50 protein-coding genes, 1 tRNA gene, 1 other RNA gene and 1 pseudogene (1 of these 53 cut by a window edge) are annotated in these 56,353 nt (G+C 71.0%); 18 read left to right on the top strand and 35 right to left on the bottom strand.

Annotated elements, in window-relative coordinates:
• Positions 1-1,039, bottom strand: the 5' portion of a protein-coding gene (locus tag AB8M85_RS17170; protein ID WP_372700089.1) for a glyceraldehyde-3-phosphate dehydrogenase. The gene continues 368 nt to the left of window position 1, outside the view; the window shows 1,039 of its 1,407 coding nt (coding positions 1-1,039); its start codon is at positions 1,037-1,039; its stop codon lies off the left edge, out of view.
• 348 nt (positions 1,040-1,387) lie between these two features.
• Here AB8M85_RS17170 and AB8M85_RS17165 point away from each other — a divergent pair, with 348 nt between their 5' ends.
• Together AB8M85_RS17165 and AB8M85_RS17160 are read left to right on the top strand one after the other, a co-directional pair.
• Positions 1,388-2,383, top strand: coding sequence for an ATP-binding cassette domain-containing protein (locus tag AB8M85_RS17165; protein WP_372700057.1), 996 nt, complete (start codon positions 1,388-1,390; stop codon positions 2,381-2,383).
• A complete protein-coding gene (locus AB8M85_RS17160; RefSeq protein WP_372700056.1) occupies positions 2,380-3,195 on the top strand; it encodes an ABC transporter permease in 816 nt (271 codons plus the stop codon). Before AB8M85_RS17165 ends, AB8M85_RS17160 begins: the two co-directional genes overlap by 4 nt.
• 7 nt (positions 3,196-3,202) lie before the next feature.
• On the opposite strand, the gene AB8M85_RS17155 is transcribed toward AB8M85_RS17160, so the two are convergent.
• The gene (locus AB8M85_RS17155) at positions 3,203-6,151 is read right to left on the bottom strand and encodes a BTAD domain-containing putative transcriptional regulator (RefSeq protein ID WP_372700088.1); all 2,949 of its coding nucleotides are present in this window, start codon (positions 6,149-6,151) and stop codon (positions 3,203-3,205) included.
• A 53-nt stretch (positions 6,152-6,204) separates the two neighbouring features.
• Positions 6,205-7,371, bottom strand: coding sequence for a hypothetical protein (locus AB8M85_RS17150; protein WP_372700055.1), 1,167 nt, complete (start codon positions 7,369-7,371; stop codon positions 6,205-6,207).
• A 275-nt stretch (positions 7,372-7,646) separates the two neighbouring features.
• Between AB8M85_RS17150 and AB8M85_RS17145 the strand changes: the two genes are divergently transcribed.
• Positions 7,647-7,874, top strand: coding sequence for a hypothetical protein (locus tag AB8M85_RS17145; RefSeq protein ID WP_372700054.1), 228 nt, complete (start codon positions 7,647-7,649; stop codon positions 7,872-7,874).
• Positions 7,875-7,893: 19 nt separating this feature from the next.
• Here AB8M85_RS17145 and AB8M85_RS17140 read toward each other — a convergent pair whose 3' ends face one another.
• The 3 genes from AB8M85_RS17140 to AB8M85_RS17130 all read right to left on the bottom strand — a co-directional run bounded on the left by AB8M85_RS17140 (position 7,894) and on the right by AB8M85_RS17130 (position 10,137).
• Entirely contained in the window at positions 7,894-8,397 is a 504-nt protein-coding gene (locus AB8M85_RS17140) for a hypothetical protein (RefSeq protein ID WP_372700053.1), read from the bottom strand.
• 283 nt (positions 8,398-8,680) lie between these two features.
• Positions 8,681-9,050, bottom strand: an RNA gene (gene rnpB / locus AB8M85_RS17135) — RNase P RNA component class A.
• Between the two features lie 13 nt (positions 9,051-9,063).
• A complete protein-coding gene (locus AB8M85_RS17130; protein WP_372700052.1) occupies positions 9,064-10,137 on the bottom strand; it encodes an acyltransferase family protein in 1,074 nt (357 codons plus the stop codon).
• A gap of 151 nt (positions 10,138-10,288) precedes the next feature.
• Between AB8M85_RS17130 and AB8M85_RS17125 the strand changes: the two genes are divergently transcribed.
• Complete coding sequence (locus AB8M85_RS17125; protein ID WP_372700051.1) at positions 10,289-11,077, top strand: YaaA family protein; 789 nt, start codon at positions 10,289-10,291, stop codon at positions 11,075-11,077.
• A gap of 48 nt (positions 11,078-11,125) precedes the next feature.
• Here AB8M85_RS17125 and AB8M85_RS17120 read toward each other — a convergent pair whose 3' ends face one another.
• From AB8M85_RS17120 to AB8M85_RS17110, 3 genes are all read right to left on the bottom strand, one after another.
• A complete protein-coding gene (locus AB8M85_RS17120; protein ID WP_372700050.1) occupies positions 11,126-11,560 on the bottom strand; it encodes a VOC family protein in 435 nt (144 codons plus the stop codon).
• Positions 11,551-12,288 (bottom strand): zinc ribbon domain-containing protein, encoded by a 738-nt coding sequence (locus tag AB8M85_RS17115; protein ID WP_372700049.1) that lies wholly within the window; start codon positions 12,286-12,288, stop codon positions 11,551-11,553. The genes AB8M85_RS17120 and AB8M85_RS17115 overlap by 10 nt, the downstream gene beginning before the upstream one ends.
• Positions 12,289-12,390: 102 nt before the next feature.
• Positions 12,391-13,284, bottom strand: a complete 894-nt coding sequence (locus AB8M85_RS17110; RefSeq protein WP_372700087.1) for a Nif3-like dinuclear metal center hexameric protein — start codon at positions 13,282-13,284, stop codon at positions 12,391-12,393.
• Between the two features lie 523 nt (positions 13,285-13,807).
• Here AB8M85_RS17110 and msrA point away from each other — a divergent pair.
• The 3 genes from msrA to epsC all read left to right on the top strand — a co-directional run bounded on the left by msrA (position 13,808) and on the right by epsC (position 15,979).
• Positions 13,808-14,332: a peptide-methionine (S)-S-oxide reductase MsrA gene (gene msrA, locus AB8M85_RS17105; RefSeq protein ID WP_372700086.1), complete on the top strand. Its 525-nt coding sequence runs from the start codon at positions 13,808-13,810 to the stop codon at positions 14,330-14,332.
• 70 nt (positions 14,333-14,402) lie between these two features.
• On the top strand, positions 14,403-15,338 hold the full coding sequence (gene cysK, locus AB8M85_RS17100; RefSeq protein ID WP_372700048.1) for a cysteine synthase A: 936 nt from the start codon (positions 14,403-14,405) through the stop codon (positions 15,336-15,338).
• A gap of 56 nt (positions 15,339-15,394) precedes the next feature.
• On the top strand, positions 15,395-15,979 hold the full coding sequence (gene epsC / locus AB8M85_RS17095) for a serine O-acetyltransferase EpsC (RefSeq protein ID WP_372700047.1): 585 nt from the start codon (positions 15,395-15,397) through the stop codon (positions 15,977-15,979).
• A gap of 122 nt (positions 15,980-16,101) precedes the next feature.
• Here epsC and AB8M85_RS17090 read toward each other — a convergent pair whose 3' ends face one another.
• A complete protein-coding gene (locus AB8M85_RS17090) occupies positions 16,102-16,659 on the bottom strand; it encodes a CGNR zinc finger domain-containing protein (protein WP_372700046.1) in 558 nt (185 codons plus the stop codon).
• A 90-nt stretch (positions 16,660-16,749) separates the two neighbouring features.
• Here AB8M85_RS17090 and AB8M85_RS17085 point away from each other — a divergent pair, with 90 nt between their 5' ends.
• Positions 16,750-17,472 carry a hemerythrin domain-containing protein gene (locus AB8M85_RS17085; RefSeq protein ID WP_372700045.1) on the top strand — a complete coding sequence of 241 codons (723 nt, stop codon included), beginning with the start codon at positions 16,750-16,752 and terminating at the stop codon, positions 17,470-17,472.
• Positions 17,473-17,544: 72 nt separating this feature from the next.
• On the opposite strand, the gene AB8M85_RS17080 is transcribed toward AB8M85_RS17085, so the two are convergent.
• The 3 genes from AB8M85_RS17080 to gndA form a co-directional block, all read right to left on the bottom strand.
• Positions 17,545-18,549: an aldo/keto reductase family protein gene (locus tag AB8M85_RS17080; protein WP_372700044.1), complete on the bottom strand. Its 1,005-nt coding sequence runs from the start codon at positions 18,547-18,549 to the stop codon at positions 17,545-17,547.
• 160 nt (positions 18,550-18,709) lie between these two features.
• A complete protein-coding gene (locus AB8M85_RS17075; RefSeq protein ID WP_372700043.1) occupies positions 18,710-19,279 on the bottom strand; it encodes a helix-turn-helix domain-containing protein in 570 nt (189 codons plus the stop codon).
• Positions 19,280-19,427: 148 nt separating this feature from the next.
• A complete protein-coding gene (gene gndA, locus AB8M85_RS17070) occupies positions 19,428-20,864 on the bottom strand; it encodes an NADP-dependent phosphogluconate dehydrogenase (RefSeq protein WP_372700042.1) in 1,437 nt (478 codons plus the stop codon).
• Between the two features lie 304 nt (positions 20,865-21,168).
• Between gndA and arfB the strand changes: the two genes are divergently transcribed.
• From arfB to AB8M85_RS17055, 3 genes are all read left to right on the top strand, one after another.
• Positions 21,169-21,591 (top strand): alternative ribosome rescue aminoacyl-tRNA hydrolase ArfB, encoded by a 423-nt coding sequence (gene arfB, locus AB8M85_RS17065; RefSeq protein WP_372700041.1) that lies wholly within the window; start codon positions 21,169-21,171, stop codon positions 21,589-21,591.
• 108 nt (positions 21,592-21,699) lie between these two features.
• On the top strand, positions 21,700-22,527 hold the full coding sequence (locus tag AB8M85_RS17060; protein ID WP_372700040.1) for an FHA domain-containing protein: 828 nt from the start codon (positions 21,700-21,702) through the stop codon (positions 22,525-22,527).
• A complete protein-coding gene (locus tag AB8M85_RS17055; RefSeq protein WP_372700039.1) occupies positions 22,524-22,913 on the top strand; it encodes a hypothetical protein in 390 nt (129 codons plus the stop codon). Before AB8M85_RS17060 ends, AB8M85_RS17055 begins: the two co-directional genes overlap by 4 nt.
• 45 nt (positions 22,914-22,958) lie before the next feature.
• On the opposite strand, the gene AB8M85_RS17050 is transcribed toward AB8M85_RS17055, so the two are convergent.
• From AB8M85_RS17050 to AB8M85_RS16960, 19 genes are all read right to left on the bottom strand, one after another.
• On the bottom strand, positions 22,959-23,270 hold the full coding sequence (locus AB8M85_RS17050; protein WP_372700038.1) for a hypothetical protein: 312 nt from the start codon (positions 23,268-23,270) through the stop codon (positions 22,959-22,961).
• Complete coding sequence (locus tag AB8M85_RS17045; RefSeq protein ID WP_372700037.1) at positions 23,267-28,321, bottom strand: hypothetical protein; 5,055 nt, start codon at positions 28,319-28,321, stop codon at positions 23,267-23,269. The genes AB8M85_RS17050 and AB8M85_RS17045 overlap by 4 nt, the downstream gene beginning before the upstream one ends.
• Positions 28,318-29,676, bottom strand: a complete 1,359-nt coding sequence (locus tag AB8M85_RS17040) for an ATP-binding protein (RefSeq protein WP_372700036.1) — start codon at positions 29,674-29,676, stop codon at positions 28,318-28,320. Before AB8M85_RS17040 ends, AB8M85_RS17045 begins: the two co-directional genes overlap by 4 nt.
• Positions 29,673-31,004 carry a contractile injection system tape measure protein gene (locus tag AB8M85_RS17035; protein WP_372700035.1) on the bottom strand — a complete coding sequence of 444 codons (1,332 nt, stop codon included), beginning with the start codon at positions 31,002-31,004 and terminating at the stop codon, positions 29,673-29,675. The genes AB8M85_RS17040 and AB8M85_RS17035 overlap by 4 nt, the downstream gene beginning before the upstream one ends.
• A complete protein-coding gene (locus tag AB8M85_RS17030; RefSeq protein ID WP_372700034.1) occupies positions 31,001-33,121 on the bottom strand; it encodes a hypothetical protein in 2,121 nt (706 codons plus the stop codon). The genes AB8M85_RS17035 and AB8M85_RS17030 overlap by 4 nt, the downstream gene beginning before the upstream one ends.
• A gap of 22 nt (positions 33,122-33,143) precedes the next feature.
• Complete coding sequence (locus AB8M85_RS17025; RefSeq protein ID WP_372700033.1) at positions 33,144-34,016, bottom strand: hypothetical protein; 873 nt, start codon at positions 34,014-34,016, stop codon at positions 33,144-33,146.
• The gene (locus AB8M85_RS17020) at positions 34,009-35,694 is read right to left on the bottom strand and encodes a hypothetical protein (RefSeq protein WP_372700032.1); all 1,686 of its coding nucleotides are present in this window, start codon (positions 35,692-35,694) and stop codon (positions 34,009-34,011) included. Before AB8M85_RS17020 ends, AB8M85_RS17025 begins: the two co-directional genes overlap by 8 nt.
• A complete protein-coding gene (locus AB8M85_RS17015; protein WP_372700031.1) occupies positions 35,691-38,279 on the bottom strand; it encodes a baseplate J/gp47 family protein in 2,589 nt (862 codons plus the stop codon). Before AB8M85_RS17015 ends, AB8M85_RS17020 begins: the two co-directional genes overlap by 4 nt.
• A gap of 124 nt (positions 38,280-38,403) precedes the next feature.
• On the bottom strand, positions 38,404-38,826 hold the full coding sequence (locus AB8M85_RS17010) for a GPW/gp25 family protein (protein ID WP_372700030.1): 423 nt from the start codon (positions 38,824-38,826) through the stop codon (positions 38,404-38,406).
• Complete coding sequence (locus tag AB8M85_RS17005) at positions 38,823-39,101, bottom strand: PAAR domain-containing protein (protein ID WP_372700029.1); 279 nt, start codon at positions 39,099-39,101, stop codon at positions 38,823-38,825. Before AB8M85_RS17005 ends, AB8M85_RS17010 begins: the two co-directional genes overlap by 4 nt.
• Before the next feature lie 14 nt (positions 39,102-39,115).
• Positions 39,116-40,870, bottom strand: coding sequence for a phage baseplate assembly protein V (locus tag AB8M85_RS17000; RefSeq protein WP_372700028.1), 1,755 nt, complete (start codon positions 40,868-40,870; stop codon positions 39,116-39,118).
• The gene (locus tag AB8M85_RS16995; RefSeq protein WP_372700027.1) at positions 40,867-41,541 is read right to left on the bottom strand and encodes a hypothetical protein; all 675 of its coding nucleotides are present in this window, start codon (positions 41,539-41,541) and stop codon (positions 40,867-40,869) included. Before AB8M85_RS16995 ends, AB8M85_RS17000 begins: the two co-directional genes overlap by 4 nt.
• Positions 41,538-41,702 carry a DUF5908 family protein gene (locus AB8M85_RS16990; protein ID WP_372700026.1) on the bottom strand — a complete coding sequence of 55 codons (165 nt, stop codon included), beginning with the start codon at positions 41,700-41,702 and terminating at the stop codon, positions 41,538-41,540. Before AB8M85_RS16990 ends, AB8M85_RS16995 begins: the two co-directional genes overlap by 4 nt.
• Entirely contained in the window at positions 41,703-42,188 is a 486-nt protein-coding gene (locus AB8M85_RS16985; RefSeq protein WP_372700025.1) for a phage tail protein, read from the bottom strand.
• 4 nt (positions 42,189-42,192) lie between these two features.
• Positions 42,193-42,633 carry a phage tail protein gene (locus AB8M85_RS16980; protein WP_372700024.1) on the bottom strand — a complete coding sequence of 147 codons (441 nt, stop codon included), beginning with the start codon at positions 42,631-42,633 and terminating at the stop codon, positions 42,193-42,195.
• 31 nt (positions 42,634-42,664) lie between these two features.
• A complete protein-coding gene (locus AB8M85_RS16975) occupies positions 42,665-45,277 on the bottom strand; it encodes a phage tail sheath subtilisin-like domain-containing protein (RefSeq protein WP_372700023.1) in 2,613 nt (870 codons plus the stop codon).
• A 77-nt stretch (positions 45,278-45,354) separates the two neighbouring features.
• A complete protein-coding gene (locus AB8M85_RS16970) occupies positions 45,355-45,960 on the bottom strand; it encodes a hypothetical protein (protein ID WP_372700022.1) in 606 nt (201 codons plus the stop codon).
• The gene (locus AB8M85_RS16965; protein ID WP_372700021.1) at positions 45,957-46,502 is read right to left on the bottom strand and encodes a DUF4255 domain-containing protein; all 546 of its coding nucleotides are present in this window, start codon (positions 46,500-46,502) and stop codon (positions 45,957-45,959) included. The genes AB8M85_RS16970 and AB8M85_RS16965 overlap by 4 nt, the downstream gene beginning before the upstream one ends.
• 120 nt (positions 46,503-46,622) lie before the next feature.
• Positions 46,623-47,477: a BTAD domain-containing putative transcriptional regulator gene (locus AB8M85_RS16960; protein WP_372700020.1), complete on the bottom strand. Its 855-nt coding sequence runs from the start codon at positions 47,475-47,477 to the stop codon at positions 46,623-46,625.
• 180 nt (positions 47,478-47,657) lie between these two features.
• Here AB8M85_RS16960 and AB8M85_RS16955 point away from each other — a divergent pair, with 180 nt between their 5' ends.
• The 6 genes from AB8M85_RS16955 to AB8M85_RS16930 all read left to right on the top strand — a co-directional run bounded on the left by AB8M85_RS16955 (position 47,658) and on the right by AB8M85_RS16930 (position 54,475).
• On the top strand, positions 47,658-50,216 hold the full coding sequence (locus tag AB8M85_RS16955) for a PEP/pyruvate-binding domain-containing protein (protein WP_372700019.1): 2,559 nt from the start codon (positions 47,658-47,660) through the stop codon (positions 50,214-50,216).
• 1 nt (position 50,217) lies between these two features.
• Positions 50,218-50,832, top strand: coding sequence for a TetR/AcrR family transcriptional regulator (locus AB8M85_RS16950; protein ID WP_372700018.1), 615 nt, complete (start codon positions 50,218-50,220; stop codon positions 50,830-50,832).
• Positions 50,833-50,921: 89 nt separating this feature from the next.
• Positions 50,922-51,536 (top strand): GNAT family N-acetyltransferase, encoded by a 615-nt coding sequence (locus AB8M85_RS16945; protein ID WP_372700017.1) that lies wholly within the window; start codon positions 50,922-50,924, stop codon positions 51,534-51,536.
• Positions 51,536-52,405 carry an alpha/beta fold hydrolase gene (locus AB8M85_RS16940; RefSeq protein WP_372700016.1) on the top strand — a complete coding sequence of 290 codons (870 nt, stop codon included), beginning with the start codon at positions 51,536-51,538 and terminating at the stop codon, positions 52,403-52,405. The genes AB8M85_RS16945 and AB8M85_RS16940 overlap by 1 nt, the downstream gene beginning before the upstream one ends.
• Positions 52,406-52,891: 486 nt before the next feature.
• Positions 52,892-53,317 (top strand): hypothetical protein, encoded by a 426-nt coding sequence (locus AB8M85_RS16935; protein WP_372700015.1) that lies wholly within the window; start codon positions 52,892-52,894, stop codon positions 53,315-53,317.
• 636 nt (positions 53,318-53,953) lie between these two features.
• Positions 53,954-54,475, top strand: a complete 522-nt coding sequence (locus AB8M85_RS16930) for a hypothetical protein (protein ID WP_372700014.1) — start codon at positions 53,954-53,956, stop codon at positions 54,473-54,475.
• A gap of 144 nt (positions 54,476-54,619) precedes the next feature.
• On the opposite strand, the gene AB8M85_RS16925 is transcribed toward AB8M85_RS16930, so the two are convergent.
• The 3 genes from AB8M85_RS16925 to AB8M85_RS16915 all read right to left on the bottom strand — a co-directional run bounded on the left by AB8M85_RS16925 (position 54,620) and on the right by AB8M85_RS16915 (position 55,660).
• Positions 54,620-54,692 (bottom strand) — tRNA-Val (locus AB8M85_RS16925).
• A gap of 81 nt (positions 54,693-54,773) precedes the next feature.
• The gene (locus AB8M85_RS16920; protein ID WP_372700013.1) at positions 54,774-55,244 is read right to left on the bottom strand and encodes a redoxin domain-containing protein; all 471 of its coding nucleotides are present in this window, start codon (positions 55,242-55,244) and stop codon (positions 54,774-54,776) included.
• Entirely contained in the window at positions 55,244-55,660 is a 417-nt protein-coding gene (locus AB8M85_RS16915; protein WP_372700012.1) for a DUF3052 domain-containing protein, read from the bottom strand. Before AB8M85_RS16915 ends, AB8M85_RS16920 begins: the two co-directional genes overlap by 1 nt.
• Positions 55,661-56,019: 359 nt before the next feature.
• Here AB8M85_RS16915 and AB8M85_RS16910 point away from each other — a divergent pair.
• Positions 56,020-56,353, top strand: a pseudogene (locus AB8M85_RS16910) (pyruvate dehydrogenase (acetyl-transferring), homodimeric type); the annotation flags it as partial.

Raw genomic sequence — 56,353 nt, 5'->3', positions numbered from 1 at the left:
CGTTGCCGGTCAGCTTGCCCTCGAACTCGGGCAGCGCCTTGGACACGGCCTTGGCGGCCCCGGTCTCGGTGATGACCATGTTCAGCGCCGCGGCGCGGCCCCGGCGATCCCCCTTGTGGAAGTTGTCCGTGAGGTTCTGGTCGTTGGTGAACGAGTGGACGGTCTCCACGTGGCCGTGGGCGACGCCGTACTCGTCGTTGATGGCTTTGAGCACCGGGGTGATCGCGTTCGTGGTGCACGAGGCGGCGGAGACGATCTCGTCGTCGGCGGTGATGTCGGTGTGGTTGATGCCGTGGACGATGTTCTTGACGTCGCCCTTGCCCGGTGCGGTGAGCAGGACGCGCGAGACGCCCTTGGCCTGGAGGTGCTGTCCCAGGCCCTCGCGGTCGCGCCAGCGGCCAGTGTTGTCCACGACGATGGCGTTGTCGATGCCGTAGGCCGTGTAGTCCACGGTGGTCGGGTCGTTGGAGTAGATGACCTGGATCAGCGTGCCGTTGGCCAGGATGGTGTTGTTCTCCTGGTCGACGGTGATCGAGCCCTCGAACGGGCCGTGGACCGAGTCGCGGCGCAGCAGCGAGGCGCGCTTGATGATGTCGTTCTCGCCGTTCTTGCGCACGACGATGGCGCGCAGACGCAGTCCGTAGCCGCCGCGTTCGATGAGGATGCGGGCGAGCAGGCGGCCGATGCGCCCGAAGCCGTAGAGCACGATATCGCGCGGCTCGGCCTCGGAGGCCCCGGCACGGCCGGTCTGGCCGGCGAATTCGGCGGCCAGGAAGTCCTGCAGCGAGGCGCCGTTGCCCTGCTGCTTGAACTTGCGGGACAGGCGGGCGAGGTCGACCGACACGGCGCCGAGGTCCAGGGCCTCCAGGCCCTGGAGCAGCGGGAAGGTCTCGGTCAGCGGCAGCTCCGCGCCGTCGATGTGGCGGGCCACGCGGTGGGCCTTGAGGATGTCGATCGGGGACTTGTTGATGAGCTTGCGCCCGTAGATGGAGGTCACCACGTTGTTCTTACGGTAGAGACGTCCAATCAGGGGAATCATGGCCTCGGCGAGTTCCTCGCGGCCGCTCCATTCTTCCTGGGCGGCGACTGACTGCTGGGTCACTAATTGTCCTTCCAATTCAGCCGGCCGGGATCCACTGGCCGGTTGGCACCGCGAAAGCACCATTGCAGATACGGTTTGGCGGGGTATCAGGATCTTTCCCCATGGGCTACGCCCACGTCCATTCTAGATTGCGCGCGTTCGATCCGCGCATTCGCGTCGGTGAACTCACTCACACCCCGCGCCTGCGCATGTCAGCGCGTGCAAGCGCCGCGACAGCGCCTTGACAGCGGCCCGGCCCACGATGGTTCCAACACCGATCCACACCCCGGATGAAAGGAACCATCCATGGACACCACGAACGACTGGGCCATCGAGGCCCACGACCTGGTCAAGACCTTTGGCACCCACCGCGCCGTCGACGGCGTCGACCTGCAGGTCAAGACCGGCACCGTCTACGGCGTGCTCGGCCCCAACGGGGCCGGCAAGACCACCACCATCAGCATGCTGGCCACCCTCCTGCGCCCCGACGGCGGCCAGGCACGGATCTTCGGGCACGACGTCGTCGCCGAGGCCCAGGTGGTCCGCCAGCTCATCGGCGTCACGGCCCAGTTCGCATCCGTCGACGAGAAGCTCAGCGCCACCGAGAACCTGGTCATCTTCTCGCGCCTGCTCGGCCTGGGCCGGCAGGAGTCCCGGCGCAAGGCCGGGGAACTGCTCGAGGAGTTCGGGCTGGCCGAAGCGGCGCGTCGCCCGCTGGCGAAGTTTTCCGGCGGCATGCGCCGGCGGCTGGATTTGGCCGCCAGCCTGATCGCCCAGCCCCCGCTGATCTTCCTCGACGAACCCACCACCGGGCTGGACCCGCGGACCCGCACCCAGATGTGGGAGACCATCCGCCGGCTCATCGCCAGCGGGTCCACCGTCCTGCTGACCACCCAGATGCTCGACGAGGCCGACCAGCTGGCGTCACGCATCGCTGTCATCGACCGCGGCAAGGTCGTCGCCGAGGGCACCCCGGATGAGCTCAAGGCCACCGTGGGCAGCTCCTCCCTGCAGCTGCGGGTGCAGGACCCGGCCGACCTGCCCACGTCGCGGCGGATCATCCAGCGGGTCCTGGGCATTGCCGGCACGATCTCCCCCGAGGCCGCACGCATCACGGCCCCGATGACCGGCGTGGACCGGGTCACCGACCTGCTGCTCGAACTCCGGGCCGCCGGTATTGCCCTGGCGGAGATGAGCGTGCAGAAGCCCACCCTCGACGAGGTCTTCCTGGGGATCACCGGGCACTCCGCTGAACCCACCACCCCCGCGAACGACACCGCACCGACAAGGATCAACGCATGAGCACCGCAACCATCATCCCCGGCGCCGAGCGCCAACTGCGCAACCACACCCCAGCGGCCCAGACCCTCCGCAACTCCCTGACGATGGCCTACCGCGGCCTGCTGAAGATCAAGCGAACGCCCGAACAGCTCATGGACGTCACGCTGCAGCCCATCCTCTTTACGCTGATGTTCACCGTCCTCTTCGGCGGGGCCGTCGCCGGGGACACCACCAGCTACCTGCCGCTGCTGATCCCCGGGATCCTGGTCCAGACCGTGATCACGACGTCGGTGGTCACCGGCACGCAATTGCGCGAGGACATGGACAAGGGCGTCTTCGACCGGTTCAAGTCCCTGCCCATCGCCCGCATCGCCCCGCTCGCCGGCGCCTTGCTGGCCGACACCATCCGGTACGCGATCGCCACGACGCTGACGTTTGGCATGGGGTACGTGCTCGGGTTCCGCCCCGAGGCCGGGATCGGTGCCGTGGTCCTGGCGGGCCTGCTGGTGATCGTGTGCTCCTGGGCCATCAGCTGGATCTTCGCCTTCCTTGGCGTCATCGCGCGCAGCGCCTCGAGCGTTCAAGGCATCTCCATGATCGTGCTGTTCCCGCTGACGTTCCTCTCCAACGCCTTCGTTCCGGTGGACACGCTGCCGGGCTGGCTGCAGGGATTCGTGAACGTGAACCCCGTCTCGCATCTGGTCAGCGCGGTCCGCGACCTCGTGAACGACGGCGTCCTCGGCCTCGACATGGCCACCTCGCTGGTGGGCGCCGCCGTCATTGTGGCGGTCTTCGCCCCGCTGACCGTACGTGCCTACATGCGCAAGGCGTAGCGCAAGCTCAGGAACGGGTCGCGTCCAACGCGGCCCGGACCGCCGTGCCGCGTAGCAATTCCACGGCCCGCGCCAATCCGTCCGCCGGCGACAACCCGGCCACCCGCCCCCGCGCGGCCTGAATGGCCTCGCGGGGGTGCTCCGCGTCCAGGCCCGCCAGCACGGCGGCGAGGTTCAGCGCGGGAAGCGTCTGGCGCACGCCCAGGATGCCGGATAGCAGGACCAGTTCCAGCCCCGTGTCGCGGAGTCCCGTTTCCGGCGGCAGGTCCGTGGGCCGGAGCAGCCAGCGGCCGATGGCCAGCAGGGAGCAGCCGATGATGGGCCGGTCGGCTGCGTCGGGCCGGAGCCGCAGGTCGGCGAACACGATGGTGCGCAGGCGCCTGGACCGGGTGCGGGTGTACTCCGGATCCGGGCTCCCGGCCGCCACGTGGGCGACCACGGCGGCGGCGGTGACGATGCGCAGCCAGGGGTCGCGCAGGGCCACGGTGCCCGGCCCCGAGCCCTTCCGGTACAGCCGCAGGCCCGCCGCGGTGTTCCCCGCTGCCAGTTCCACCTCGGCGAGCCCGGCGTATCCGAGTGATCGACGGTCGCCGGGTCCCTCGCCCTGGTGGGAGTCGGCGGTGATGATCTCCTCGAAGACCCGGGTCCCGCCGTCGTGCTCGCCGGCGACGAGCCGCGTGAGCGACTCCAGCCAGTCGAGCTGTTGCAGGTCGGGGTGCGATTGCAGGGCGGTCAGGCCGGCACGGGAGGTCTTGATCCAGGCAAGCGCGGATTCGGTGTCGCCCAGCTGGGCATACAGTTCGGCCAGATGCTGCGAGGCGGTGGCCTGTGACCAGACCTGGCGCTCCCCCACGGCCAGGTCGTAGGCCCGGTGCGACGCGGCCAGGGCGGCGGGCATGTCGCCGTCGTTCTCGGCCAGTTGGGCGGCGAAGAGCCGGGCGATGCCCTCCACGGCGGGATCGGTGGAGCGTTCGTACCGGTGGATGGCCGCGCGGACCGCGGGGATCCCGTGGGTGCCCGTGAGCAGCAGGTCGGCGAGGGCGGCGACCCGCGGGGACGAGGACGTGCCCGAGTCCAGGGTGCGGCGGAGGCTGCCCAGGGCCAGCAGCCCCGAGCGGCGGTTCCCGAACGGGAGGCTGCTGGCGCCGAGCACGAAGGCCAGGACCGCGGTGTCCCGGGTCTGGTCGGTGGCCGCATGGCGCCAGGACACCCGGATCGCCGCGTCCGCGAAGGACGCCAGATCGGAGTGGGCGCCGCTCATGGACCAGAAATAGCCCAGCGCCGCGTAGAGCGCCAGGGTCGCCGTCACGTCCTTGCGCTCCACGGCGGTGCGCAAGAGCCAGACCAGGTTCTCCTGCTCGGAGGCGAACGCCTGCAGCGCCTTCAGCTGGTCGGCGCCGTCCAACTCGGGCAGCATGGCCTTGGCATAGGCGGTTCCCCAGCCGAGCACCGCGGTCTGCACGTCGGCCTTTTCGCCCGACTCCTCCAGGGCCAGCGCCCCGAACTCGCGGACCGTCTCCAGCATCCCGTAGCGCAGCATCCCGGCAGTGGGGTCCTCGGTGACGGTGACCAGGGACTGGGTGACGAGCCCGTCCAGGTCGTTGCCGACGTCGTCCCCGGTGTCGAAACCGCCGACCGCCTGGGCGGCTTCGGCGCCGAAGCCGTCGGGGAAGACCGCAAGCCGGCGCATCAGGCGCTGTTCGGTGGGCGAGAGCAGGTTCCAGCTCCAGTCGATCACCGCGGCGAGCGTGCGGTGGCGTGCCGGTGCGGTGCGCTCGCCGACGGTCAGGAGGGCGAAGCGGTCGCGCAGGCGGCGCCCGATCTCCTCGACGGACATGGAGCGCACGCGCGCCGCTGCCAGTTCGATGGCCAGCGGCAAACCGTCCAACCGGGTGCACAGCTCGGCCACGGGGCCCGGCTGCAGGGTCACGGAGGGCCGGGCGGCGCGGGCACGGGCCATGAAGAGCTCGACGGCGGCGCCGTCCTCGGCCGCATCCAGCGGCTCGAGGGGGTAGACCTGTTCGGCGGCGATGGACAGCGGCGAGCGGCTGGTGGCCAGGATTCCGACCGTGGTGGTGGCGGCCAGGATGTCGGCGATCCAGCCGGCGGCTCCGTCGAGCAGGTGCTCGCAGTTGTCCATGACCAGCAGGGTCTCTCGCTCGGCCAGCACGCCGAGGATGCGCTCGCGGATGTCCAGCCGGGCGGGGACCTCGTCGGCGGACTTCAGGGTGGTGACCTCGCGGATCCCCAACGTCGTGGCCAGGGCCAGCGCGAGGTCTTCACCGGTGCCCACGCCGGCGAGTTCGACGAAGACGACGGCGGGGGTGTGTTCGGTGGCCGCCCGGGCCGCTTCCTGGGCCAGGCGTGTCTTGCCCAGTCCGCCGGGGCCCAGGATGGTCACGAGCCGGCCGGTCCGCAGCAGGTCGGCGAGCGCTGCGAGGTCGGTGGCGCGTCCCAGCAGGGGGTTCGGTGCGGTGCGCAAGCCGATGGCGGTGTGGGCCGCCGCGGGGCGGGCGTCGCTGGAGAGCAGGCACGTGTTCAGGTCCACCAGTTCGCGGGAGGGGTCGGTGCCGAGGTTGTCCCGCAGGACCTTGCGGTGCCGCGCGTAGAGGCGCAGCGCCTCGTTGCGCTGGCCCGCGGCGTCGAGGGCGCGCATGCGCAGGCCGACCCGTGCGTCGTCGGCTGTCGAGGGCTCGCCGAGCAGGTCGAGGTCCTCCAGGGCGCCCTGGCCGTCGCCGGTGCGGATCCGGGCCTCGGCGCGCAGTTCGAGCAGCTGGGCGCGCACGGCGGCCCAGCGACCGGCCAGCACGTCCGCCAGTTCGGCCTCCCCGAGATCCGCCCCGGGTTCGCCGCGCTCCAGGCCGATTGCCGCCGTCGCCAGTGCCGCGGCTTCGGTGGGCAGAGAGCATGCCAGGGCGCTGCGTCCCTGCACGAGGTGTGCCTCGGCGCGGCCCAGGTCGGTGCTCTGGGCGGTGGCGGCCAGGCGGTATCCGGCGGCGGTGGATTCGATCAGCCCGGGGGCCAGCGAGCGGCGCAGGCGGGAGACGAGCGTCTGCAGGGCGGCGCGTGGGTCGCGGGGTGGTTCATCGGCCCAGATGTCGTCGGCGAGCTGTGCGACGGAGACGGAGGTTCCCGCCGCCAGGGCCAGCGCGGTGACCAGGGTCTTGCCCCGCACCCCCGCAGGTTCCACCCAGGCGCCCGTCGGTCCGGCAACCAGCACGGTGCCGAGGATCGCGGCGCGAAGCGTTTCTGCGTTGTCCTGGGGCACCCGTCGAGCTTAGCAACCGGCACCGTCGGGCAGGTGCCAATTCCCCTGCCCCGCGACACCCCTACGCTCGGCATCCACCCATGGTGTCGTCGGACGGGGCACCCCTCCGCGATGGTGCCCGAGGCGGGGTCGGCGTAGAGCAGGTAGGCGGTGCGGTGTAGGACGACGAGGGTCTTGCCGGTGCCCGGTCCCCCGTCGACGACGAGTGCGCCCTGGGACCCGGCGCGGATGATGGCGTCCCGACCGGCTTGGATGGTGCCCAGGACGTCGCGCATCCGGTCACCGCGGCTGTCGGCCAGGCTGGCGATGAAGGCCGACTGGTCATCCAGCGTCGCGACGGCCTCGAGTCCACCGGGGGTGAATGCCTCGTCCCAGTCGTCGGTGATGAGTCCGCGGCTCCAGCGGTACCTGCGGCGGCTGGCCACGACCATCGGGTCGGCATGCGTGGCGCCGAAGAACGGTTCGGCGGCCGGCGAGCGCCAGTCGATGAGCAGCCGCACCCCCGACGGGTCGGTCAGCCCGAGGCGACCGACGCAGACCGGTGCCCCGCCGTCGTCCCGGACCATGCGGCCCAGGCAGAGGTCCAGCCCGTACCTGCGCAACGCACGGAGCCGGTTGCCGAGCCGGTGGATCTCCATGTCCCGCTCCCGGGCCTCCTGTCCGAGGCCGGCAGGCAGCTTGCGGGCCGCCTCGAGGCGGTCGGCCGCCTCGGAGATCGAGCCGCGCAGGTTCTGCTCCAGTGCGGCAAAATACCCGCTGTCCGGGCCGATCAGCCACGGATCGGCCTCGGCCGACAGGTAGTCCGGCAGGGCGAACGGCAATGGCTGCCCGTCTCCCTGCGCGGAGACCGCCTCCCGTGCGCCGGTGGTGTTCATGTCGTGCCGCATTTCCCAGGTCTCCTCGTCCACCCGTTCCACCGTTGATCGATGATTTTCCCGCACGCCGGGGGCATTGCGACAAGCCCCCCGGCGAGCCGTAGATTGAAAATGGAAGGGGTGCAGCGCGCACCCCTTCTGTCGTGTCGGACCCACCTCTTGGATTCGAATACATTTTCGATTAGACTGGCTACAGCGACGCCCCGTCTCTTGCGTCGCCGGCGCGGTTCCCCCCATACCGCGCCCCATCAACCGGCTCCGCCCCTTCACCTCGGGCGGGGCCGGTTGCGCGTCCGCTGGGAGTTTGGATGAACAAGACCAACATCGAGCGGTCACTGGCCATCCTGGAGGCAGACTTGGCCCAGGGTCGCGCGGGCGCGCGTCGCGGCGGAAGTCGGCAGCAGGAGGGGGTACGTCCTGCGACCATGCCCGGGGATTTCCCATCGGGGATCCACCCGGACGACTGGGAGCCTGACGACGAGGTGGAGCGCGGTCCGGTCATCGGGGATCCGAAGCCGGGGCCGCGCCCTTGGTAGTTGGAAAATCCGCTGTCCGTCAGTCCTTGCAGTCGTCCACGATGTAGCCGATGACACCGCCAATCGCCCCGCCGGCTGCAGCTCCCAGTCCCCCGCCGAAGGCACCACCGATGACGGCACCCGCCGCCCCCAGCACGGCTTGGTAGTTCCGCTTGCTGGCGGCCATCACCAACACCGTTCCGTCCCCGGCGTCCACGGGTTCGTAGGAGCCGACCACCCCTGAGGCCAATGCCAGGGCAACGGGGCTGGCGCCGGAGACGATCAATCCGTCGTGCATCCGGCGCACCTCGCGGTACTGGGCGTCTGCGGAACCACGGGCGGCCGTGCCGACCTCGAGCATCTTCACCAGGACGTCGCGTTCGCCGTCCGAGAGCCAGCCGCGTTCGACCAGCAGGTCGTAGACGAGGTGCGCCGCGACCCGTCGATCGCCCTTGGCCTCGCGCATCAGGCGCCGGGCTTCCCCGAGTGCGGCGTGTTGCATCTCGGCAACACCTATTCCGTTCATCTGCAGTTGTTCGGCCATGACGGTCGCCTCCCCGATCAGGTGGTCCGCGGAGCCCCGTTGACCCCACGTGGCCCGGCGGCGGCGAGGCGCACTGACAGGTCTTCGTCGACCGCCTGGTTCCATGGTCGAAGTGCGCTGCGGGCAGGTCAAGACCACCCATGGTTACGCTTTTCCCCCACGCCGCAGCCTCCGGGCCGCCGGGGGGATCCGGGATGCTCGCAGGGGAGGCATTCACGGTGTCGACGTGACGCTCACGCCGACAACGAAGCACAAAACCCGGCGTACAGGCCAGGGGGTTGTGGGGACGGGATGGCCTATACGCCGGGTTTTGTGCCGGCAGCGGTTACCCGACTGCCGGTGACGATCATCCATCTAGGGGCACCGTTGCCGATGCCCTCGAGCGGCCTACCCGACTACTGGGGCGAACAGCCCTCATGACGCAGCCTGTCTGGCCTTGCTCCGGGTGGGGTTTACCGAGCCACCCCCGTCACCGGGGGCGCTGGTGGTCTCTTACACCACCGTTTCACCCTGACCCGCACGAGGCGGGCGGTCTGTTTTCTGTGGCACTGGCCTGCGGGTTACCCCGAGTGGGCGTTACCCACCACCCTGTTCTGCGGAGCCCGGACGTTCCTCGGGCCGCTTGCGCGACACGCGATCGTCCAGCCATCCCGTCCGCGGACCAGTCTACCGGTGCGGCGAGCCGGCTCCGACCGTTGCCCGCTGGCTGGCCGCGTCCCCCGACCCCACTGCGGCCGTCGCCGAGTCGGTTCCGGAGGCATGGGCTGCCCCGCCGAGCCGCTCCACCAGGGGCATGCATATTGCACCGATCCTGCCGATGGTCTCGTGGACCGGCTGCATCGATGCCAGCACGGCAATGCCTGCGGTCAGGAAACCCAGCATCACCACGGCCAACCACACATTGTCCTTCGCCATGACCAGCACGTAGGGAGCCGCAAGCAGGACCACGAAGCCGTGCAGGAGGTAGATGGACAGGCTCCGTTGGCCGAACCGGTTCAGCAGGGTGGGCTTCCGGGGCATCAGGACCAGCAGGCCGGCGGTCAGCACCGCCCGGTGCGCCACCCCGGAAAGATCGGAAACCTCGAGGACGTCGAACCCCTTGCTCCCGAAGAACCAGTTGTGGTCCGGCGACCAGGTGAGCAGGCCCGCGAACACGGCCAGGGCCGCACCGGCCACCACGGCCCGGCCCCGCAACCCGAGGCCGGCAACCCGGGCCAGGACCTTCCGGCCATGGGTGAAGCCGGCGACGAAGAACGGGAGGAACACCAGGGTGCGGGACAGGCTGAAGGGATAGCCGACGGCGTCGACCATCCCGGCGCCAAGCGAGACGGCCACAGAGAGGGCCAGGCTCGCCCGCGGGAACCTGACGATCACCGGGGTCAGCAGGGTCCAGAAGGTCATCGACAGCAGGAACCACAGCAGCCAGGCCGGCGTCACCCACGGGAACGATTCATCGGACCCCAGCAGGTGCTTGGCCAGGAAATAGGCGACCTGGAAGACGGCCAGCAGGGTGAGGAACTGCGCGCAGCGTCTGCCGATGCCGCTCGGTTTCGAGGTGATGCCGGCCAGGAAGACGAAGGCCGGCATGTGGAAGGCGTAGATGCCCGTGATCAGCGCGTGGGTGGCGACTGCCGCCGAGGGGTCGGTCCGGGCCAGCAAGTGGCCCAGGACCACCAATATGATCAGGAATCCCTTGGCGGCGTCGAGTACTGGATCTCGGCGGGTTCGCAGGTGGATCACCGTTTCTCGTCGTATCGCGGGTCGGTGCGAAGGACGGATCCCGGACGCCGTTCCGGGCCGCGGTGGCGGCAGGCGATGGTCCCCCCATCACGTCCAGCCGCCCACTGTACCGGCGCTCGGTACGCAGCCCCAATCCCGTTAGGATCGTTGGGTGCTGATCCTGCTTCCCCCCTCCGAAGGCAAACAACCCGCAACCTCTGGCCAGATGTACGACGCCGATGCGCTCGCCTTTCCGGAGCTGGCTCCGGCCCGCGCCGAGGTGCTCGCCGCGCTCGCCGAGGTCTCCGCGTCCCCGCAGGCCCACGACGTCCTCGGGGTCGGGGCCTCGCTGGCTTCGGAGGTCACCCGCAACATCACCCTCCACCATGAACCGGCGGCCCCGGCCCACTCCGTCTACACCGGGGTGCTCTACGAGGCGCTGGGGTACCCCACGTTGACCCCGGCCCAACGGCGGAAGGCGGATTCCGCCGTCGTCGTCATCTCCGCACTGTGGGGGGCCGTCGGGTTCGGGGACCGCATCCCTGCCTACCGGCTGGGCATGTCGGTGAACCTGCCGGGCGTCGGCAAGCTCGCCAGCTGGTGGAAGGCCCGATTGAACCCGGTCCTGGGCGAGCGGGCGGCCGAGGGTTTGGTGGTGGATTGCCGCTCGAGCACCTACGCCGCGGCCTTCACTCCCCCGCCGGAGACCACGGTCGCCGTGTCGGTGTTCCAGCTGCGCGGGGGCCAGCGCAAGGTCGTTTCGCATTTCGCCAAGCACACCCGCGGCGAGCTCGCCCGGCACCTGCTCCAGCGCCGCACCGCCCCGAAGACGCCCGCCGCCCTGCTGCAGGCGGCCCGGGAGAAGTGGGAGGCCGAGCTCATCCCGGCCACCGGGCGCAAGGCACACCAGCTGAACATCATCCTGCCCGAGGACCACAGCTTCGCGGCGACCGGAAACTAGCGGCAGCCAGCGTACCCGTCAGTTTCACCACCTCGCAGCAAAGTACGGCTAACGGCCCGTGTCGGCCACAAGTTCCACCTCGAAGCCGTCGGCGTCCTCCAGGTAGGCCGCATAGTGGTCGGGTCCGCCGGCATGGGGATGCCGGTCGGCGAAGAGCAACGTGAAACCGTGTGCGAGTGCTTCCCGGGCCAGGGCCTCGACGTCGTCCTCTGTCCCGGCGTGGAAGGCCAGGTGGTTCAGGCCCGGGCGGGTGCGCTCATGTGGGGCATCCGCCACGTCCGGGCCGGCCTCGAGGACCAGGTACTCGCCCGCGCCCTGCCAGCTCGAGCCACCCGGCCAGGCATCGGCCCGCACGTAGCCCAGCTGCCCGAACAGCCAGCCCAGACCGGCTTCGGCCCGGCCCAGGTCGGCCACCCACAGCTCCACGTGGTGGAGCCTGCCCCGCGGGCCCGGCGCGACCGGCGGGACCGGTGCTACGCCCATTCCGGTGAGCGCACCAGGATGGCCCCGGAGTCGGGGCAGTAGACGACATCGTCCTCGGCGGCGGCGCGGATCTCGGCCAGGTCGCCCGGGGCCAGCTGCATCCCCGACCCCTCCGAGGTGCCGTGGTAGAGCCGGGCGGCGCCGATGCCGTGCTGGGCGAGCCGCTTTTCGTACAGCGCCAGCAGCGGCGCGCTGATCCGTCCCGCCAGCTCGGTGCGCTGGGCCACGAGGTCGTTGCGTTCGCCGGCGAATTCCTCGCCACGCTCGTCGCGGGCCCGTTCCAGCTGCGCCAGCTGGGCCGCGGTGCCATCGGCCGCCGCCGAGGCGCCCTCGAGACGGGGCGAGACCTCCTCGGCGGCCTCCATCAACTCCAGCTCGGTGGTCTCGAGTTCGCCGCGCTTCTGCGTGAGCGAGTCGATCTCGTGCTGCAGGGCCATCATGTCGCGGGCGGTTCCGCGGCCGGCGTCGATCTGGGCGCGGTCCTTGTCGATGCGGGCCTGCACCTTTTCGACCTGGTGCTCGGAGTCGGTGAGCGCCTGCTGGGCCGCGCCGTACTCCTCGGCGACCTCACGGCGGGTGGCCTCGGCCTCGGTGGCGGCAGCCGTGGCCGCGGCGATCTCCGGGTCGGAGGCCAGCGCCTTCACCGCCCGGTCGATCTTCACGATCTTCGAATCCAGCCCCTGCAGGTCCAGCAGCAGCAGTTGCTCGGCGGGTGTTGCCTTGGCCATCGGTGGTTCTCCTCGTGGTCGGTGGTCCCCAGCCTACTGCCGCCCCTGCCGCGACGGGCCCCGGGCGGGGTCGGGATCAGCGGTCTGGCTCGGTGCCCGGGTTCAGTGGCCGGGGGTCAGGATGAAATCCCAGGGGTCGGAATTGATGGAGCTGACGCCGATTTCCACGGCAAAGCCCTGGTCGACGAGGACGTTGTAGAGTCCCTCCGCCGCCACGGGCAGCCACAGCCACTCGCCGGCGAAATGCGAGATGTCCACCAGGTAGGGCCGGTCCTCGATGGCCGCCTCGCGGGCCTCGGAGGCCGGATGGTGGCGCAGGTCGGCGGTGACGAAGACGTCGGCCCGGGCCTCGCGCACGGCGTCGAACAGGCTGTCGCCGGCACCGCCGCACACGGCCACGGTGCGCACGATGCCGTCGCGGTCCCCGGCAACGCGCACGCCGCCGGCCACGGCGGGCAGTGCGCCGAAGACGCGGGAGGCGAAGTCGCCCAGGGCCAGGGCGTCCGGCAGCGTCCCCACCCGGCCGATCCCCTCCTCGGGCAGGCCCTCCGCTGCCGGGACCAGCGGGCTGACGTTCTGCAGGCCCAGGATGTCGGCGAGCACGTCGGAGACTCCCCCGACGGCGGAATCGCCGTTGGTGTGCACGGTGACCAGGGCGCAGTGGTTTTCGATCAGGTCGTGGATGGCCCCGCCCTTGAACTGGTCGGCGGCCACGGACTTCACCCCGCGCAGCAGCAGGGGGTGGTGGGTGATCAGCAGGTCGGCGCCGCGCTCGATCGCATCGCGGACCACCTCGCGCGTCGGGTCCACGGCGAAGACCACACGGCGGATGACCTGTTCCAGACGACCGGCCACCAACCCGACGGCGTCCCACTCCTCGGCCAAGGACGCGGGCCAGAGTTCCTCGATGGCCACCAGCACGTCGCCCAACGTGGGGGCGCTGGCGTCGTCGCGTGGAGCCGGGGCGACGGCTGCTGCTGCGTCGTGTGCGCCGATTCCCTCGGCGACTTCCGGTTCGGTCGCAGCGGGTTGGGCAGCGGCTTCCGAGTCCGGGTCCCCGGTCCGGCCCTCGGTCCCGTCCCCGGCCTGGCCTGCCGCGTGCTCCGCTGCCTGTTCCCTGCCTGGATCCGGGCTGGAGGGGCCGGCCGCGGTGGCGGCGCCCTGCGGTGCCTCGGCTTCGGTTTCCGTGGGGTCGGTAACCGGCGCGTCCGCCTCGGTGTCGGACGTGGAGACGGCGGCGTCGTCCCGGTGCTCCTGCGGCGTGGTGTCGTCTTCGTTGCGCATGCTCCCACCGTAGACCGAAGCCGGTCACAAAGGGGTCAAATCCACGCACCGGAATCCGCCGGATGCCGAGGGTGCGCGCCGCGGCCGCTCCCCGGGGGAATGGGGCGACCAGCCTCCCCCGGGAATGAATGGGCGACGCGGTGCATTGACCATGGGTGTGAGCAACGCACCAGCAAACCCAGTGTCAGCGACGGAACCCGGCACGTCCGGTTCCGCCGGATTCCCCGACCAGGACATCCACACCTTCATCCTCGGTGCCGGGTGCTTCTGGTGCATGGACGCGGTCTACCGCAAGACGAGGGGCGTCTCGTCCGTCGTCTCCGGCTACATCGGCGGGCATACACCGGAGCCGAACTACCGCGACGTGTGCAGCGGAACCACCGGCCATGCCGAAGCGGTGGCGGTGACCTTTGATGCCGCCGTCGTCCCGGCAGAGGTCATCCTTGACATGTTCTTCACCGGGCACGACCCGACCACGCTGAACCGCCAGGGATACGACGTCGGCACCCAGTACCGCTCGTCCATGTTCTACACCGACGAGCAGCAGAAGCAGCTCTTCGAGGCGGCCCTGGTGCGCAACCAGGAGAACTGGGACGACCCGATCGTCACCGAGATCGTCCCGGCCACCGAATTTCACGATGCCGAATCCATCCACCAGGACTTCTACGCCAGCAACCCCTACGAGGGGTACTGCCAGGTGATCATCAACCCCAAGCTGGCCAAGGCACGGAAATATTACTCCCGGTGGCTCACCGACTGAGCCCGGATTCCGGGCCTCGATAGGCTGGATGACGAAATACAACGGCACTTCTTCCGAAAGCAGGCAGAGTATGGCACCGATCTACAACGACGTGACCGAACTGGTGGGTCGCACCCCGCTGGTGCGGCTGAACCGCATGGCCGAGGGCCTGCCCGCGCAGGTGGCCGTGAAGCTCGAGTTCTACAATCCGGCCAACAGCGTCAAGGACCGCATCGGCGTGGCGATCGTCGACGCCGCGGAGAACGCCGGGGCGCTGCGTCCGGGCGGGACGATCGTGGAGGGCACGTCCGGCAACACCGGCATCGCCCTGGCCATGGTCGGCGCCGCCCGCGGCTACCGCGTCATCCTGACCATGCCCGAGACCATGTCGACCGAGCGCCGCGTCATGCTGCGCGCGTTCGGCGCCGAGATCGTGCTGACCCCCGGCTCGGAGGGCATGCGCGGGGCGGTGGAGAAGGCCAAGGACATCGTCGCCAACACCGACAACGCCATCTGGGCCCAGCAGTTCGCCAACGAGGCCAACCCCGAGATCCACCGCACCACCACGGGCCAGGAGATCTGGGACGACTCGGACGGGGCGGTGGATATCCTCGTCTCCGGCATTGGCACCGGCGGCACCATCACCGGCGCCGGCGCGCTGCTGCGCGAGAAGAAGCCCGGCGTGCAGATCGTGGCCGTCGAGCCGAAGGACTCCGCCATCCTCAACGGCGGCAACCCCGGTCCGCACAAGATCCAGGGCCTGGGCGCCAACTTCATCCCTGAGGTGCTGGACACCAAGATCTACGACGAGGTGCTCGACGCCTCGATCGAGGATTCGGTGGCCGCGGCCCGCGACCTGGGCACCAAGGAGGGCATCCTCGGCGGGATCTCCTCCGGCGCCGCCGTCTGGGGCGCCCTGCAGGTGGCCGCCCGCCCGGAGAACGCCGGCAAGCTCGTCGTCGCCGTGGTCCCGGACTTCGGCGAACGCTACATCTCCACGCTGCTGTACGACGACATCCGCGGCTAGACGACCTCCGCGGCAAGCGGCCCCGCCCCCGGGCGAACCAGAAGCAAAGGCAACGTGTGACTTTCCTATCCCGCCTCCAAGAGGACCTCGAGGGTGCCCGCGCCCATGATCCGGCCGCGCGCGGCAACACCGAGAACGCCCTGGCGTACTCGGGGCTGCACGCCATCTGGATCCACCGGCTGACGCACCGGCTCTGGCAGAACCCGGCCTACCGGCTGCCGGCCCGGCTGCTGTCCCAGGCCGCGCGCTTCATCACCGGCATCGAGATCCACCCCGGGGCCACGGTCGGCCGGCGCTTCTTCATCGACCACGGCATGGGGGTGGTCATCGGCGAGACCGCCGAGATCGGCGACGACGTGATGATCTACCACGGCGTCACCCTCGGCGGCCGGTCGCTGGCCAAAGTCAAGCGCCACCCCACCATCGGCGACCGCGTGGTAATCGGGGCCGGGGCCAAGGTCCTGGGCCCGATCACCATCGGACCCGACTCCGCCATCGGGGCCAACGCGGTGGTCGTCAAGGACGCCCCGGCGGACTCGATCATCACGGGCATCCCGGCGACCAACCGGCCGCGCAAGCCCGAGGAGCACAAACCGGCGGTCGACCCGGCGGAGTACATCGACCCGGCCATGTGGATCTAGCCCCCCGCGTTGGATTTCCGGCAGGCCCGGGAGGAGCAGCATGAGCTGGTCCTCCCGGGTTTTTCCCTGCTGCACGACGGCGGCTCCCGGACCGGCGGGGACACTCACCCCGGGTGCCGGTGTCAGCGGGGCGCTTCCCCGCCGTCAGCGGTGCGCTGGCGCCGGCGGTAGGCCCGGGCCTTCATGACTCCCCCACACTCCTGCATGGAGCACCAGCGGCCCGACCGGTTCCGGGAGGTGTCGTAGAAGACCCATTGGCAGTCAGGGTTCCCGCAGGCCTTCAGCCGCGACCACTCGCCGACATTTTGCGCTTCGGCAAACCGGGCTAGGAGCCCGGCCACGGCGGCGTCGACCGGGCCGGCAGCGGCAACCGGCGCCAGGTGCACGCGCCCCTGCTCGACCACCAGGCGCAGCGGCAGGGCATCGGCGATGCCCGCAAGGGGCCGGGCGTCGCCGTCGACGAGCAAGGTCCGCAGCGCGTCGCGAAGGTGCACGTAGGCCGCCGGCGCCTCCGCCTCGAGCGTGTCGACGCCATGGAAGCGGTCGTCGGTGTTCAGCAGGGCACGGAGCGGTTCCACCCCCGGCGGAGCGACGCCCGGAGCCTGGCCGAGGACGATCCACCGGTCGATCGGACCGATGGGGCCGCCACTTTTCACTGGGGAACTCTTGACCTCGGGCATGCCATCCATCATAGTCGTCACCATCATAAACATTTAGCCAGTGACGCATGGGGGCGCGGAGGCCGGCCTTCCCGCGAAAGAGGAACCCCTATGGCATCGAACGAACCGACGGCGCCGGAACCGCGTGCCCGCTGCGACACCACCGACATGCTCCACATCCACCAGATGTTCCGCAGCACCTTCGGCAGGTTCCCGGAACTGGTCGCCGGCGTCGCCGACCACGACACCGGCCGGGCGACCGTCGTGGCAGCCCACATCTCCGAAATCGGTGCCATGCTGCACCACCACCACGAGGTCGAGGACGAGCTGCTATGGGACACGCTGGAACAGCGCGCACCAGCCTGCGCCCTGCACATCGCGGTCATGAGGTCCCAGCACGCCGGCATGGGACAGCTGCTCGATGACCTCGACGCAATGCTGCCGGGCTGGGCACACGAGGCACGCCAGGACCAGCGCGAGGAACTCGTCGAGCTGCTCGGGCAGATCCGGACCGCGCTGCTGCTGCATCTGGGGCAGGAGGAACAACGCATCCTGCCCACTGCCTCGTCCACGATGTCGGCCCGCGAGTGGGCCCAACTTGGCCGCCGCGGACGGTCGGCGGTGCCACGGGACCGGACGTTCATCCAGCTCGGCTGGATCGTCGACAGCTTGTCGCAAGCCGACCGGGAGGTCTGGCTGCGCCACAACCTCCCGGCACCGATCCGGCTGGTCTGGCGGTTCCACGGCTCACGCCGGTTCACGGCCCACCGCGACCTCGTGCTCCACGGACCTGAGGAACGGATCGAACGCGGAGGCGGCGTGTCGCTGGCCTGACTGCCTGGCCGTCACGCGCCGTGGCGTGGCGTCCCGGCACCGCTGCGGAGGCAGGGCCGGGACACCTTTGGATCAGGCGGGTCGTTCGGCCGGGCTCACGGTCTTGGCCGGATCCCGCTCGACCGCGTCACCGAGCGCCTCGTCGATCCTGGTCATCAGCTCGTCCGGGATCTTCACCCCGGAGGCCTTGACGTTCTCGGCGACCTGTTCGGGCCGGGAGGCCCCGACCAGCGCGGTGGCGACGTTCGGGTTCTGCAGCACCCAGGCGATCGCCAGCTGGGACATCTTCAGGCCCAGCTCGTCGGCGATGGGCTGCAGCTGCTGCACCCGCTCGAGCACGGTGTCGTCCAGGAAGCGCTCGATCGTCTTCTGGCCGCCCTTCTCGTCGGTGGCACGGCTGCCTGCCGGGGCGGGCTGGCCGGGCTTGTACTTGCCCGAGAGCACGCCCTGGGCCATCGGCGACCAGACGACCTGGGACATGCCCAGCTCCTTCGACGCGGGCACAACCTGGTCCTCGATGACCCGCCAGAGGGCGGAATACTGCGGCTGGTTGGACACCAGCGAGAACCCGGCCTGCTTCGCCAGTCGCTGGCCCTCGCGCAACTGGTCGGCCGACCATTCGGAGACCCCGATGTACAGGGCCTTGCCGGCGCGCACGACGTCGGCGAACGCCTGGATGGTCTCCTCCAGCGGTGTCTGGTGGTCGTAGCGGTGCGCCTGGTAGAGGTCCACGTAGTCCATGCCCAGGCGGCGCAGGGATCCGTTGATGCCCTCCATGATGTGCTTGCGGGAGAGCCCGGTGTCGTTGGGCCCCTTCGGCCCGACCGGCCAGTAGACCTTGGTGAAGACCTCCAGCGATTCGCGCCGCTGCGACTTCAGGGCCGCGCCGAGGACCTCCTCGGCGGCGCCGTTGGCGTAGGCGTCGGCGGTGTCGAAGGTGGTGATGCCCGCATCCAGGGCGGCCTGGACGCATTGGGTGGCGACGTCGTTCTCCACCTGGGAGCCATGGGTCAGCCAGTTGCCGTAGGTGATTTCGGTGATCTTGAGCCCTGAGGCCCCGAGGAATCTGTAATCCATGCCACTACCCTATGCCCATAGTTACCCCAGGCAACAGGGAAAGGGCACGACGGTGAAAACTGCTGCAATCTGGATGTCCAAGGTGACGCCGCGGTTCTGGAGCCTTGATTCGAATTCCCCTGCAAGCCCAGGATGGCAACACGGCTGAATCCCGGGACTGTCATGCGACGCTGAGGTCCCGTTCCCGGATCCAGACGTTCATGTTGGCCAGTTCAGCAGGGGTCTCGCGCCGTATCAGGTTCTTCATCGCCGCGCCGACCGGGTGGAGCTTCTCCGCTGGAAAGACCGGCTGGGGCGACGGACCCGATTCCCTGGCCCACCGGGGAGCCTTGGCACCGGACTTCGCTGCGGCCCAGCGGGTGATGGCGGCCAATGTGGTCCGGTATTCCTGGTCCTTGATCCGCGGGGCACGGGTCATCATCACGGGCAGCCCCTGCGAGGCAGCTTCGTGCGCGTACTCCCCCAGCAGGCGCAGGGCGAAGTCATAGTCCCCGCAGGAGAGTACTGATTCGAAATCTTGCCCGAAGTCGCGCCCGACCTGGCGCGGGAAAGTCGCAAAAAGGTCCATGCCGAGGCTGTTGAGCACGGCAAGCGTCAGGCCGAGGGACGCGCCTGCGTGGCCGGCTTCCAGGTCGACGAGGAACTTCCGGGAGACACCGGCGTCCTGAGCCAGGGCCAATTGCGTCCAGCCGCGCATTCTTCGCGCGGCGCGGATGCGTGCGCCGACCACTTCAGGGCCCGGCTTGCATGCGTGTAGGCCACCATTGAGTCACTCATCGGTGACATGGTGCAGCGCAAGAAAAGGACGACGCCGGAACCCGGGTTCCGGCGTCGTCCTCAGTTGTGGTGGGCGGTGTAAGCCGTCCGGTACGTCGCGGCTAGTGCGTCGAGACCGCTGAGATCTCCGTCTTGTCACCGCTCCACTGGGTGTGGAAGGTGCCCTCGGCGTCGACGCGGTTGTAGGTGTGGGCCCCGAAGAGGTCGCGCAGGCCCTGGGTCAGCGCGGCGGGCAGGCGCTTGCGGCGCAGGCCGTCGTAGTACGCCAGCGAGGAGGAGAACACCGGGACCGGGATGCCCAGCTGCACTGCGGTGGCCACGACGCGACGCCAGGCCGGCACGGCGCCGGCGATCGCCTGCGCGAAGGTCGGGTCGAAGAGCAGGTTGGCCGGCTTGTCGGAGGCGGCGTAGGCCTTGGTGATGTCCTTGAGCAGCTCGGCGCGGATGATGCAGCCGCCACGCCACAGCGAGGCGATCTCGTCGAGCTTCAGGTCCCAGTCGTACTCCTCGGCCGCAGCGGTGAGCATGTCCAGGCCCTGCGCGTAGGAGACGAGCTTGGAGGCGAAGAGCGCCTGGCGGACGTCCTCGACGAAGTCGTCGCCGAGCTCGACCTGCTGCTCGTGGCCGGCCAGCACGTCCTGGGCGACGGCGCGCTGGTCGCGCTGCGAGGACAGGCCGCGGGAGAAGACCGATTCGGCGATGGCCGAGGTCGGCGAGCCCAGGTCCAGGGCGGACTGCACGGTCCAGCGGCCGGTGCCCTTCTGTCCGGCGGAGTCGACGATCACGTCGACCAGCGGCTTGCCGGTCTTGGCGTCGGTGTGGCCGAGGACCTCGGCGGTGATCTCGATGAGGAAGGAGGCCAGTTCGCCCTCGTTCCACGTCGAGAAGATCTTGGCCTGGTCGGCGGGTTCGATCCCGGCGCCGGAGCGCAGCAGGTCGTAGGCCTCGCCGATGACCTGCATGTCGGCGTACTCGATGCCGTTGTGGACCATCTTCACGAAGTGGCCGGCGCCGTCGGTGCCGATCCAGGCGCAGCACGGGTCGCCGTCGACATGGGCGGAGATCTTCTCCAGCATCGGGCCGAGCGCGTCGTAGGACTCCCTGGAGCCGCCGGGCATGATGGACGGGCCGAGCAGTGCGCCCTCCTCGCCACCGGAGACGCCGATGCCCACGAAGTGCAGGTCCTTATCGGCCAGTGCGGCCTCGCGCCGGCGGGTGTCCTGGAAGTTCGAGTTGCCGCCGTCGATGACGATGTCGCCGGCCTCGAGCAGCGGGACGAGCTGGTCGATGACGGAGTCCACGGGGCCGCCGGCCTTGACCATGATGAGCACGCGGCGCGGGGTCTCCAGGGACTCGACGAGCTCGGCCAGGGTTTCGGTGCGGATGAATTCGCCGTCGGACCCGTGGGCCTCCAGGAGCGCGTCGGTCTTTTCGATCGAGCGGTTGTGCAGGGCGACCGTGTAGCCGTTGCGGGCGAAGTTGCGGGCCAGGTTCGCACCCATGACCGCCAGGCCGGTAACGCCGATTTGTGCCTTCATCAGGACTCCATCTGTTGGGAACAGGATGAGCTGGTGCCCGGGCACGCAACGGTGCCGGACACGGCTCCGTGATTGCTCCCCACTCTAGTTCGATCCGCGCCGACAGGGCCAGAACGTGACGGCACGGTCCGAAGTTGCCGCTCCGGCTGGCGACAGGGCGCCGGCCAGATACGTATCCACGCGGACGCCCCCTCGATTGCCCACAATCTCTCCGTTTTGTTACTGATTCTACAAGTCGTGAACATTGTGCACGGCGAAACAAGGCCCGGGTGCCCTCGACGGCCGGACATGCGACGCTTGTCCCATGGATCTAGAGGTGTCGCCGACGTTGACGATTCCGGCCTCCGAGTTCAGCTGGCGGTTTTCGCGCTCCTCGGGACCGGGCGGACAGCACGTCAACACCTCGGACAGCCGGGTGGAGCTCGTGTGGAGCCCTGCCGACTCGATGGCACTGGATGAGGACCAGCGCCAGATGCTGGTCACCCGCCTCCAGCGTCGGCTCGTCTCCGGAGTCCTCACCGTGACGGCCTCCGAGCAGCGATCCCAGCTGCGCAACCGCGAAATCGCCTTGGAGAAGCTCGCGGAGCTGGTCCGTACGGGCCTGGCCCCGGAGGGGCCCCGGCGTCGCCGGACGAAACCCACCAAGGGTTCCCAGCGTCGGCGCCTGGCCGCGAAACGGCAGCGTTCCGACGTCAAGCGCCACCGGCGCAGACCACCGGCGGAATAGGCGCGGTGTCGCCTGAACATGCCCGGTAATGCTGCGGTAATGCGCCAGGGAGTTCACTGGACGGAACCAGCACCGTCGACGACGGCCGCAGGGCGCTAAGGACTTCGGATGGAAACGCCACGCCAGCATCGCCCCCACGATGGGATTTTCGTGCTGGACGCACGCGGGCAGCGCTCCCACAGCGTCGACGTGGCAGGGGGGCAATTGATCGTCGGGCGGGCTCCGGACAGCGATCTCGTCCTCAACAGCCCTGATGTCAGCCGCCACCATGCAGCCCTGACCAGAACCGATGTCGGTGTCTTCGTCCGCGACCTCGGGTCGACCGCCGGCACGCGTGTCAACGGGATCCCCATCACCGCTCCCCGGCTGCTCCGCGGCGGTGACGTCGTTGCCTGTGCCTCGGCCAGCTTCGAGTTCGAGCACCTGGGCGGCGGCCGCCTGGAGACTCCGCGGACCATCACCGATCAACACGAACCGGTGACCAGTACGCGATTCGACGTGTCCACGCAGCACGCCGGAACCATCAGCAACGTGGCGGGCAACCAGCACAACGCCTTCCCCACCCAGATACTGCACGAGCGCGAAAGCCTCCTGCGCGACATCGCCGGCACGCGGTCCAAGGCCCGCTGGATCATCATGGTCGGCTTTGCCCTGTTTGTCGTCGGATTCGCCGCCTTCGCGGCCGGCATCCTGCAGTTCTTCACCTCCCTTGGCGACTCCTTCGGCACCGGAGGCCAACCTGAGGTGCTCACCCCCTTTGGTACCGACCTCTTCGGCATCCCGTCGGGACTCGTGGGCTGGTCGGCCGCAGCCCTCGGCGCCATCCTGATGGTGGTCGGTATGGTCCTGCACATCGTTGCTTCGGCGCGTCGGAAGAACGTCGACCGCGACCTTCCGCTGCCCTGGCCCGAACCCCCTGCGAGGAGGACGACATGAACTTCAACATCGGCCAGCAAACGGGTGGGGTCATCAACAACGTCTCGGGCACCCAACGAATCACCGGCGGGCAGCACGGCGAGGTCATCTCCGTGGACGCGGCACGCCATGCCCTGCGCGAGCTGCGGGAGGCGATCGATCTAATGCCGCTCAAGGGGGACCAGATGGTGGCCGTAGCTGAACCCCTGCAGGAGATTGACGCCGAGCTGGCCGCGGAGTCCCCCGACCGCTCGATCGTCCGCCGGTCGCTCGATCACCTGACCGCGATGTTGCTCTCCGCGGGTGCCCTGGCCACGGCCGGGCAGGCACTGGTGGAGCCCCTCCGGACCCTCGCGACCTGGGTGGGGAGCTGGGGCCCATCCGTGGCCGCGTTCATCGGTGGCTGATCCGGCACGCAGGCCATTGATGGCGACGCCGGGGGTGGCCTCGATTCAGCGCGCTCCGTCGCGCAGGAGCCCCGTCACGCGCCGAGCGAAGGTCTGGCCCGGCGACGGTCCCCCGTCGATGTCCTGAACCAGGCGGTCTGCCTCGGCTTGGGCGGCAGCCCGCGTCGCCGGATCGCCCGATTCCAGCTTGGCGGCAAGCACGGCGATCTGCCGGGCTGCGGCCCGGAGGGCGGACACGGCCGCCTCCGGAGATGCGGTCAGCTCGGCGGGGTCCACGCCGGTACGCCGGGCCAGCCAGGCGACGCCGGGGCCGGGGGCGGGGGCGGCGTCCGGGGCGGGGCGTTGGTCTGCGGTCATGTTCCGTTCTCCTGCTCGATGGCCGTGATCGTGTCGGCGAAGTTGGAGCCGATCGCCAGCCAATTGCGTCGTTGAATAGCGGCCAGTGCGGCAATGGTGAGCGATTCATCGACGCCTGGCTCGGTCCGGTAGAGCATGCCCACCGGATCCTGGAGCAGTTCCTGCGGCAGGTTGCCGGTGCTTCCGTCCCAGACCCGCTCGGGCAGCACGCTGGCGAGGTACCACACGTAGGCGGCGGCCCCATGGGCGTTGTGGCCGCTGAACGCCTGGCGCAGCCACTCGTGGAAATCCTGGGTGCCAATGGTCCCGGCGGAGACCAGTTCGCCCTCGCGTTCGATCCGGAAGGCGCCGGTGTGCCCGGTCAAGGCCACCCGCTGGGTGGTCTGGCCCTGCTCCTCGACGTCGACGACGGTGGGGTGGTGGAGCACCCACGGGGTCGGTGAGCGCAGCGAGCTCTGGGCGACGACCCAACGGAACCCCTCGACGATGGTCGGCGTGGACTTGATGTCGATGGCGTTCTTGATCACCTGGGGGATGTATCCGGTGGGGATCCATTCATGGTGCCCCGGTGCGATATCGCGGAACAGGCCCTTGACGTAGTTCTTGGTGGCAGGGCTGTGCTCCCAGGTGGACTGGAACAACTCCCACGTCACTCCCAGGTACACCTGTGGGCTGACCATCGCCCGCAGGAAGGGCACCACGTCGCCGGCACGGCGAATGGCGGTTCGCACCAGGGCGTTGATCTGGTCACCGGGCAAGTCCTTGAAAAGGCCCCAACGGCTGCCGTCGGCGACAAAGGTGACGGCGATGACCTTCTCGTGGAGCTCGGCGTTGTCCTCGGCGGAGACCTTGGCGGCGCCGGTGGCCCGCATGTGGGCGGCGGTATCCTGACCCATGCGGGCCAGGAACCAGGCGCGCACGGGGTGATCGGGCTCGGGATTGAGGTTCTCGAACACGTAACTGCGGAAGGTGCCCGACGCAGCGGAGCGCGGATTCCTCTGCCTCCCGACCAGGAACCACGGCAGCAGTTCGCGCCGCGTCGCGTCCTGGGCGAGCAGGGCCAGGGCGCCATGGTCCTGGATGTCCGCGGGCCCCCAGATCGGCTCGTTGCCGGGCGGGGCCAGCTGGGGCCGGGTGATGGTGGGCATCCATTGGCCGGCGATGGTCCGCGCGTAGCTGCGCCCCTTGGCCGGCAGGTTGGCGGCGATGTCGGCCAGGTAGTCCTCTTCGGTGTGCTCCTCCCCGAAGAGCCCGATCACGGTCCGCAGCTTGTCGACCAGGGCGCGCTCGCGGGCCTCGAGCCCAGCATCGTCCGGTGGCTCGAGCTCGTCGGCGGAGTCGCGTTCGGCGGCGAGGAAGGCCTGGGTGAGCTGGTCGCCGAGTTCATCGGCGTCGTCGGCCAGGGCGGCGAGCTCGTTGACCGCAGCGGTGGCGGCGCCCTGCTCGGCCTCGGGCAGGTTGGGGATCTTCGCGCGCCATGCGGCGATCCGGCGTTCCAGTGGTTCGGGGGTGGAGGCGACCATCAGTTCGCCGGTGGTGCCACGCGTCTGGTACCAGAGCCGGTGGGATTCCCCGTCGGCGCGGAAGCGCACCGTGGTGCCCAGTTCGTCGTCGTGCCCTGTCTCTTCCTCCGCCGGGGAAGTGGTGTCGACCCCGAGGCGTGCCAGCAGGGCCCGTCCGCGTTCGGCCAGGAACCCGACGACGCGGTCCATCGCCCGGTACACCACCGCCTGGAGTCGGACGATGACCTGGGCGACCTCGTCGGGCAGCCCGCCCAGGTGGCACATGCCGGCCAGGAAGTCGATGACCGGGGGGATGAGTTGGGCCAGGGAGCGTTCGACGGCGGCGGCGAGGGCGCCGATGTTGCCGGCGACGACGTCGGCGAGGCCGTTGACGACGGTCTCGACGAAACTGAAGATCCGTGCCGCGTTGCGGAAGACCCAGGCGCAGACCTGGTAGATCATGTCGATGGCCTGGGCGATGGCCCCGACCGGGTTCAGCAGTCCGGCGACCCGGATGATGGCCTGCTGGATGAGCGTCTCCACCAGGTAGTCCACCGCGGCGTCGAGGATGGTGTCGATGAGGCTCTCGGGGGTGAGCTGGTCCTTGATGAGTTCGACGATGCCCTCGGGGCCGCGTTCGATGAGGGTGGTGACCAGCTCCCAGGTGGCCTCGATGACCTCGACGGCGGTGGGCCCGACATGCCGGACCAGGATCTCCCGCACGCGGGGCCAGGTGATGCCCATCAGTTCCAGGGCGAAGCCGAACAGGGCACCGGCGCTCAGGTCGCGGGGCATGGGGATCGGGGTCTGCAGGCCGGAGAACAGCCAGGTCCAGAAGCCCTCCAGCACGTGGCGGCCGAAGGCGTTGAAGAACTGGGTGAAGCCCTGCTTCAGGCCGGCGACGAGGTTGTTGATGAAGTTCTCGGGGTCGTCGGCGATGTCGGAGATGACCTGCTCGATCTTGGCGACGAGCGCCCAGAACGCCGCCGGGGGGATGCCGACGAGGCGCAGCAGCCCGTTGATGATGGCGCGGGCGGGGTCCTCCACGAACTCGGCGATGGCCGTGGCGACCCGGCCGATGAGCCCGCCGGCTGCCTCGCGGAGGGCCTGGACCTCGGCGTGGACCTCGTTCACGGCCTGGATGGCGCGGGCCGAGACGTCGGTGACGAAGCTGGTCTGGGCGTCGGTGGCCTGCTCTGCCAGCCCGTCGAGCATGCCGGAGAAGTGGGCACGTTGCTCCGCGGCCCAGTCCGGGAATTTGCCTTCCATGGTGGCGAAGGCATCGTCGATGGCGGTCCGCGCCCGGTTGATCCGGGCTTGGGCGGCGGCGACGACGCCGTTGACGGTGGTGGAGATCGTGCGCAGCAACGTGCACACGCCGTCGGTGAAATCAGTCTCGGCGCGGTTATAGGCCGCCGTGACCCAGTCGGGCAGCCCGGTGAGGTAGTCGCCGACGGACAACAGGGCACCGCCGATCCCGGAGTGGCGTTCATCAACCTCGCGTTGGGTATGGTCGACGGCGTCATGGAACTCGCCGGACAGTTTTTCCAGTCCCGCCTCCCAGAGCCCCATGGCGGTGGAATTGAGGTCCCGGAGGATCTCGGCGACGTCTCCGGCCGCCGCGGTGTAGATGACCTGCGCGCGGGCGGCGACCGTCTCGCGGGTGGCCTCCTCGTGGGTGACCATGCCCCCCTGCGCACCGCCGACGCGGTGGATGGTGCCGGAGCGCGAGGCCCGCAGGACATCCAGGGCCCGGGTCTGGAGTGCCGCCATGTCGGTTTGGGCGGTGTCGATGGCTTGTTGTTGGGTGTCCTGGATCGCCGCGGGGGTGGCGCTGGCCGCCTCCCCCAGCTCGGCGCGGGCCGCTCGGGTCTCGCCGAAGGGCCCATCGGGGATGGCCCGGGTGACGCGGGTGTCGATGCCGGAGGCGGCGATCCGCTGGTCGGTGGCCGCGACATCGGCCTCCAGCGAGGTGTTCTCCGGTGGGATGGGATCGGGCGCCGCCCGCGCCGCGTCGATGCCCGGGTCCCTGACGCCGGTCCGTGGCGCCTGCACGGGGGTGGGGGTGAGCGCGGGGTGGCCCGGCGGCGGAGTGGCGAGGGCGTCGAAGCTGTGGCCGACTTCCGCGGACTGGGCGCGGACGGAGCCGGTGATGGTGGCCCCGGCGTCGCGTGCCTCCTGGGTGGGGTCGGTTTCCAGGAGTTCGTCCTCGTCCTCGGGGCGGTTCTCGCGGATGGCCGTCTCGATCCTCAGGCAGAGTGCCTCGATTTCGGGGCTGGGGGCCGGGCGTGCACCCAATTCCGCGGCGAGTTCCTCCTGGGCGCGGGCTGCCGTCTCCGCCGGTGGCTCGGTGACGGCGCCGCGGGAATCGGCGACGTCGGCATCGGCGTCGGGCAAGGTACGGGCGGCCCGGGAGGCGCGCCGGGCGCCGCCGCTGACGGCTCTCCCGCGTTCGGCGGCTTGCGGGCCGAGCGTGGACGGCGCGGGTGGCATGAGCAGTTCGACGGGCACCGGGGCCTGTCCCTCGGCGGCCTGGGCGCCGGCTTCCCCGGTGCTCCCCTCCCCCGCTGCGGGTGTGGTCCCGGGGCCGGCCGGCGCGGCGGTGGTTTCGGCCGCCGTCGTCTGGGGTGCCGCGCTCCCTGGCTGGTCGGCGTCCCCGGCGGTGACCGGTCCGGCGGGGGTGGCGTGGATGATGCCGGTGTCGGCTGCCGGTGGTTCCTCCCCGGACGAGGGCTCCGTCGACGCGGGCGCGGGCCGGGCGGCCACCGGCCCCGCCAGGCCGGCCAGGGCAGCGTGGATCGCCTGGTCGAGGACCGCCAACATGCCGGGACTGTCGACGCCGTAGACACCGGGGGCCAGGAAGAGGTGGTGGTTGGAGACGAAGGCCGGAACACCTGCGGCGGGGACGTCGGGGTGGACCCGGAGCGCGCCAGTGTCGATGCCGAGGCCACGGTAGATTTCGGCCAGCCGGGCGTTGAGCGGTTCCCCGGGTGGGATCGTGTTCGCGGGCAGGTGGACGGTGGCCGCGCCCGTGCCCTGCTCGGCGTTGATGCCGGGCACCGGCGTCAGGGCGCTGCCGGCGGGCAGCGGGCGCAGGTCGACGGCCAGCGTGCTTCCCCGCAAGGCCGTTGCCGGTAGGGCCAGGGGTCGGCCGGGATGCCATCCGTGGACCTGCCAACTCATCTTGCCCAGGACCTGCCCGGCCAGGGCGAGGTTCGCCCGCAGGTGGACCTCCCCGCTCAGGCTCCCATCGGCGCGGAAGGCGGCCGTTCCGGCCAGCTCGGTGAACGGGGCCCGTCCGGCCAGCTGGACCGTGCCGCCGTCGGGCCCCCACTGGGCGCGGACGGCCTGCAGGCCTCCGGCCATGGTTCCGGGTTCCAGGTCGACGTGGGTTTCCCCGGCGGCGGGGCGCGGAACGGTGGCCAGCTGCCGGTCCGGGTGGCCTTCCCCTGCGGCCGCCGGGCCGGAGCGCCGTGTGGCGGTTCCGGGCCGGGGCGTCTCGGCCCCGGTCAGGGTGGCGACCGCTCGGGTGGCCGTGGCGGTGTTCATTCCGGCACCGTCCGGGCGGTCTTCTCGTATTGCCGGCGGATGCCCTCGAGCAGGTGCTCGGTGGTGACGACCCGGCCGTCGGCGGCGGCCAGGTAGGCCGCGTCCAAGGTGGCGTCGCGGATCTGGGCACCGGTGAGCCGGTACCGCTGGGCCAAGGCGGCCCGGTCGATGTCCGGGTCCAGCGGGAGCTCGGGCGGGGCCACGGAGGACCAGAGGCGTTGGCGCTCGCCGGGGCCGGGTTCGGGGAACTCGATCATCACGTGGATGCGGCGTTGGAAGGCCGCGTCGATGTTGGCCAGGATGTTCGAGGTGAGGACCACGATGCCGGGGTGCTCCTCGATCCGTGTCAGCAGGTAGGAGACCTCCTGGTTGGCGTACCGGTCGTGGGCGTCCCCGATCTCGGTGCGGGCGCCGAAGACCGCGTCGGCCTCGTCGAAGACCAGGATGCTGCCGTCGCGGGCGGCCCGGTCGAAGACCCGCGCCAGGGCCTTCTCCGTTTCGCCGATGTATTTGGAGACCAGTGCCGAGAGGTCGATGACGTAGGCGGGCAGCCCGGCGGAGGCCGCCAGCGCCGCGGCGGTCATGGTCTTGCCGGTCCCCGGCGGCCCGTGGAAGAGCGCCAGCAGTCCCGACGCGTTGTCGTGGTGGGTTCCGAAGCCCCAGTCATCGACGACGGTGGACCGCTGGGCGATGCGCCCGGCCAGGGCCGTCACCCGCCGGCGGGCACCGGCCGGCAGGACCACGTCGTCCAGGGTATGCACGGTGGTTAGCGGGCGGGCCGGGAAATCAGCGGTTGCCGTGGGCGGGACCGGAGGCAGGCCCAGGAGCCAGGCGGTGAGGTCGGCGCCCGGGTGCAGCCGTCCGGCCAGGTCGCCGGGCGGGTCGAGCTCGAGCAGGCCGCTGGTACGCAGCAGCCCCTGGGGCGCGAGCATGAGGGTGGCGTCCAGACGATCGGCGAAGGAGCGGCCCACGAGGTTCCGGGCGACCTCGCCGGTGAATCCGGTGACTCCGGGCCGGTCCGTCAGCGCGCCGTAGCGTACGGCGAAGCGTTCGTCGATGGCCGGCGCCAGGGCGGCCACGAGGGTGATGGCCTCGGCGGAGGTGAGGCCGGTGGAGGCAATGAGGGTCGCCAGGGGGCCCGTGCCGGCGAAGCGGCGAACGTCCGGAAGGGCCCCGCCGTCGTCGTCCAGGGACAAGGGCCGGTCGGTGGGTCCGCCGCGGCGTTCCTCCAGGCGGACGGTGATCAACGCGTCGAGGATCTCCAGGGCGCTGCGGAGTTCGGCCACGGGCGCCGGTACCGTCCCCCGGGCGCCGGCAGTGCCGTCCGGGACCGATGCGTGCGTGGGATCGGTCATCGGATCACCACCGCCAGTGCCGGGGACCAGGGAAGCTTCACCAGGCCGACCGGATAGGGCAGGTGCCCCAGGACGAGATCCAGGGGCCGACCAGCGGCGGTCAGCTTCATGGGGTCCCGGCCGGTGTCCAGCAGGCCGTCGCGCTCGATCCACTGCGCCCTGGCGAAGTCGGGGCTGGAGCGGGTGAAGCCGGGCAGCAGGGCGGTGAAACCGGCCAGCACCCCGAGGGCCGAGGCGGTGACGTCTGCCCCGTACGGCAATGGTTCGCGCTGGCGGTCGTGCGGGGTCCGGCCCGGTGGGCGTCCGGCCAGCAAGCCGATGAGCGGATCGTCCGCGGTGGCGGCATGGCCGGGATCGACGATGGCGGCCAGTGCGGCCTCGCGGACGTCCAGCACATCCAGACCGGGGTGCAGGGCCTCGGCCGCCCGGCAATGGTCCGCCAACCAGGGATAGAGCAGCACGAGTCCGCCCACCCGGGTCGGCACGGGGTCGGCGAGGCTGGGGCCGTCCAGCGCGGCCAAGGCGGCCAGGACCGCCAGCCGGTCGGGCAGGCGGTCGGGCAGGCGGTCGTTTGGGCTGTCAGGTTCCCGTCCCGGGTGGCGCCGCTGTGCCCGGGCCTCGGCGCCGCTCACGGCTCCGCTGGTGGGCGGTTCCGCCGCGGACACGGGCCGGGGATGCCCCGGGCGGTTGGATGGCTCGTCTGCGGGGTGCACGGATGGATGTTTCGGTCCGGGTGGCGGTGCAGGTTCCGCTGCTGGCGGCGGCGTCGGCCCGGACCGTTGTTCCGGTGCATCGGTGCGCCCGTGGGACGGCGGGGGTGGACCGAGCAGGGCGGCCAACCGGTCGGTGAGCCGGCGCCAGTCGGACGGCCCCAGCAGGTCCCGCACCCGGGGGGCCACGCCCGGCCCGGCCAGCGCGAACAGGAGGAGGGGGATGGCTGGACCGGTGTCGTCGCCGGCGGCCACCCAGCGGCGTGCGGCCGCCGCGACGGCTTCGGGGCCGGTGGCGATCGGCATCGGCTTCGGCATCGACGAAGACAAAGACGTCGACGCTCCGGCGGGGCCGGGCCGGGTGCCCGGTACGGTGCGTCCGCCGGTGGCCTCGAGGATGCCGGCACGGATGGACTGTGCCCACAGGATGGCGAGGGTGTCGTCGTCGTACTCGGTGGGATCCACCTCGAGGCGGACTCCGATCCGGGTCAGGGTGGCGTCGGAGAGGCCGGTCAGCGCGGCTTCGAGGGCCGGCGGCAGCGTGGTGGCCGCGACTCGGGCCAGACGCCCGGATCCGGGTCCGCGCAGCCGCAGGACGTCCACCGCGATGTCGGTCATGGCAGCGCTTCCCGGAGGTCGCGCAGTTGGGCGTCGAGCTGGTGGCCGAGTTCCGCCGACGCGCCGGAGGCCTTCACCAGGGTGCGCAGGGTGCCCAGCACCTCGAGGGCGGCCCGGGCGAGGGTGGGTTCGTCCGCGCCCGTTTCCGCGTCGGTTTCGGCGGTGCCGGCCGCGTGGCGGCGCAGCTGGTCGCTGGCGCGTTCCGCTGTGGTGGCATAGCGGCCGAAGCGGGGGTTGTCGGGGGCCGGCAGCGAGCGCATGGCCCGGATGGCCGTGTCGGCGAAGTCGGCGATGCCGGCGGCCAGGGCCGGGTCGATGGTTCCGGCGGCGCGTCCGATCACCACGTCGCCGGGCCGGTTCGGGAACTCGGGCCGTCCGATCACCACGTCCCCGGGCCGGTTGGGCAGCTTGATGGTCCCCTTGGTGATGACATCCAGCTTGCCGTCCAGCACGTCGATCCGGCCCTTGAGCGTGCCGACCTGTTTCACCTCCGATTCCAGGTTCGTCAAGCGGGAGAGGATCACGTCGGGTTTCAGGTCGGTGCTCAGCTGTTTCAGGCCCTGTTGCACGGTGCCCAGGTTCTCATCCAGCCCGCCGATGGCCTGGGTGTTGGCCTTGATGTCGACCTGCAGGCCGTCGGCCATTGAACGCAATTCGGTGGCCGCGGACTGGGCGTCCTGCGCGGCGCCGACGGCTGCCGGGAGGGCGGAGGACACAGTCCTGACGTTGTGCACCGCGGCGACCCGGCCGATGGACGTGACGGCGCCTTGGGCATCGGTGCCCAGGACCACCGTGTCGGAGGGGGCGAAGCTTCCGGCGGGGGCATAGCCGACGATGTCCTTGGCCTGGCCCGCGCCGACGACCTTGACGTCGGCGACCGCACCCAGCCCGCCGATGAACTCCTCCAGGATCGGCTGGACCTGCTGCGCGGGGTCGCCGAGGTAGTCGGTGAGACCGTAGGCCTTCTCCCCCAGGACCTCCAGGGCTGGTTGCCCGTAGATCTTGAGGGGGTCCTGCCACGTCTCGAACGGTTTCTGCCGCTGGATGTGATCGGGGACGTGGTAGTACTTCTCCGGCCACTCGGGGATCTCGTACGTGGGAGGGAAGGGGATCCGGATGCAGTGGCCCTTGAAGCGAATGGACCCCTTGGGGCAGCCCTTGGGCGGTCGGGGGTCGGGAACGGGTGTGGGTTCCGGTGGGGCATAGCCAGCCAGGAGCGCCGACAACCCGTCGCGGTAGGCACCGGCCGGGTCGGTGCAGGTGCCGCCCAGCAGCGCCTCGGTGACACCGCGCGGCGGTTCCCAGGCGTGGCGGTACGAGCAGTCGAAGAACCAGCCGTTGAGGCCCTGCTGGTGGACCCAGCCCAGCACGATGCCCGGCCGGGCGACCGGACGGTCCCACGTCAGATCCAGCAGGGACTGGACCCGCAGCAGGTCCAGGGTGGCGAAGAGGACCATGTTCAGCCAGCCGCACGTGTAGCCGGTCACTCCGGCCGGGTCGCCGGCCGCCACGCTGGTTGCCCTCAGCCGGGCGATCAACCCGGGGGCCACGAGCGGGTCGGTGCCGTTGGCCAGCCGGGTGGCGATGGCGTTGCGCAGCTTGACGTAGGAGCCCACCGGACGCGAGTCCAGGTTCAGGAACAGGGGCTTGACGTCCAGCAGGGGTTCGGCGGCGAAGTCCATCCGGCCGCCGGTGATCCGGCCCGCCACGACCTGCAGGACCACCGAGCGGGTGTGCAGTTCGGCGTGTCCGGCGCAGCCGTCCTCCCCGCACTCGGGGGTCGGTTCGATGGTGTCCGCGGCCTCGAGGACGATGCTGAATCCCCCGGCGTCCGGGTCGATGAAGTCGTAGGTGAGGTCCCCCGGCACCGGGGGCAGGCCGATGGTGTGCTCCGCGTGCAGCAGCAACGGTTCCCCGACCTGGTCGATCCCCAGGCCGGGCTGGATCGCCACGGCCGGGCCGTCGGTGACGAGCCCGCCGAGCCCGGCGTTGATCCCGAACCCGTCCAGCCGCCCCAACAGGCGGTCGCGGTGGTGCAGGAACCGGCGCAGGTCGTTCAGTTCGGCGCTGGTGAGGGTCTGCCCGTCCACGAAGACGGGGTACTGGGTCTCGGACATGGTCGTCGCTTCCCTTCGGGGGTTAGTCCGTGGTGTCGGTCGGCAGCTGGCCGACGCCGAGCCGGTCGACACCGCGGCCGGCATCGATGCACTCGTAGAGGTGGATGCCGGAGGCGTGGGATACCACCGAGACGACCGAGCAGAGCAGGGCGTTGAGGTCCCGTTGCTGGCGGTCGATCGCGGTGGCGTAGGCGGCGACGTCGTCGTCGGACGGGTCCTCGGGCAGCAGCGGGGGTGCGGCCAGGACGGGCAGCGCGGTGAACACCTCCGGGTCGGTGAAGCAGACCCGCACCTGGACGTGCGCCGGGGCGTAGCGGACGGCGAAGTCGGCGGCCTCGGCGCGGCGTTCGAACCCGGTGAAGGTGGTGGCCGGGACGAAGAGCGTGGCGGTATAGGGCTCCGCGGTGATGCCGGTGCCGGGGGCCTTGAAGTGCTCGAGCAGGTACGGCCGGCCGGCCGCGGGCAGGCCGAAGTAGAGGCAGAACCAGGACAGGAAGCCGCGCGGGGTCCCGCGCCGGCGCCAGATGCGGGTGCACCGGGCGAGGAATTCACGACGGCGGCGCACTCCGGCTTCATCCCGGGGCCAGCTGGCGGGGAAGGCCGTGGCCGACCAGCCGGCGAGCTCGTCGTACGTGGCCAGATGGTGGGCGATGAGCGCATCGGCTCCGGCGTCCAGCGCCAACCCGGTCGGCCAGCGCAGCAGGGCGTCCGGGCCCAGGCCCGTGAGCAGGTCCTCGAGGCGCTCGATCACCTGGTGTCCGAGCTCGTCGGCCAGGCCCAGGTAGGCATCGATCTGGGCGAAGGATTCGGCGTCGTCCTGGTAGACGGGCGGCAGGTCGGCGGCGATCCGGGTGTAGTCCGGGCCACGGGGCGGCAGCGGCGCGGGTTCAGGCATGGCGGATACCTCCCGTCGGGGCGTAGCGCACCCGCAGGCAGCGTCCGGCGGCCAGCACGGGAACGGAGCGGCCGGGGATGTCCAGGGCGCCGGCTCCGGCGGGGGTGAAGACCGCGTCGTCTTCGAGGCGCAACGCCAGGTTCTCCACTCCCCAGAGGTGCGGATCGGCCACGAGGGCCGCGGTGACCTCGGTGAAGCGGATGGGCTCGCCCGGCGTCCACCCGCCGGCGGGTTGGTCCGCCCGGGGCCAGGGCCCGTCGAAACCCACCGGCTCCGCGGGCGCAGGTGTCCCGGCCCGGCCGCCGGCGAAGAAGGCCGCGATGCGTTCCCGCGCCGCCTCGATGACCGTCTCGCGGGGTACCCCGACGGCGGTGACCAGCGTGGCCTGGACCAGGACCGGGACCCGTACCAGCAGGGCCGCGCCGACCTCGTCGCCGAGCAGGCGCCGGGGGGCCGCGTCGTCGACGTCCTCGCGCCACTCGGGGAACGGGGCGGTGGACTCGGGGCCGATCGCCACCGCCAGGACCTGCCGGAGGAAGCCGTCGCGCTCGCCGTCCGGGACCTGCGCCTCGAGAACCAGGGTCAGGGCACGGGCGTCGGGGTCCACGGCCACGCTGGGCAGGGTCCCGGTGGGCAGCCCGTTCCAGGCGATGCCCTCCAACCGTCCGGGAACGGCCCAGGCCCGGGCGACGCGGGGGTCGGTGCGCGCCCTCCGGGCGTAGTCGGCCGCGGTCGCCGGTTCGCAGGTCAGCGCCTGGATGGGGTGCGGGGGCCAGATGAGGCTGTGGCCGGACCCGTCTTCGAGGTCCTCGGGTGCCATCCCCGCGGCGTCCGGCGCGGCGGCCAGGGCGAGTTCGGCCTCCTCGGGGTCCAGTCCCGCGGCGGCCAGGCGCCCGCGGATGACGGCGGCGGTGTCGGCGGTCGCCGTCCGGACCTCGGCCAGCCGGTCCATGAGGATCTCCCGGGACCGCCGGCGGCGTTCGCGGCGCACCAGCGCGGCGGCTTCGGGCTCCCAGAGGGGCAGCCGGGCGGCCAGGGCGGCGGCTGCGGCGGCGTCGATGGCGGCCGCGGGTGTGCCGGGGGCCGCGGTGCGGGCGGCCTCGGTGAGGGCAGCGGCGACGGTGCCGGCCTCGTCGTGGGCGATGCGGCGGAGCATCCGGGTGCGCAGCAGGGCAGCGACGGCGGCCCGGTCCCGTGCTCGGATGACGCCGGAATAGGGCGGAGAGGACAACAGTGCCGCGGCATCGGCCGGGGATTCCGCGTCGTGCAGCAGCCGCTCCAGCTCCGCCACGAGGGGATCGGCCAGGGCATCGGCGATGGAGGTCAGCGGTGCCCGGTCCTCGGGGGTGCCGGCCGGGTCCCCCGGCTCCGGTTCGGGATCCCAGCGCCCGGCGGGCAGGGTGGTGTCCCAGTGCCGGTCGGCGTCCGGTGCCCAACCGCGGACCTCCAGGGGCCAGTCCTCGAAGCGCCGGGTCCCGGTCCGGTAGTGCAGGTCCGCCAGCGCGTAGGCGGCGGCCTCGGCGAGGGTGATGCCGGGATCCGCGGTGTTGTGGTCGGTCCAGCCCGGGGCGGCGTGGGCGGCCAGGTGCGCCAGGATGCGTGTGCGGATGTCCTCCCAGTCGGCGTCGGGGGCCGTGGGCTCGGGCCGGGTGATGGGGGCTGGCCGTCGCGTGTTCATAGCTGCTCCTGGCAGGAGAGACCGTGGTGACCGCTGGAGCAGTAGAGGCCGCGGACCGGGTTCACGTCGAGCTGCTCCACGGGGTTGCCGGCGCCGTCGTGGAGGACGAAGGTCGTGACGACGTCGACCTCCGGTTGGTGCTCGAGCAGGGCGATGAGGGTGGAGGCGTAGAGGGTCCGGCCCCACCGCGGCCCCGCGGTGCCGGGATGCAGGGCGGTTTCGAGTGCCGTGGTGACCGCCTGCAGCCCGGTCAGCGCCGCGATGCCCCGGCGCAGGAGCAGGGTCGCGGTGACGGTCACCGGGACGTAGGCGGGGCAGATCACGTGCACGGTGGCGCCGGCGGGGGTGCCGGGCGCGAGGTCCGCGGCGATCCGGGTGGCCAGGCTGACCGACGGCCGGGGGTCGGAGACAGTGGACTCGTCCGGGACGAGAACCAGGGCGATGTTGCCCGGGGCGCGGGTGGCATCGGCCCCGGTGTGGGGCAGGCACAGCACCGCGGCGACCTCCGGGAACCCCTGGCGCACCCGCGCCTCCAGATCCCAGGGGGTGATCCAGCGGTGGCGATGGCGGGTGGCGGCCGAGGCGCGGGCCAGGTAGCCGGCGGTGTCTTCGGGGGCCCGACCGGGAACGGAGGCGACGTTGGTGGCCTTCTTCACCCCGGGCACTGGCGTCAGGGTGCCCTTGATGGTTCCGGCCGGCAGGGCGCCGGCGGAACTGGGATCGGCCGCGGGGTCGGCGGCGCCGGAGGCGAACGTGGCGGTGACCGCGTCCACGTCCACCCCGGAGAGCGTCCCGAACCGCTCCGGTTGGGAACTGGCCAGGCGGATCCAGCGTCCGGTGGCGGCGGAGACCTCGGGGCAGCCGGTCGCCCACGCGGCGGGGGCGACGAAGCGCAGCAATCCGGCCTCGCGCAGCTGGTGCGTCCCATCGGCCGTGGGCAGCTGCACCCACCGCTCCCCCGCCCAGTACTGCCAGGTGGCGTCCACCCGGCCGCTCCCGGCGCAGGAGGCCGCCGAGTCGACCCGCAGGTACACGGACACGCTGGCCCCCAGGGTCGTGTCCGGCAGGTCGAATCCGATCGCTACCATGCCGGTGGACCCGAAGTCGTCGATGGCGAGCCGGAAGGGCCGGAACCGGGTCTCGGTGCCACCGGGGCGGACCTGCCGGCGCCACCCGCTGGTGGCCTCGAGGCCCTCGGCCGCGACGGGGACGGTGGTGTAGCGCAGCGTGATGGAGGAGGCGATCGGGGGCACCGGGAACGGGCGCAACCTCGGGGTGCCGTCGGCGACGGCCTGGGTGGCGAAGTCGGCGACCTGCTTCTGGTAGTCGGTCCAGCCGAAATCGCCCTCGGCCAGGAAGGCCCGCAGGTAGTGCCCGGTCTGACCGGCCACGGCGAACGGTTCGGAGGACTCCGGGGCCCCCGGCAGGTCGGTGGCGTGCAGCGTGGCGAAGCTCGGGGACGATTCGCCCACCGTGGTCCAGGCCCCGTCCTGCCGCCGTTGCCAGAGAACCGCCGGCGTGGTGGGGGTGCTGACCGAATCGGAGATGACCGACCATTCGTGGTCCACGCTCGCGTAGGCGTCGCCCAGGGCGATCTTCATCGATTGGAGCTGCTCCTGCACCAGTTGCGCCAGGTAGACGGGCACCCCGCTGCCCCCGCTGGAGGCGCTCAGCGGGGCTCCGCCTTCCTGCAGGATGCTGATGCCCACGTCGAGGGTGTCCAGCGATTTGCCCAGGGCCTCGTCGGAGCGCAGGTAGAACGCATCCCCGCGTTTGGCGGCGGCCCCGAAGGGCTGGAACTCCTTGGTGACGTCCACGGCGCCGTCGTTGTAGAAGGCGGCCTCCGGCACATACGCGGAGCGGTCGGCCACGGCCACGGTGACCCGGGTGAAGGAGAGGTCCACGGGGACGGCGGCCCCGTCGGCGAGGACGCCCTCCACCCACGGGATCTGCCCGGCGGGGGCGCCGCAGGATCCGGTGAGCCGCACCCGTACCCTCGCCCCGGCGACGTCGACGTCGGCACCGATCGCCGCGCTGGTGGTGCCGTCGGGCCGGGTCCAGCGCCACAGCAGGGCCTTCAGCCCCGCGGCCCCGGTGGCCCCGGCGAACACCACGTCGGCGTCCAGGTGCCCGCCGGTGAAGGCCAGGGCCGAGGACCGGATGCGCAGCAGGTGGAGCCCGTCCGGGCCGGCGTCGGGGCGCAGCGGGAAGTCCGGGGCGGACGCGGCCACCCCGTGCGGGCGTCCGGGACCACCCGGGACGAAGGAGCGCACCCCGGCCAGTTCCGCCCCGTGGGCGGTGAGCGTGTCGTCGCTGGCGTAGTGGCGTTCGTTGCCGAAGGCGTCGGTGCCACCACGCAGGATGGTCCCGCGTTCGAGCACCACCGGGGCGGTCTTCGGGTCGACCTCGATCCGGGCGATGATGCGGTCCGGCACGGCCGGCAGCGCGTCCAGGCCCAGCACCTGGCGCAGCCACCAGGCCCGGGTCGCCTCCCCTAGGTGTGCCAGGTGCCCGTCGAGCAGCGAGTACTCGGCGGCCAGCGCGGCCAGCAGTTCCCGGTCCGGGGCGCCGTCCGGATCCAGCACCGCACCGCCGGAGCCGTCCGGGGTGAACAGCGCCTCGCCCAGCTGCCGGTGTCGTCGAAGGGCACCAGCCGCGCCGCGGCGGCCATCGCGGCGGCCACCTGGGAGGGGGTGCGCACGGGCCGTTTCATGACGCGCCGGCCAGGTAGAAGGGCAGCACCAGGCTGGTGGGGCGCCGGTGCCGGTCGATCCGGTAGGTGATGGCGACCTCCACGCGGCCGTCTTCGGCGGGGTCCAGGCGGGCGGTGACGTCATCGACGATGACCCGTGGCTCCCCGAGCAGCACGGCCCGGCGGACGTCCTCGGCGAGGCGGTGGCAGGAGGCGGCGGTGCGCGGTTCGAAGACGTGGGCGTCGACCCCGGCGCCGTAGCCGGGGCGCATCACCCGGGAGCCGATGCCGGTGCGCAGCAACAGCACCAGTGCCTGCGCAACGTGCGCTGCGCCGTCGTTCATCTGAACCCGTGCCCTCCCGCCGGCGGCCGGCGGCAGCCAGCGGGGCGGGAAGGCCCACCCGGTTCCGACCTGGGGGTAGTCCCCGGTGGTGTTCATGCGATCACCACCGTGGGCAGCCCCACCAGGACGGCTGCCCCGCACCCGCAGGCGTCCCCGACCCGCACCGCGGGCCGTCCGCCGATGAGCACGGTGGCCGATCCGGCGGCGAACGGGGTGGCCGGCGGGTGTGGTGGCGGCGGCGGGATCGGGCAGGCGTGGAGGTCCCCGGCCACGGCGGCGGGCATCCCGCCGATCAGGACGGTGGCGACCCCGGGCCCGACGACGGTCCCGCCGTGGGCGGTCGTGTCGCCGACGCGTGCTGCCGCGGGCATGGTGTCCTCCTGACCTAGTTGAGCGTGATCGGTGTCCCCTGGGCGGCCAGGGATCCGGCGGCCTTCAGCTTCAGGGTCGCCGAGCTCTCCAGCGTCGAGGGCCCGGTGGTCTTGGCCGCGAGCTTCGTGGCATCCACGGTGAGGGAACCCTTCGGGGCTTTCAGCACCAGGTCCCCCTGCTGCGCGGTGAGTTCGATGCCGTCGGCGGAGATCCGGATCGCGTTGCCGCTCTCGCCGTGGGTGAGGGTGAGGGAGGAGTCCGCCTCGGAGAGTACCACCTGCTGGCCGGCCGCGGTGGACAGGGTCAGGCCGCCGTCGTCGCCGTCGACCAGGGACAGGGTGTGCCCGTCGGGGGTGACCAGGGTGCGCACCGCGTTGGTGTCCGGATCCACGGCCACCGGCGGCTTGGCGGCGCCGTTGTACAGGGCCCCGAGGACCACCGGGTGGGCGGGGTCCGCATCGATGAACCCGACGAGGACCTCCTGGCCCATCGAGGGCACGACGACGGCACCATACCCGTCGCCGGCATCGAGACTGGATTGCCGGGCCCAGATCCCCTCGCCCCCGTCCTCGCGCCACGGCAGGCGGACCCGGATCCGGTTCAACCCCTCGCGGTCATCCAGCCCGGCGACCACGCCGAGGGCCAGCCCGCCGGCCGCCGCACCGGGTGCCGCCGCAGCGGGTGCCGGCGGTGGGGCCAGGGCCGGCGGGGAGCCGACCTGGAACTCGGTGGTGTAGCCGGCCGGGCTCAGCCGGTGCCGGGCGGCGGTGAGGTAGTGCGGCCCGGCCAGGCGGGATCCCACGCCGGCGATGGCCAGCCACCCGTCGCAGCGCAGCCCGGGGTCCCCGGCGACGACCCCGGTGCCGTGAACGTACCCCAGCTCCGCGGCGCGGTGGGCGGCCACCGCGCGGGCATCGGCCTCGTCGGCGGCGCCGATCGTTCCCGACTCGGTGCGCGCGGCCCGCAACGGCCACCCGGCGTCCCGGACGGCCGCGGCCTGGCCGGCCCGGCGACCGGTGTCCAGCCCGGATCCGCCGCCGGAGCGTTCGGCCTCGATGGGTTCGGCGGCATCGACGTCCCAGCCGGCGCCGGTGGCGGTGTCGATGGCCGCGGTGAGGTCCTCGGTCAGGTGCAGTTCGATGATGTTCCGGGTCCACTCCAGTTCGAGGGGATCCTCGTTCGGGGCCGGCGGGCGCATCACCAGGGTGGTGCCGCGCACGTAGGCGACCCAGCCCAGGGCCGCGGCCCGTTGGCGCAGCGCCTGCCAGTCGCTGGTCCGGTCGCTGGCCCAGAAGCGGTGCCGGCTGCCCGCGGCGGCGTCGGTGCGTAGCCCGTAGTCGGCGGCGACGGCCGCGGCGAGGTCGGCATCGGTGACGTCGGCCAGCTGCCGGGAGCGGGCCGGGTGCTCCAGCAGGATGGACCGGCTGCGTCCGTCGATGCGCAGCATGGGCGGGCTGCCGGCCGGGAAATGCGCGGTCACCGAGGCGATCACCCCGTCGAAGACCCCCGTGGTCGCGGAACCATGGCCCAGGGCGACGGCGAGGTCGGCGCCGGCGGTGAACGGCCCGTCGTCGCTGTGCCGCACGGCGCGCCGGTCCGGGTCCCAGTTGTGCAGCAGCAGGATGCAGCGCCCGTGCCGGTTCACCTCCTCGTGCACCTCGATCTCCAGGATGTCGCGGGCCACCGGTGGGGCCAGGGCGGTGCCGCCGACCCGGACCTCGAAGCCGGGCCGGCCGCCGGGGGTGGCTGTGGTGCCGGTGGTGGTCATGGGGCCTCCGCCAGCGGTGGCAGCAGGAGCAGCTGCCCGGTGACCAGGGACCGCGGATTGGCGAGCCGGTTCGCCGCGGCCAGCGGCCGCCAGTAGGCGGGGTCGCCGTAGACGCGCGCGGCGATGGCGTCCAGCCGGTCGTCGTCGGTGACCAGCCAGCTCTGGTAGAGGTCCGGGGACTCGGGGCGTTCCAGGGCCTCGAGTTCCTCCTGGGACAGGGCCGTCTTCAGGGCCAGGCGGACCGTGGCCCGCAGCGGTTCCCCGGAGCGGTCGAAGAGCTTGTAGGTCACGTCGGCCTGCATGACGACGCCGCGGAACCGGAAGCTGGCCCAGCGGCAATCGACGTAGTAGGGCTCGTGGTTTTCCCCGTGGTAGCCGGTCAATTCCAGGAGGGCGTCCAGCCGCGGCCGCACGCTGCCCGGTTCCCCGGCCACCCCGGTCCCGTCCAGGAGCAGGTCGAGCTGGATCTCGTCGGCCTGCCCGCCGCCGTAGCTCTGCTGCGGTGCCGAGGTGCCCACGGACTGGGTGCTCCCGTAGGTGTTCTTGCGCGAGAAGGACAGCTCGGTGGGGTTGAACATGGCCTCCCAGACCCGCTCCGGGGAGGGCTTGTACGTCTGGTCCAGGTAGCCCTCGATCCGCAGCTTGACCAGTTCGGGCAGCGCGGAGGTCATTGGTCCCACTCCCGCCGCAGGATCTCCAGGACGCGTTCGGTGGCGCGCCGCACGATGGCCTCCTCGCGGTCGGCGTCCAGTGGGGACCCGGCGGCTGCCGCGGGCGGCGGGGGTGCCGCGACGACGAGTTCGGTGACGATCTCGTGGATGACCACGGCCATCTAGACCACCCGCCTCAGGGCCAGCCCGTGGTGGGCGATCTCCAGCGAGTCGATGGCCGCGGCCGGGGACTGGGCATCCAGGTCGGCCCCGGTGATCTTCACCGGCCAGCCGCGGGTGAACGCCCAGACGCGCACGGGGGCCAGCTCCCCGCCGTCGTGCGCCATGAGCACCACGGTGCCGTCGCGCGGGGCGATGATCCCGGCGACGAGGTACTCGTGGAACCAGTCCCAGAGTTCGTGCAGCGGCCCGGCCCCCTGGCCGAGCACCAGGTTCGGGAAGGAGGCGCGCGTCGGGAGGCGGTGGACGAACCGGTTCTCCCCGCCCTCCTGGTACTCCTCGACCCCGACCTCCCCGGAGAGCCCGGCGCAGGTGCTGAAGTTGGCCGAGGCCAGCCCGTCGATGGCCAGCACGAAGTGGGCCGTGGTGAAGGGCCGCAGGGAAGCCGACGCGGAGGCGGGCGCGGCGGCGGGGGCCGGTGTGGTCATGGCGTCACGGCACCGAGACGGAGACGCCCTCGCAGGCGAACTCGAGCTTCTCCAGCGACACGTCGGTGCCGGTGGACTTGAAGGCCGGGGCCTCGAGCTTGACCGGGAAGGCGCCCTTGACGTTCCAGGTCATCGCCGGCTCCCGGTCCTCGTTGAGCAGGCTGATGGTCACGTCCCGCCGGTCGCCGGCGCCCTGGGTGGAGGCCTTGAACCAGGTGTACAGGGCGTTGCCGGTCACGGTGGGCATGACGCCGCGGGTGAGGGTGATGTTGCCGTACTTCTGCAGGCCCGGCTGCTTGGACGTGGACTGGCGGGGGTCGGCACCGCCGCGGTATTCGATCACCTCCGATTCCACGGTGACGCCGCTCACCTCGGAGAAGCTGGCCTGCTGTTCCTCGGTCTCGCCCCAGGAGACGGTGAAGTTCAGGGTGGTCATCGGGTACATGTCTGGCTCCTTGGGTCAGGTTCTCGGCGCATCAGTCGTCCAGCCGCTTGTGGCTGAACCTGAAGACGACGAATTCGGCGGGCTTGGCCGGGGCGATCGCCACCTCGGTGATGATGTAGCCCAGGTCGATGTCGGTCTCGGTCATGGTCTCCCCCAGCCCGACGCGGACCCGGTAGGCCTGGTCGGGGGTAGCCCCGGCCAGGGCGCCGGCCCGCCACTGCCCTTCGAGGAAGTTCTCCACCGAGACCTTCACCCGGATCCAGGTCTGGGCGGTGTTCGGCTCGAACACGACCCACTGGGTGGCCCGGTCCACCGAGGTCTCGATCATGTTGAACAGCCGACGGACGTTGATGTAGCGCCAGATGGCGTCGTCGGTGGCGTTGCGGGCACCCCAGATCCGGGTCCCCCGGCCGGGGAACGCACGGATGAGGTTGACCCCGGCCGGGTTGAGCAGGTCCTGGCGGCGGGTGGTGTAGGTCCGGCTCAGCCCCACGACGCCGGAGACGGATTCGTTGCCCGGGGCCTTGTGGACGCCGCGGAGCCGGTCGGTGCGGGCCATGACCCCGGCGACGAAGCCGGAGGCCGGGACGGTGGCGAACCGGTCGGTGGAGTCCGGGTCCAGCGTGACGATGCGCAGATGCGGGGCGAACACCGCCGCGTACGTGCTGGCCACGGTGGTGTTGCGCCAGGTGAGCAGGTCGACGTCGTCCAGGTCGGGGGCGTCGAGGACGGCGAAGCGGCGGAACCCCTCACAATGCGTGACCACCTGGCCGATGAGGTCCGCCTGCAACAGCGGGTCCCCGAGCAGCAGGGCGTCGGGGCAGATGAGCATCGCCGGTTCCTCCACCTCCTCGAGCCGCAGCAGCCCGGCGCGGAAGTCGTCGTTGGCCGGGGTCCGGTCCGATCCGATCAGGTCGGCGGAGACGGAGTAGGGGGCCGAGTCCGCGGAGACCGGTGGGGCGCCGGGGCCCCGGGCGGCGACGGTGACCAGGGCCGAGACCCGGTTGACGACGTCGTCCTGGGCGAAGTACCGCGGGTGCCCGGGGCTGAGCGAGAGCCCGGCATGGGTTTCGGCGATGACGCCGCTCCGGCCGATCTGCAGGCTCCAGCGGTCGGCGACCACTGCGGCGTCCGCGACGGCGAAGAGCCCGAAGCGCGTCTGGGCGGGGTCGGTGGCGGTGCCGGAGGCGAAGCGCAGCACGTGGGTCTCCCCGCCGGCCGGGACGACGTCGGTGATGGCGGCGAAGGCGGTGCCCAGCTGCAGCCGGTCCCCCACCCGCGGGGCGAGGGCGCAGCGCACGGCGATCCCGGCGTCGGCGGTCCCCTGGACGGTGAAGGTCGCGGCGGTGTAGGTGTCCTCGCCCGCCGGGGCGGGGGCGAGGGTGAAGCCGGACGCCGTGCGGGTGGCGGTGACCGGGTCGGCGGCGGTCCCGTCGGACTTCACGCCGGTGTAGGTCAGCTGGGCCCCGGCGGGCAGGAACCCGTAGCCGGCCGCCACGTCGGCGGGGGTCAGCCCGGTCAGCGACAGGCCCGTGTCGGCGAGCAGGACGGCGGCCACGGCGGCCTCGACCTCCACCGGTCCGCTGGCCGGGGCCGTGGCCCCGGGGATGGTGAACCGGTTGGTCGTCCAGACCGACGTGCGCCCGTCGGCGACCGTGATCCGGCCCGGGGCGGCCTGCGGGTCGTTGGTCCTCAGCTCGTCGACCGTGGGGGCGGTCAGCGGCCGGTCGAAGGCGAGGGCCGACAGGGCGATGTTGGTCGCCGGCGGGGTGCCGGCGACGGAGGCGGTGGCCCGGTAGGTGGTGCGGCGTTGGACGAACGCGGAGCCCGGGACGGAGCCCAGGTTCGCGTCGGCCAGTTCCACGGTCACCGCGCGTCCGTCCGCCGTGGCCGCGGTGGCCACCGAGTGGGTGCGGGCACCGTTGGGCGCGATGGCGGTGACGACGTCGCCCGCCCGGAAGCCCTTGCCGGCGGGCAGGTGGACGCTGGTGTCCCCGGCGGCCACGGCGCCGGCGACGACGGACCCGGTGCCCATGCTGGCGGCACCGGAGGCGGTCAGGGTGATCGACGTTCCGGTCAGGGCGGTGACGGTGGCCTCGACCGGTTCCTGGACCGGCACGGCGGTCGGCAGCGGAACCAGGGCCAGGGCATCGCCCGGACGCAGCCCCGCGGTGCCGTCCACGTCCAGGGTGACGGTATCCCCGGCGGCGACCTCCACGTCGGCTCCGGTGGTCGCGGCACGGTAGAAGGTGCCGGTGGGCCGGTCGGCATCCGGGCGCACCCCGACCGTGAGGTCGTTGGCCCAGGCCCCGGGGGATGCGGCGGTGACGGTGAAACTCGGCCGGCCCGCGGCGTCCAGGACGCTCCAGCTCGCGGCGGTCGAGGGGTCCACGCGGATCACCCAGGCCGCCGGCCCGCCGTTCTCGAAGAACCCGAACACGGATTCGCCGACGTGGCCGCGGGTGGTCGGCGGGCCGAAGGCGCGCAGGTAGTCCGCCCAGCCGGTGACCCGGGTGGGCTCGAGCACTGGCCCGCGGCGCGTGGCCCCGAGGATCGCGACGACGCTGGTGGGGGCGGCGGCGATGGGTTGCGGCCCCGAGGGGACCTCCTCGGTATACACCCCGGGGGAATGGTAGGTGCTCACGGTGCCCTCCTCGGCTCGTGCTGCGTTGCTGGTTGCGGTGGGTGTCCCCGTCCCGGCACAGGGTCCGGGCGGGCTTCTCAGGTGGTGTCCACGAGGCGGATCCGGGTGGTCGTGGTGGCGAAGTCCAGGCTCAGGGTGCGCAGTGGCTGCCCGTCGACGAGCAGGTCCAGCGGGTTGAAGTCGGCCGTGAACTCCACGGCGGCGGTGCGGTAGGTGCCCGGATCGGCCTCGGGTGCCTCGAGGCTCGGGCGCGGGGACGGCCCGCTGGTGGCGCGCGCGGTGACGGTGGCCCCGGTCCGGGGGGCTCCGGTGGCGGGATCGAGGAGGCGGACCTGGAGCACCATCGGGACCGGGTGGAGGGCGACGTCGATGCGTTCGGCGCCCAGCGGCACCCTCACGGTGGCCGGCGGCCGGCCGGGGACGGCGGGCAGCACCAGCCGGGACGCGGTCGCCGCGTCGGTGACGGTGACCGCGAGCTCCGGGCTGGAGGTTGGCTCCGGCCATCCGGTGCGGGCGGTGACGACGACGGTATCGGACGTGGTGCGCACCCCCCAACCGGGCACCGGCGGATCCAGCTGGGCGGCCAGGCCGGCCAGCGGGGCGCCGGTGGAGGCGTGCAGCAGCCGCACCGCGTGCCGCAGGACGGTCCCGGTGCTCTCCAGCAGGTGCGGTGTGCCGTTCATCGCGGACCGCCGACGTAGTCGATCCGGTGTTCGCGGACCCGGCCGGAGCCCTCACGCTCGAGCAGCGGGACCGGGGCGACGTCGACCTCGTAGAACAGGGCCAGGCGCCCGGGCCGCCCCAGCGCGCTCCAGACCTGGTTGCGTTCATCCGCCGTCGGGGCCATCAGCCGGATGGCCAGCCGCCCGACCTGCCCGGCCAGCGACGGATCCAACGCGGGCGGGTGCAGGATGGGCGTGGTGTGGAAGGCCTGGACGATGCGGGCGAGGCGGGTCTGGGCCTCGTCGTGCTCGCCGATGTAGGTGATGAGGTAGTGCAGCTGCAACGACAGCGGGGCCCGGATCAGCCCGGTGGCGCCCTCGACCAACGGCCGGTTGCGCAGGTGCGGGTGCTCGGCCACGTCGATCAGGGCCAGGATGGCCTTGTTCTCCGGCACGGGGGCCGTTTCGGCCTGGGACAGCGAGTGGTGCACGACCCAGCCGTCCAGATCCGGGGTCGCCCGCTCGATGAGGTCGCGCAGCGCATCGCTGACGTCGCGGATCATGTCCACCATCCCCTCCGTGGCCACACTGATAGCACTCAGGGTGCGCTCCTGCGCTCACCGGTCCATCACCTGTGCCTCACGCGCGGCTCACCTCCGGTGGCTGCGGTGGCTGCGGTGCCGTCAGAGCCGGTACAGGCGGTCCAGGACGCGGTCGATGCTCGTGCCCAGCCGGGTCAACTCCCGGCGGGCATGTTCCAGTTCCGCGACCATGCCCGGGACCGAGAACCCCGAGGCCCCGTCCCCGCCGGTCAGCCGCCCGTAGAGCTCCAGGGTCTCGGGCATGGGGTCGGCCCCCAGCTCGGTCAGGACCACGAGCCGGCATTGCTCGAATTGGCGCTCGACCAGGTCGAGCCGGCCGGCCCCGGCGTAGGCGGTCATGACATGGCGGTGGATGTCCTCGCGCAGCGGTTCCACGGTCAGCGCCAGGTCGGCGTAACGGCCGACGGCCCCGAGGTCGCCCCGGGCACCGTGGTGCTGGATGAGGTAGTCCAGGGCGGTGACGTAGAGCGTCTCGATCCGGTGCCGGGCCGTGAGCACCCAGTCGTCGTCGCAGGCCTGGATGAGCGGTCCGCGATGCAGCGCGAGCGCCCCCTCGATGCGGGCGACCGATTCGAGGGAGAGGGTTCCCGGGGCCCGCGCCAGCACGGGGGCCAGCTGGTCCTCGAAAACGACGGCGTCGATGCGCATCTTGGCAGCGGGGCTCAACGCGAGGCACTGGTTGCCGGGGCGTCCCACCAGTTCGACCCCGGTGCGCGAACGCACCTCGGCCTGCAGGCGCCACAGGGCGGTGTTCAGCCGGCGGCGCGCGGCTTCCACGGGGCAGTCGGCGAAGAACTGTGCGGCCACCGTGGACCGCAGGCGGCCCCCGGGTGGCGAGAGGGCCAGATACGCGCACAACAGCGCCGTGCGCGGAGACAGGGGCACCGGTTGGTTGTCGACAAGCAGCATCGGGGTGCCCAGCAGATTCAGGTTCAACTCGGAATTGGACACCGCACCCCCGTTGGCCGGCGTTGACCATGCTTGAGCCGACCTTACGCCGCGCTGCGGGAGGGGGCAATGGAAGGGGCTCCTTCCCGTGGATGGGGCGTTGCGTTCGCCGTCGCGGCGGTCCTACTATAGAGAACGCAGAGTTTCCTAAATTCCAGGAGGGTTCCGATGCCCGGACCATCAGCACCGCTGTCACCGCGGGAACACGCACCGGCCGCCACGACGCACCGCCCGGTGGACGTCGCGCCCTTGGGGGACTTCGGCGCGGCCGACGTCGGGGTGGCCGGCGGCAAGGCGGCGAACCTCGGCGAGTTGCTGCGTGCCGGCCTGCCCGTGCCGCCGGGGTTCGTGGTGACGACCCACGCCTATGCCGCCACGGCCGAACGCGCGGGTCTGGAGCGCCTCGTGTCGGATCCCGGGAACCCGCCGGACCCGGCCCGGCTGCGCTCGGCGATCCGGTCCGTCGAGGTCCCCACCGGGGTGCGGGCCGGGATTGCCGCCGCGTACCGGGAACTCGGCGAGGACGTGCCGGTCGCCGTGCGGTCCAGTGCCACGGCCGAGGACCTCCCGGGTGCCGCCTTCGCCGGCCAGCAGGACACCTACCTGAATGTCGTCGGCGTCGAGGCCGTGGTGGATGCGGTGCATCGCTGTTGGGCGTCGCTGTGGACCGATCGCGCCGTCGCCTACCGGCGGGAGCGGGCGATCGATCCCGCCCAGGTGAGGATCGCCGTCGTCGTGCAGGTGATGGTCGACTCCGAGATCGCCGGGGTGATGTTCACCGCCGACCCGGTGAGCGGGACGCGGGAGCGCATCGTGGTGGACGCGGGCGCGGGCCTCGGCGAGGCGGTGGTCTCGGGACTGGTCACGCCCGACCACTATGTGCTGGATTGGCGCGGCCGCCTCCTGGACTGGAATCCCGGACGCGGCGAGGTGGTCATCCGCGCCACGCCCGGCGGCGGCGTGCAGCAGGTGGCCGGATCCGCCGGCAAGCCCGGGTTCGACGACGCCCTGCTCACCCGCGGGGAACTCGCGGAGCTGGCGGCGCAGGCCCGGAGCATCCACGCCCACTTCGGGCGCCCGCAGGACATCGAATGGGCCCTGGCGGACGGCCGCCCGCGGATCGTGCAGGCCCGGCCGATGACGGCCCTGCCGCCGGAATCCGTTCCGCTGGGGCCGATCCAGCGGCTGCAGGGTTCGATCCTCACCGAATACCTTCCCGTGCGCCCCTACCCGATGGACGTGACCACCCAGATCGCCCGCGGGCCGGCGAAGATGATGCGTGACATCGCCACGTTCTACGGGATCGACGGCGCGTTCGAGGACTACCTCCGCGAGGAGGACGGTGTCGTGGTGCAACTGGTTCCGCCCGCGCCGCATCCGACCCTCCGCGCGTTGTCCACCCCCGCGAAGCTCGCGTACCGGGCCCGCCGTTTCAAGGCCTCCAGCTGGACCCGGGACCCTCGCCAGGTCGCGTTCCTCGCCGACATCGATGCCCTCGAGTCCCTCGAGTTGGCCGAGCTGCCCTGGGAGCAGCTGCTCACCGTCCCCGAGCGGTCGCTGGCGGTCCAGGACTATTGCCGGGACCTGCGGATCGACTACCTGCCCGGCAGCGCGCTGGCCCTCCTGCGGATGCTGCTGCTCTGCGGCCTACTGGGCCGACGCGGGCTCATCGCCGATCTCCTCGGAGGCGCACGGACCCGAACCGAGGACTCCAACCGGTCGTTGGCCATGCTGGCCGAGCAGGTCCGATCGGATCCCCGGCTCCACGCGCTCGTGACCGGACGGGACGCCGCAGCGGCGCTCGCCGCCCTGTCCCGGGATGAGGGGTTCGCGGGGTTCCGGGCGGGAATGGCCGCCTTCCTGCACGAATTCGGACGCCGGGAGACCACCTCGCCGCTCCTGGTGAGCCCGCCGACGCTGGCGGAGTCGCCGGCGGTCGTGCTGGGCATGGTCCAATCCCTGGCCACGCACACGGCCCCTGGCGCGGAACCGTCCTCGCGGTCCGCCACGGCCCTGGGCGAACTGCTCGACCACCCCCTGCTGCGCGGCCGCCGCCGGCGCGAGGGCATCCGCCGGTGGGTACGGGCCGCACAGGAAGGGGTCGCCTTCCGGGAGGACACCCACTTCCACTTCACCGCGGCGCTGCCCACGCTGCGTCGTGCCCTGCTCGAGATCGGCCGGCGGCTGCACCACGCGGGCCTGCTGGAGGAGATCGAGGACGTCTTCCACCTGCGGTGGGAGGAGGTCCAGGACCTCGCCGATCCGCGGGCCATCCCGGCCGACCAGGGCGCGCAGCTGACAGCGCGGATCGGGCAACGCAAGACCAAGCGCGCCGAGCTGTCCGGCCAACCGATAATCGATCCGCTGCGGGTCTTTCCGCCCGCCGAGGCCGGCGACGCCATCGCCACCGGCACCCCGGCCAGCTCCGGGACGGCCACCGGCGCCGCACGGATCATCCGGGGCGTGGAGGACTTCGACCGGCTCCGCGACGGCGACGTGCTCGTGTGCCCCTACACCAACCCCGCGTGGACGCCGTTGTTCCAACGCGCCGCCGCCGTCGTCGTGGACACCGGGGCCGCGGCATCCCACGCCGCCATCGTCGCCCGGGAGTACGGCATCCCCGCGGTCATGGGTACCGGCACCGGGACCTCGGCGATCACCGACGGGGAGGCGATCACCGTGGACGGCGGACGCGGAATCGTCACCTCGGCCCCGCGGGGGCACTGACATGCCGGGGCAGGACGTCGACCACCGCACGCGTCCCCGACGACGCGGAGCCGCGCTCGTCGGCGCAATCCTCGCGGCGACCCGTGCGGAACTGCGCGAGGGCGGGTATCCCGCGTTGACCATGGAAGCCGTCGCCCAGCGGGCCGGCGCCAGCAAGGCCTCCCTCTACCGCCGATGGGACACCCGCGCTGCCCTCGTCATGGACGCGGTGTACGATCTCGCCCCCGTGCCCGCGGAGATTCCCGACACCGGCGAGCTCCGCGGCGACCTCCTGGAGGTCCTACGCCGGACGGCCGCCACGCTGAGCGGACCCGCCGGCGCCGCCCTGCGCGGCCTGCTGGCCGAGGCGCTCGCCGATCAGGACCGGGTCCGGGAGCTACGCGCCCGGTCCCAGGGCAGGAACCGGCAGCTCATGGCCGAGGTGCTTCGACGGGCGGCAACACGGGGCGAGGTTTCCGCCGACGCCGCGGCACCGGCCCGCCTCGACGTGGGAGCGGCACTGCTGCGCAACCACTTCCTCCTCGAGGATCGCCCGCTGGACGAGGCGGTGCTGCTCGAGGTGGTGGACGACGTCCTGCTCCCGCTCTTCCACTCGCCACGCCACGGTTCCAACTGAGCGAACCCGGCAGGCAGCCACTGCCGCCACCCCGGGAAGATGGCGCACGTCCCTTCAAAACCCGGTCCGGTGGGCCGATAATGATGCCCATGGGCGAGGAAACGCAGCCGAAGCAAGTGATCGACGACGATGGCCTGGCGATCGTCACCGCCGGTGCGGCGACCTGGGATGAGGTGGAGACGCTGTTCGGCCCCACCGGCGCCTACGGCGGCTGCTGGTGCCTGTTCTGGCGGCAGACCAACCAGGAGGCCAACGAGTCCCCGCCCGACGGGAACCACGCGGAATTGCGGCGACTGGTGACCTCGGGTGAGCCGATTGCGGTGCTGGCTCGCCGCGGCGAGACGGTCCTTGGGTGGTGCCAGGTGGCCCCGCGTGAGCAGTTCCACCGCCTCTTCCACACCCGTGCCTTGGAGCTGGGCGACGACGGGGGCCACCGGGTGTTCTCGATCGTGTGCCTCTTCGTCGACCGGTCGGCACGTGGCCAGGGCATCGCGGGGGCGCTGGTGTCCGGAGCCGTCGACCTGGCACGGCGCCACGGCGCCACCCTGGTCGAGGCGTATCCGCTGGTGCAGGCCCCCCGACGCACCGCCAGGTTGTCCTCCGGCACCGTCGATTTGTTCACGCGCGCCGGATTCCGCAGCGGACCGGCGTCGACGTCGAGCCGCACGGTGATGACCCTGCCCCTGGACCAGGAGGCGCGCTGATGGGCCCGGTGTTCCGCACGTCGTCCGGACGCCGGGTCGGCGTTCACGAACATGACCATGGCACACGGCGAACTGTGGTCCTGTGCCATCCGACGGGCGGTTCCGGCGCCGTCGATCCCGATCCCGCGCTCAGCGCCGCCCGCGGGATCCGCCTGCTGGCGGTCGACCGCCCGGGATACGGCCGTTCGGATCCGCTCGCCCGGGCCGACGACTCCGCCGTCGAGCAGGCAGCGGCCGACCTGGCCGAGGTCCTCGACGCCCGTGACGCCCGCGAGGTGGGGCTGGTGGGGTGGGGCGAGGGCGGGTGGACCGCCGCGGCCCTGGCCGCCGCCCGCCCCGAGCTGGTCTACCGGCTGGTGCTCGTGGCGACGCCGGCGCTCGACACGGCGCTGCCCTACCTGCCCCCGGAACTGCGCGCCGCGGCCCGGGGTCCCCAGGACCCGGCGCTGGTCGCCGACGCGATCCGGGGAGTACTCGGTTTCACCAGTTCCGTTCCCGAGGCGGCGGCCGTCGTCCGGGTGTTACATCGCAGCAGCGCCGATGACGCGGTCCTGGAACGACCCGGGGCGCGTGAGGCGCTGGCAACGATGGTCGACGCCGCCTACGCGCACGGCGACGCCGGGGTTCTCGCGGACCTGCTCGAGGCCCTCGCCCGGCCACCGGCCATCGACCCCGAAACCATCCGGGCCAAGACCCTGTTGTTGTACGGACAGAACGACCCCGCCGTGCCGCCACGGCACGCCACCTGGTGGAAGAAGCGCCTCCCCCACTCACGCATCGAGATCACGCCGCGTGCGGGCCATCTGCTCCTCTTCGGCATGTGGTCGCGCACGCTCTCCCACCTCGCCCCGAAGACCACGACGAACTGATGCGCACGGCCCGGGACCGCGCTCAAGCCACCGCGATGACACGGTCCGGAACCCACCGCCACGCAGGATCGCCACGCCCACGTGCTCGAACACGCCGATCTGCGCGCCGTGCCAATCACTTTGCGGCAATCCCACTACGCCCAGGGCGTCTCGATCGACGTACGGGGGCCGCATCGCTTAAAGGCTCCCCAGCATGGATGCGCACACCGAATCCGACGGTGACGTGCACGCCAGCCACACAAAGTTGAGACATTCGTAGATGTGAGATTCGGAAGTCGTGAGCCATTCCTCAAGTCGACACGAGAGGCATTTTGCGTCGCGCCAGAGAAGGCGTTTGCCGTCGCTTGAGCAGCCCTCCGGCAAGACAGTGTCGGCTTCGACCGGCCCATCGGGGTGGCTATCCGACTGCATCGCCATCTGTCCTTCGGGGTCGCAGCTGGTTTCGTTGACACTCTTTACGACAATTGCGCCGGATAAGCTGCAAACGTGCTGAGCGACTACCATTTCGACGACGTGATGGTCCTGGCCGCGGCCCCAGTCGCCGTGGCCGTGATCTGGGTTGCCCATGTGATCTTGAGAGTTCGAGCGAGCAAAAGGGCCGCAACATCCTTATGGATCTTGATGGCCGGGCTTCCAGTCGTTGCGCTGCTGTTGTTCAATTGGTCGCTCTCCATGCCCCCGGGATCGGGAATTTCTGCCCTGTCGTCTCCCCGCTTTGAGACCATGATGTGCGCCGGCATCGCATTCCTTCTTTGGGTGGCTGTGGGGTTTCTCGAACTAGTTCTCGTACTCACCCTCGGTACGCCAACGTCCCGACGTGCGCAGTTGGGCCGCACGAGGTTCGAAGAAGGGTCTTCTGAGGAGACCACTCTCAACGATTTGAGGCGTGCACTGGAAGATAGTGAACTATGAGCCTTCTGCCCTAATCACCGCCGGGCCCTACGAATAACTACGGTTGGACCAAGCAACGCATATATCGACGTCTACCTGAGCATCGACGACTAATTTCGACGTCGTGCCCACCGGGCCTTCGTCGAGAGGCACTCCACCCGCGATGAAGGCGCCTTCGATGGTGAACCGGGGGAGGCGCTCACCGCGTTCTTCAACCCAAGGCAATCGAAGAGGTGGGTCGCGTCACCCGCCACACCTCCTCGAATCGTTTGACGTGGACCAATGTGCGCCCCCGTAAATGGCACAATTCCCTGTAGAATCTGCTGGTATTGGGCAGGGGGATCATGGGGAACGACTGGATTACTCGCGTTTCCAGCGTGCGACGCGAGGTAGACCCCCAAATTTTTGCCGCACTTATCAAGATGGAAGAGCATGGCTGGAAGCTGAGGCGCCAGGGCCACAAGTTTTACGCGTACTGCCCCTGCCCTGAGCCGCCGCACAGCAAAATCAGGATCGATGGCACGCCCAAGAATCCTTCGAATCAGGCGAAAAGGATCCTTCGGGAAGCCGCTCATTGTCCCGAGCACCCCTACGACTGATGTTTCCATTTGGCAACAGGAGCTAGACTATAAGTAGTTGCCTTGAAAAGGGGGAAGCATGTCTACCTATGAGCTGCTCTTCGAGATCGCCGAGCCGTCGGAAGAGGCTCTCGAGGCGGCGGAAATCGACATCGAACTGGTTTATGCCGTTCATGGAAACACGCATCGACTCACCGTGTGGCAGGAGGCTCCGTCGCCGCTGATGGCCACGAAGACAGCCACGAACACGTTGAGAGAAGCGGGCCTGACGGTTGTCCGACTTGCGGAGGATCTGGTCAGTCGACAGGATATTGCCGAGCGCCTTGAAAGCACACGGCAAGCGGTCGGCAACTGGGTTCGGGGCGCCCGTCGCGCCGGGGCTCCCGATTCATTCCCCGATCCCTTCAGTACCGTGGCCGGCGGAATCTGGCTCTGGGGAGACATCAACAAATGGTCGAGGAACCTGGGCAAGGGTGACGAGTTCGAGTTCCCGAATAGGTGCGACTACGCGATCATCAATAATTGGTTAATCCACGACGCCCAGCGGCTCCCGATGCTGGACTACACGAACACGTCGGGCACGGCTCGGTCCGGCCGATAGATCCAGCTCGGACCTCGGTTGAACTCGAGTCCTCCTCGTTGGCACTTCGGGTGGCGACGTCACCGAAAAAAGCTAGACGCACAGCACACGCAGAATCCCCGCCATTCCGAGGTGAAAACCTGGGAAGGGCGGGGATCCGAAGCGTGGGCCCTACCGGGATCGAACCGATGACATTCACGGTGTAAACGTGACGCTCTACCAGCTGAGCTAAAGGCCCGTGCGCGGATCGAGCCTACCGGCATTCACTGGCCTGCGCCAACTCAACGTCGCCACGACGCCGTCCGCCGGCCATGCCGGCCTACGCGGGAAACTGCACGACGGCGGCGCGATAGTCCTGTTCCCGGCGAGCCTCGCCCACGTCGCTGGCGAAATGGTGGAGGACCCGGCCGCCGGCGACCAGGAAAGTCGAGCGCAGGGCGCGGCCCTGCGTCTCATCGAAACAGTCGAAGGCCCGGGCAACGGCACCGTGCGGCCAGAAGTCGGCGAGCAGGTCGAAGCCGATCCCCTGCTCCGCCGCATAGGCGCGCAGGGCGAACTTGTGGTCGACGGACACCGCATGGATCCCGACTCCGGCCTCCTCGAGTTCGGGGCGCAACCGTTCCAGAACCGCCAGTTCGGCGGTGCAGACCCGGGAGAAGGCGAAAGGGTAGAAGACCAGGAAATGGCGCCCCTGCCCCAGGCCGGCCGCGGAAATGGTCTCCCCGAACTGGTTCTGGAGATTGAAGGCCGGAACCGGCCCGCCGACCAGACGATGGGCCGGTACGGGCACTAGTTCTTGCGGCGTGCCACGAGCCGGGTCGCCGTCCAGTCCGCCGAGGCACCCTCGGTGCTGGTGACATGCAGCCCAGCGGTCGGTGCGGCTTCCTGGATCTCGGACGGCGGCACGTATCCGTCGCGGCCCGATTTCGGGGTCATCAACCAGATGACGCCGCCCTCGTCCAGCGTGGTCAGGGAATCGACCAGTTCATCGACCAGGTCGCCTTCGCCATCCCGCCACCACAGCAGCACCCCGTCGACGACCTCGTGGTCGTCCTCGGGCAGCAATTCGCTGCCGGTCATTTTTTCCAACGCATCACGGAGATTGTCATCAACGTCGTCGTCGTAGCCCAGCTCCTGGATCAGGTCCCCATCCTTGAAGCCCATCTTTTCCACAGCCGCGGTGTTGGCCGCTCCGGCGTCGCTCACGTTTCTCCTCCTACTAGTGGTTGGTACTGACCACAAGCCAACACCTTTAAACCCGTCCCATCAAGCGCGGAGCCGGTAGACACGCCGCAATCATGGATTCCCGGCACGGATTCGGCCCCCTCCGCGCTGGCCCATGGCGCTCCCGGCACCACCACGCCCACCGGCGGGTCCCGCGTAACCAACGTCACCCCGGTCACCCCGGCTACGCATCGCGGGTCAAAGACAACTACAGTGGTCGGGATGGACTGCCCGCCTACCCGGCGTGTTTTCATCGCCAGGCGGCCCTGCCGCCGCGACGCCACCCGGTCCAACAACGGGAACGTCGCATTCCCCACGCTGTTACCCGTAACGAGGAGAAGTTGGACGTGGCTGAAGAGGAACACATTTCCCACATTCGCAGTGGTTTGACCAGCCAGCTGCCGGACCGTGATCCGGAGGAAACTGCCGAATGGATTGAATCGTTCGACGATCTGGTCGAATCACAGGGCACGGAACGCGCCCAGTTCATTGTCCGCTCCCTCCTGCAGCGTGCGGGCGCCAAGAGCGTCGGCGTGCCGATGGTGACCACCACGGACTACGTGAATACGATTCCGGTGGACCAGGAACCGGAGTTCCCGGGCAACGAGGAGATCGAGCGCCGCTACCGGGCGTGGATGCGCTGGAACGCGGCGATCATGGTCCACCGCGGCCAGC

Origin of the sequence: Arthrobacter sp. JSM 101049 (assembly GCF_041679245.1) — a bacterium.
GTDB lineage: Bacteria > Actinomycetota > Actinomycetes > Actinomycetales > Micrococcaceae > Arthrobacter_H.
This window is presented reverse-complemented; position numbering and strand designations above follow the sequence as displayed.

Coding starts and splice junctions, on each gene's coding strand:
- AB8M85_RS17030 (WP_372700034.1), bottom strand. CDS start 33,121: ATGTCCGAGACCCAGTACCCCGTCTTCGTGGACGGGCAGACCCTCACC.
- AB8M85_RS16930 (WP_372700014.1), top strand. CDS start 53,954: ATGTCTACCTATGAGCTGCTCTTCGAGATCGCCGAGCCGTCGGAAGAG.
- AB8M85_RS17045 (WP_372700037.1), bottom strand. CDS start 28,321: ATGAACACCGCCACGGCCACCCGAGCGGTCGCCACCCTGACCGGGGCC.
- gndA (WP_372700042.1), bottom strand. CDS start 20,864: ATGAAGGCACAAATCGGCGTTACCGGCCTGGCGGTCATGGGTGCGAAC.
- AB8M85_RS16990 (WP_372700026.1), bottom strand. CDS start 41,702: ATGGCCGTGGTCATCCACGAGATCGTCACCGAACTCGTCGTCGCGGCA.
- AB8M85_RS17005 (WP_372700029.1), bottom strand. CDS start 39,101: ATGCCCGCGGCAGCACGCGTCGGCGACACGACCGCCCACGGCGGGACC.
- AB8M85_RS16950 (WP_372700018.1), top strand. CDS start 50,218: ATGCCGGGGCAGGACGTCGACCACCGCACGCGTCCCCGACGACGCGGA.
- AB8M85_RS17040 (WP_372700036.1), bottom strand. CDS start 29,676: ATGACCGATCCCACGCACGCATCGGTCCCGGACGGCACTGCCGGCGCC.
- AB8M85_RS17035 (WP_372700035.1), bottom strand. CDS start 31,004: ATGACCGACATCGCGGTGGACGTCCTGCGGCTGCGCGGACCCGGATCC.
- cysK (WP_372700048.1), top strand. CDS start 14,403: ATGGCACCGATCTACAACGACGTGACCGAACTGGTGGGTCGCACCCCG.
- AB8M85_RS17055 (WP_372700039.1), top strand. CDS start 22,524: ATGAACTTCAACATCGGCCAGCAAACGGGTGGGGTCATCAACAACGTC.
- AB8M85_RS17010 (WP_372700030.1), bottom strand. CDS start 38,826: ATGAACACCACCGGGGACTACCCCCAGGTCGGAACCGGGTGGGCCTTC.
- AB8M85_RS16970 (WP_372700022.1), bottom strand. CDS start 45,960: ATGAACGGCACACCGCACCTGCTGGAGAGCACCGGGACCGTCCTGCGG.
- AB8M85_RS17160 (WP_372700056.1), top strand. CDS start 2,380: ATGAGCACCGCAACCATCATCCCCGGCGCCGAGCGCCAACTGCGCAAC.
- AB8M85_RS16945 (WP_372700017.1), top strand. CDS start 50,922: ATGGGCGAGGAAACGCAGCCGAAGCAAGTGATCGACGACGATGGCCTG.
- AB8M85_RS16965 (WP_372700021.1), bottom strand. CDS start 46,502: ATGATCCGCGACGTCAGCGATGCGCTGCGCGACCTCATCGAGCGGGCG.
- AB8M85_RS17060 (WP_372700040.1), top strand. CDS start 21,700: ATGGAAACGCCACGCCAGCATCGCCCCCACGATGGGATTTTCGTGCTG.
- arfB (WP_372700041.1), top strand. CDS start 21,169: ATGGATCTAGAGGTGTCGCCGACGTTGACGATTCCGGCCTCCGAGTTC.
- AB8M85_RS16995 (WP_372700027.1), bottom strand. CDS start 41,541: ATGACCTCCGCGCTGCCCGAACTGGTCAAGCTGCGGATCGAGGGCTAC.
- AB8M85_RS16985 (WP_372700025.1), bottom strand. CDS start 42,188: ATGACCACACCGGCCCCCGCCGCCGCGCCCGCCTCCGCGTCGGCTTCC.
- AB8M85_RS17085 (WP_372700045.1), top strand. CDS start 16,750: ATGGCATCGAACGAACCGACGGCGCCGGAACCGCGTGCCCGCTGCGAC.
- AB8M85_RS17140 (WP_372700053.1), bottom strand. CDS start 8,397: ATGGCCGAACAACTGCAGATGAACGGAATAGGTGTTGCCGAGATGCAA.
- AB8M85_RS17000 (WP_372700028.1), bottom strand. CDS start 40,870: ATGACCACCACCGGCACCACAGCCACCCCCGGCGGCCGGCCCGGCTTC.
- AB8M85_RS17080 (WP_372700044.1), bottom strand. CDS start 18,549: ATGGATTACAGATTCCTCGGGGCCTCAGGGCTCAAGATCACCGAAATC.
- AB8M85_RS17025 (WP_372700033.1), bottom strand. CDS start 34,016: ATGCCTGAACCCGCGCCGCTGCCGCCCCGTGGCCCGGACTACACCCGG.
- AB8M85_RS17120 (WP_372700050.1), bottom strand. CDS start 11,560: ATGGGCGTAGCACCGGTCCCGCCGGTCGCGCCGGGCCCGCGGGGCAGG.
- AB8M85_RS17165 (WP_372700057.1), top strand. CDS start 1,388: ATGGACACCACGAACGACTGGGCCATCGAGGCCCACGACCTGGTCAAG.
- AB8M85_RS16955 (WP_372700019.1), top strand. CDS start 47,658: ATGCCCGGACCATCAGCACCGCTGTCACCGCGGGAACACGCACCGGCC.
- AB8M85_RS17115 (WP_372700049.1), bottom strand. CDS start 12,288: ATGGCCAAGGCAACACCCGCCGAGCAACTGCTGCTGCTGGACCTGCAG.
- AB8M85_RS17050 (WP_372700038.1), bottom strand. CDS start 23,270: ATGACCGCAGACCAACGCCCCGCCCCGGACGCCGCCCCCGCCCCCGGC.
- AB8M85_RS17090 (WP_372700046.1), bottom strand. CDS start 16,659: ATGCCCGAGGTCAAGAGTTCCCCAGTGAAAAGTGGCGGCCCCATCGGT.
- AB8M85_RS16980 (WP_372700024.1), bottom strand. CDS start 42,633: ATGTACCCGATGACCACCCTGAACTTCACCGTCTCCTGGGGCGAGACC.
- AB8M85_RS17145 (WP_372700054.1), top strand. CDS start 7,647: ATGAACAAGACCAACATCGAGCGGTCACTGGCCATCCTGGAGGCAGAC.
- AB8M85_RS17020 (WP_372700032.1), bottom strand. CDS start 35,694: ATGAACACGCGACGGCCAGCCCCCATCACCCGGCCCGAGCCCACGGCC.
- AB8M85_RS16940 (WP_372700016.1), top strand. CDS start 51,536: ATGGGCCCGGTGTTCCGCACGTCGTCCGGACGCCGGGTCGGCGTTCAC.